The organism is Bradyrhizobium sp. CCBAU 25338 (assembly GCF_028128965.1).
Taxonomy (GTDB): domain Bacteria; phylum Pseudomonadota; class Alphaproteobacteria; order Rhizobiales; family Xanthobacteraceae; genus Bradyrhizobium; species Bradyrhizobium liaoningense.
Genome location: NZ_LFKY01000042.1, coordinates 336,978 through 380,000, shown reverse-complemented (window position 1 = coordinate 380,000; position 43,023 = coordinate 336,978). Strand labels below are relative to the sequence as shown.

The 43,023-nt window shown below is 64.7% G+C and carries 38 protein-coding genes, 2 tRNA genes, 2 rRNA genes and 1 riboswitch (2 of these 43 running past the window's edge); of the genes, 16 read left to right on the top strand and 26 right to left on the bottom strand.

Going from position 1 to position 43,023, the window contains the following annotated elements; all coding sequences use genetic code 11:
* From ACM42_RS31540 to ACM42_RS31525, 4 genes are all read right to left on the bottom strand, one after another.
* A 23S ribosomal RNA gene (locus tag ACM42_RS31540) occupies positions 1 to 1,174 on the bottom strand (it extends 1,672 nt beyond the left edge of the window).
* 403 nt (positions 1,175 to 1,577) lie between these two features.
* Positions 1,578 to 1,653 (bottom strand) — tRNA-Ala (locus tag ACM42_RS31535).
* Between the two features lie 33 nt (positions 1,654 to 1,686).
* Positions 1,687 to 1,763, bottom strand: a tRNA-Ile gene (locus tag ACM42_RS31530).
* A gap of 191 nt (positions 1,764 to 1,954) precedes the next feature.
* Positions 1,955 to 3,443, bottom strand: a 16S ribosomal RNA gene (locus ACM42_RS31525).
* The 16S and 23S rRNA genes sit together here with 2 tRNA genes alongside, the layout of an rRNA operon.
* 990 nt (positions 3,444 to 4,433) lie before the next feature.
* On the opposite strand from ACM42_RS31525, the gene ACM42_RS31520 reads away from it, so the two are divergent.
* From ACM42_RS31520 to ACM42_RS31510, 3 genes are all read left to right on the top strand, one after another.
* Entirely contained in the window at positions 4,434 to 6,497 is a 2,064-nt protein-coding gene (locus tag ACM42_RS31520; protein WP_271531605.1) for a M23 family metallopeptidase, read from the top strand.
* Positions 6,498 to 6,647: 150 nt separating this feature from the next.
* Positions 6,648 to 8,279, top strand: coding sequence for a hypothetical protein (locus ACM42_RS31515; RefSeq protein ID WP_271531604.1), 1,632 nt, complete (start codon positions 6,648 to 6,650; stop codon positions 8,277 to 8,279).
* A gap of 73 nt (positions 8,280 to 8,352) precedes the next feature.
* A complete protein-coding gene (locus ACM42_RS31510; RefSeq protein ID WP_028178879.1) occupies positions 8,353 to 8,619 on the top strand; it encodes a hypothetical protein in 267 nt (88 codons plus the stop codon).
* 160 nt (positions 8,620 to 8,779) lie between these two features.
* Here ACM42_RS31510 and clpB read toward each other — a convergent pair whose 3' ends face one another.
* Positions 8,780 to 11,419, bottom strand: a complete 2,640-nt coding sequence (gene clpB / locus ACM42_RS31505) for an ATP-dependent chaperone ClpB (RefSeq protein ID WP_271531601.1) — start codon at positions 11,417 to 11,419, stop codon at positions 8,780 to 8,782.
* Positions 11,420 to 11,660: 241 nt separating this feature from the next.
* Between clpB and ACM42_RS31500 the strand changes: the two genes are divergently transcribed.
* A complete protein-coding gene (locus ACM42_RS31500) occupies positions 11,661 to 12,449 on the top strand; it encodes an MOSC domain-containing protein (protein ID WP_271531599.1) in 789 nt (262 codons plus the stop codon).
* Between the two features lie 112 nt (positions 12,450 to 12,561).
* Here ACM42_RS31500 and ACM42_RS31495 read toward each other — a convergent pair whose 3' ends face one another.
* On the bottom strand, positions 12,562 to 13,215 hold the full coding sequence (locus ACM42_RS31495) for an NlpC/P60 family protein (protein WP_271531596.1): 654 nt from the start codon (positions 13,213 to 13,215) through the stop codon (positions 12,562 to 12,564).
* 214 nt (positions 13,216 to 13,429) lie between these two features.
* On the opposite strand from ACM42_RS31495, the gene ACM42_RS31490 reads away from it, so the two are divergent.
* Positions 13,430 to 14,293, top strand: coding sequence for an alpha/beta fold hydrolase (locus ACM42_RS31490; protein WP_271531594.1), 864 nt, complete (start codon positions 13,430 to 13,432; stop codon positions 14,291 to 14,293).
* Positions 14,294 to 14,407: 114 nt separating this feature from the next.
* On the opposite strand, the gene metW is transcribed toward ACM42_RS31490, so the two are convergent.
* Together metW and metX are read right to left on the bottom strand one after the other, a co-directional pair.
* On the bottom strand, positions 14,408 to 15,070 hold the full coding sequence (gene metW, locus ACM42_RS31485; RefSeq protein WP_271531592.1) for a methionine biosynthesis protein MetW: 663 nt from the start codon (positions 15,068 to 15,070) through the stop codon (positions 14,408 to 14,410).
* A 2-nt stretch (positions 15,071 to 15,072) separates the two neighbouring features.
* Complete coding sequence (gene metX / locus ACM42_RS31480; RefSeq protein ID WP_271532260.1) at positions 15,073 to 16,275, bottom strand: homoserine O-acetyltransferase MetX; 1,203 nt, start codon at positions 16,273 to 16,275, stop codon at positions 15,073 to 15,075.
* 85 nt (positions 16,276 to 16,360) lie between these two features.
* A riboswitch (SAM riboswitch) is annotated at positions 16,361 to 16,440 on the bottom strand.
* A 156-nt stretch (positions 16,441 to 16,596) separates the two neighbouring features.
* Between metX and ACM42_RS31475 the strand changes: the two genes are divergently transcribed.
* Genes ACM42_RS31475 through ACM42_RS31465 form a run of 3 tightly spaced genes read left to right on the top strand, consistent with a single transcriptional unit; the run spans position 16,597 to position 19,505 of the window.
* Complete coding sequence (locus ACM42_RS31475) at positions 16,597 to 17,445, top strand: chorismate mutase (RefSeq protein WP_271531590.1); 849 nt, start codon at positions 16,597 to 16,599, stop codon at positions 17,443 to 17,445.
* A gap of 30 nt (positions 17,446 to 17,475) precedes the next feature.
* Positions 17,476 to 18,573: a histidinol-phosphate transaminase gene (gene hisC, locus ACM42_RS31470; protein ID WP_271531588.1), complete on the top strand. Its 1,098-nt coding sequence runs from the start codon at positions 17,476 to 17,478 to the stop codon at positions 18,571 to 18,573.
* Positions 18,570 to 19,505, top strand: a complete 936-nt coding sequence (locus ACM42_RS31465; protein ID WP_271531586.1) for a prephenate/arogenate dehydrogenase family protein — start codon at positions 18,570 to 18,572, stop codon at positions 19,503 to 19,505. Before hisC ends, ACM42_RS31465 begins: the two co-directional genes overlap by 4 nt.
* Before the next feature lie 16 nt (positions 19,506 to 19,521).
* Here ACM42_RS31465 and ACM42_RS31460 read toward each other — a convergent pair whose 3' ends face one another.
* Positions 19,522 to 20,706 (bottom strand): DUF2125 domain-containing protein, encoded by a 1,185-nt coding sequence (locus ACM42_RS31460; RefSeq protein ID WP_271531584.1) that lies wholly within the window; start codon positions 20,704 to 20,706, stop codon positions 19,522 to 19,524.
* A gap of 110 nt (positions 20,707 to 20,816) precedes the next feature.
* Between ACM42_RS31460 and ACM42_RS31455 the strand changes: the two genes are divergently transcribed.
* Positions 20,817 to 21,428: a gamma-glutamylcyclotransferase gene (locus ACM42_RS31455; protein ID WP_271531582.1), complete on the top strand. Its 612-nt coding sequence runs from the start codon at positions 20,817 to 20,819 to the stop codon at positions 21,426 to 21,428.
* 97 nt (positions 21,429 to 21,525) lie between these two features.
* Here ACM42_RS31455 and ACM42_RS31450 read toward each other — a convergent pair whose 3' ends face one another.
* The 4 genes from ACM42_RS31450 to ftsE all read right to left on the bottom strand — a co-directional run bounded on the left by ACM42_RS31450 (position 21,526) and on the right by ftsE (position 24,771).
* Entirely contained in the window at positions 21,526 to 22,299 is a 774-nt protein-coding gene (locus ACM42_RS31450; RefSeq protein WP_271531580.1) for a lysophospholipid acyltransferase family protein, read from the bottom strand.
* Between the two features lie 26 nt (positions 22,300 to 22,325).
* Positions 22,326 to 23,030, bottom strand: coding sequence for a YdcF family protein (locus ACM42_RS31445; protein ID WP_271531578.1), 705 nt, complete (start codon positions 23,028 to 23,030; stop codon positions 22,326 to 22,328).
* A 120-nt stretch (positions 23,031 to 23,150) separates the two neighbouring features.
* Complete coding sequence (locus ACM42_RS31440; protein ID WP_271531577.1) at positions 23,151 to 24,119, bottom strand: cell division protein FtsX; 969 nt, start codon at positions 24,117 to 24,119, stop codon at positions 23,151 to 23,153.
* On the bottom strand, positions 24,112 to 24,771 hold the full coding sequence (ftsE, locus tag ACM42_RS31435) for a cell division ATP-binding protein FtsE (RefSeq protein ID WP_028178893.1): 660 nt from the start codon (positions 24,769 to 24,771) through the stop codon (positions 24,112 to 24,114). Before ftsE ends, ACM42_RS31440 begins: the two co-directional genes overlap by 8 nt.
* A gap of 203 nt (positions 24,772 to 24,974) precedes the next feature.
* On the opposite strand from ftsE, the gene ACM42_RS31430 reads away from it, so the two are divergent.
* Entirely contained in the window at positions 24,975 to 25,853 is an 879-nt protein-coding gene (locus ACM42_RS31430; protein ID WP_271531575.1) for an MJ0042-type zinc finger domain-containing protein, read from the top strand.
* Positions 25,854 to 25,955: 102 nt separating this feature from the next.
* Positions 25,956 to 26,330, top strand: coding sequence for a response regulator (locus tag ACM42_RS31425; RefSeq protein ID WP_061024552.1), 375 nt, complete (start codon positions 25,956 to 25,958; stop codon positions 26,328 to 26,330).
* A 138-nt stretch (positions 26,331 to 26,468) separates the two neighbouring features.
* Here the strand turns inward: ACM42_RS31425 and ACM42_RS31420 are convergent, their stop codons facing one another.
* A complete protein-coding gene (locus ACM42_RS31420) occupies positions 26,469 to 29,177 on the bottom strand; it encodes a TIGR02302 family protein (protein WP_271531572.1) in 2,709 nt (902 codons plus the stop codon).
* Between the two features lie 169 nt (positions 29,178 to 29,346).
* Between ACM42_RS31420 and ACM42_RS31415 the strand changes: the two genes are divergently transcribed.
* A complete protein-coding gene (locus ACM42_RS31415; protein WP_028134137.1) occupies positions 29,347 to 29,730 on the top strand; it encodes a carboxymuconolactone decarboxylase family protein in 384 nt (127 codons plus the stop codon).
* Between the two features lie 124 nt (positions 29,731 to 29,854).
* Entirely contained in the window at positions 29,855 to 30,763 is a 909-nt protein-coding gene (locus tag ACM42_RS31410; protein WP_271531570.1) for an NAD(P)-dependent oxidoreductase, read from the top strand.
* 4 nt (positions 30,764 to 30,767) lie between these two features.
* Here ACM42_RS31410 and lysA read toward each other — a convergent pair whose 3' ends face one another.
* The 3 genes from lysA to argH form a co-directional block, all read right to left on the bottom strand.
* Positions 30,768 to 32,033, bottom strand: a complete 1,266-nt coding sequence (gene lysA, locus ACM42_RS31405) for a diaminopimelate decarboxylase (protein WP_271531568.1) — start codon at positions 32,031 to 32,033, stop codon at positions 30,768 to 30,770.
* Between the two features lie 23 nt (positions 32,034 to 32,056).
* Positions 32,057 to 32,341, bottom strand: coding sequence for an LPS translocon maturation chaperone LptM (lptM, locus tag ACM42_RS31400; RefSeq protein WP_271531565.1), 285 nt, complete (start codon positions 32,339 to 32,341; stop codon positions 32,057 to 32,059).
* 93 nt (positions 32,342 to 32,434) lie between these two features.
* On the bottom strand, positions 32,435 to 33,832 hold the full coding sequence (argH, locus tag ACM42_RS31395) for an argininosuccinate lyase (protein ID WP_271531563.1): 1,398 nt from the start codon (positions 33,830 to 33,832) through the stop codon (positions 32,435 to 32,437).
* 105 nt (positions 33,833 to 33,937) lie between these two features.
* Here argH and tlpA point away from each other — a divergent pair, with 105 nt between their 5' ends.
* Entirely contained in the window at positions 33,938 to 34,603 is a 666-nt protein-coding gene (gene tlpA, locus ACM42_RS31390; protein ID WP_271532258.1) for a thiol:disulfide interchange protein TlpA, read from the top strand.
* A 103-nt stretch (positions 34,604 to 34,706) separates the two neighbouring features.
* Here the strand turns inward: tlpA and ACM42_RS31385 are convergent, their stop codons facing one another.
* The 6 genes from ACM42_RS31385 to ACM42_RS31360 all read right to left on the bottom strand — a co-directional run bounded on the left by ACM42_RS31385 (position 34,707) and on the right by ACM42_RS31360 (position 38,638).
* On the bottom strand, positions 34,707 to 34,901 hold the full coding sequence (locus ACM42_RS31385; protein ID WP_271531561.1) for a hypothetical protein: 195 nt from the start codon (positions 34,899 to 34,901) through the stop codon (positions 34,707 to 34,709).
* Between the two features lie 71 nt (positions 34,902 to 34,972).
* Positions 34,973 to 35,854 (bottom strand): 3-hydroxybutyryl-CoA dehydrogenase, encoded by an 882-nt coding sequence (locus ACM42_RS31380; RefSeq protein ID WP_271532256.1) that lies wholly within the window; start codon positions 35,852 to 35,854, stop codon positions 34,973 to 34,975.
* A gap of 196 nt (positions 35,855 to 36,050) precedes the next feature.
* A complete protein-coding gene (locus tag ACM42_RS31375) occupies positions 36,051 to 36,995 on the bottom strand; it encodes an electron transfer flavoprotein subunit alpha/FixB family protein (protein WP_271531559.1) in 945 nt (314 codons plus the stop codon).
* Positions 36,995 to 37,744, bottom strand: coding sequence for an electron transfer flavoprotein subunit beta/FixA family protein (locus ACM42_RS31370; protein ID WP_028178514.1), 750 nt, complete (start codon positions 37,742 to 37,744; stop codon positions 36,995 to 36,997). Before ACM42_RS31370 ends, ACM42_RS31375 begins: the two co-directional genes overlap by 1 nt.
* 126 nt (positions 37,745 to 37,870) lie before the next feature.
* Complete coding sequence (locus ACM42_RS31365; protein WP_271531556.1) at positions 37,871 to 38,443, bottom strand: cob(I)yrinic acid a,c-diamide adenosyltransferase; 573 nt, start codon at positions 38,441 to 38,443, stop codon at positions 37,871 to 37,873.
* Positions 38,444 to 38,638 (bottom strand): twin transmembrane helix small protein, encoded by a 195-nt coding sequence (locus ACM42_RS31360; protein WP_271531554.1) that lies wholly within the window; start codon positions 38,636 to 38,638, stop codon positions 38,444 to 38,446.
* Between the two features lie 309 nt (positions 38,639 to 38,947).
* Between ACM42_RS31360 and ACM42_RS31355 the strand changes: the two genes are divergently transcribed.
* Positions 38,948 to 39,841, top strand: a complete 894-nt coding sequence (locus ACM42_RS31355) for a YihY/virulence factor BrkB family protein (RefSeq protein ID WP_271531552.1) — start codon at positions 38,948 to 38,950, stop codon at positions 39,839 to 39,841.
* On the opposite strand, the gene ACM42_RS31350 is transcribed toward ACM42_RS31355, so the two are convergent.
* Together ACM42_RS31350 and gluQRS are read right to left on the bottom strand one after the other, a co-directional pair.
* On the bottom strand, positions 39,768 to 41,042 hold the full coding sequence (locus tag ACM42_RS31350; protein WP_271531550.1) for an ATP-binding protein: 1,275 nt from the start codon (positions 41,040 to 41,042) through the stop codon (positions 39,768 to 39,770). The two genes, ACM42_RS31355 and ACM42_RS31350, sit on opposite strands and share 74 nt — an antisense overlap.
* Before the next feature lie 101 nt (positions 41,043 to 41,143).
* Entirely contained in the window at positions 41,144 to 42,013 is an 870-nt protein-coding gene (gene gluQRS / locus ACM42_RS31345) for a tRNA glutamyl-Q(34) synthetase GluQRS (protein ID WP_271532254.1), read from the bottom strand.
* 190 nt (positions 42,014 to 42,203) lie between these two features.
* Between gluQRS and ACM42_RS31340 the strand changes: the two genes are divergently transcribed.
* Positions 42,204 to 42,857, top strand: coding sequence for a DNA-3-methyladenine glycosylase family protein (locus ACM42_RS31340; RefSeq protein WP_271531548.1), 654 nt, complete (start codon positions 42,204 to 42,206; stop codon positions 42,855 to 42,857).
* On the opposite strand, the gene ACM42_RS31335 is transcribed toward ACM42_RS31340, so the two are convergent.
* Positions 42,854 to 43,023: the 3' portion of a LysR family transcriptional regulator gene (locus ACM42_RS31335; protein ID WP_271531545.1), read on the bottom strand. 718 nt of this gene lie beyond the right edge of the window; the window shows 170 of its 888 coding nt (coding positions 719-888); its start codon lies beyond the right edge, outside the window — the gene reads right to left on this strand; it ends in the stop codon at positions 42,854 to 42,856. The two genes, ACM42_RS31340 and ACM42_RS31335, sit on opposite strands and share 4 nt — an antisense overlap.

Sequence of the window (43,023 nt, the reverse complement as noted above, 5' to 3'; positions counted from 1 at the left end):
CGCTTTCTTTAAAGGATGGCTGCTTCTAAGCCAACCTCCTGGTTGTTTTGGGATTTCCACATCCTTTCCCACTTAGCCACGAATTAGGGGCCTTAGCTGTAGGTCCGGGTTGTTTCCCTCTCCACGACGGACGTTAGCACCCGCCGTGTGACTCCCGGATAGTACTCTCAGGTATTCGGAGTTTGGTTGGGTTTGGTAAGACGGTAAGTCCCCCTAGCCCATCCAGTGCTCTACCCCCTGAGGTATTCATCCGAGGCGATACCTAAATATCTTTCGCGGAGAACCAGCTATTTCCCAGTTTGATTGGCCTTTCACCCCTAACCACAAGTCATCGGAGCCTTTTTCAACAGGCACCCGTTCGGTCCTCCAGTGAGTGTTACCTCACCTTCAACCTGCTCATGGCTAGATCACTAGGTTTCGGGTCTAATACAACGAACTTGGCGCCCTATTCAGACTCGCTTTCGCTACGCCTTCGCCTATCGGCTTAAGCTTGCTCGTTAAATTAAGTCGCTGGCCCATAATACAAAAGGTACGATGTCACCCAGAACGAATCTTGAGCTCCATCTGTTTGTAGGTGTCCGGTTTCAGGTCTATTTCACTCCCCTCGTCGGGGTGCTTTTCACCTTTCCCTCACGGTACTAGTTCGCTATCGGTCGCTGAGGAGTACTTAGGCTTGGAGGGTGGTCCCCCCGTGTTCAGACAGGATTGCACGTGTCCCGCCTTACTCGTGGATACATCATCGCATTACTCGTACGGGGCTATCACCCTCTAAGGCCCAGCTTTCCTGACTGGTTCCGATTGTCTTTGATGTATCACTGGCCTGGTCCGCGTTCGCTCGCCACTACTAACGGAGTCTCTGTTGATGTCCTTTCCTCCAGGTACTTAGATGTTTCAGTTCCCTGGGTTTGCTTGAAACCTCCTATGTATTCAGAAGTCTCATACCTTCTCTTGATAACCGGAAATCCAAAACCTTGCGGTCATGGTCCCGATCATTTCTGGTCAAACCCCAAAACCTAAGGTCTTGGAGTTCCGGCTATCGAAGGTGGGTTTCCCCATTCGGAAATCCGCGGATCAAAGCTTCTTCGCAGCTCCCCACGGCTTATCGCAGCGTAGCACGTCCTTCATCGCCTCTCAGCGCCAAGGCATCCACCGAACACCCTTAAGGCACTTGATTGCTCTCATTATCAATGTCCACACACTCGGCAGAATGTTGTCTGCAGAATTACCTTGCGGCACGCGCCCTCGATGAACGCTATCTGCAGCCGGACATTGACTAGAAAGACCAGCTTGCTTCGTAAGATCGTTCCGATAGCGAGGCGGTCAAGCTTCGCTAAAAGGATCATTTACAACTCGCTCATCTCTCAGACGCAGCCTTGTGAGCTACACTGAAAGGCGCGCGAGCGCCGAAATGATCCGGAGATAATGAAGTCTCGCGCAGATATTCTCCGCACGATCCAACTCGGATCGATCTCCTCTTTACGATGTCAGAAATCACGCAGCTTACTGTCCATCCGGACTAGCAAGTGCGAAGTGATGTTTCGCGGACGACGGCACAGGATCTCGGTGATCAAACCATCTGGTGGAGCCAGACGGGATCGAACCGACGACCTCATGCTTGCAAAGCACGCGCTCTCCCAGCTGAGCTATGGCCCCGTAACCAGAAGACGAATGCACACTCGATGAAAGTGGTGGGCCTGGGAAGACTTGAACTTCCGACCTCACGCTTATCAAGCGCGCGCTCTAACCAACTGAGCTACAAGCCCCTAACGCATATCCAGTCAAGGACCAGGGATCTGCAAGCCTGCAGCCCCAGCGCGTGTTCGTCCGCGAAGAAAGAGAAACGAAGACGGCGAAATCCCGCCAATGCAGCTCAACGATCTGGCGATCTGTTGGCCACTGATGTTTCTAAAACGATCCGATAGTGAGCGTGAGCTCGCTGAAGGATCATCCTTAGAAAGGAGGTGATCCAGCCGCAGGTTCCCCTACGGCTACCTTGTTACGACTTCACCCCAGTCGCTGACCCTACCGTGGCCGGCTGCCTCCCTTGCGGGTTAGCGCACCGTCTTCAGGTAAAACCAACTCCCATGGTGTGACGGGCGGTGTGTACAAGGCCCGGGAACGTATTCACCGTGGCGTGCTGATCCACGATTACTAGCGATTCCAACTTCATGGGCTCGAGTTGCAGAGCCCAATCCGAACTGAGACGGCTTTTTGAGATTTGCGAAGGGTCGCCCCTTAGCATCCCATTGTCACCGCCATTGTAGCACGTGTGTAGCCCAGCCCGTAAGGGCCATGAGGACTTGACGTCATCCCCACCTTCCTCGCGGCTTATCACCGGCAGTCTCCTTAGAGTGCTCAACTAAATGGTAGCAACTAAGGACGGGGGTTGCGCTCGTTGCGGGACTTAACCCAACATCTCACGACACGAGCTGACGACAGCCATGCAGCACCTGTGTTCCAGGCTCCGAAGAGAGGGTCACATCTCTGCGACCGGTCCTGGACATGTCAAGGGCTGGTAAGGTTCTGCGCGTTGCGTCGAATTAAACCACATGCTCCACCGCTTGTGCGGGCCCCCGTCAATTCCTTTGAGTTTTAATCTTGCGACCGTACTCCCCAGGCGGAATGCTTAAAGCGTTAGCTGCGCCACTAGTGAGTAAACCCACTAACGGCTGGCATTCATCGTTTACGGCGTGGACTACCAGGGTATCTAATCCTGTTTGCTCCCCACGCTTTCGTGCCTCAGCGTCAGTATCGGGCCAGTGAGCCGCCTTCGCCACTGGTGTTCTTGCGAATATCTACGAATTTCACCTCTACACTCGCAGTTCCACTCACCTCTCCCGAACTCAAGATCTTCAGTATCAAAGGCAGTTCTGGAGTTGAGCTCCAGGATTTCACCCCTGACTTAAAGACCCGCCTACGCACCCTTTACGCCCAGTGATTCCGAGCAACGCTAGCCCCCTTCGTATTACCGCGGCTGCTGGCACGAAGTTAGCCGGGGCTTATTCTTGCGGTACCGTCATTATCTTCCCGCACAAAAGAGCTTTACAACCCTAGGGCCTTCATCACTCACGCGGCATGGCTGGATCAGGGTTGCCCCCATTGTCCAATATTCCCCACTGCTGCCTCCCGTAGGAGTTTGGGCCGTGTCTCAGTCCCAATGTGGCTGATCATCCTCTCAGACCAGCTACTGATCGTCGCCTTGGTGAGCCATTACCTCACCAACTAGCTAATCAGACGCGGGCCGATCTTTCGGCGATAAATCTTTCCCCGTAAGGGCTTATCCGGTATTAGCACAAGTTTCCCTGTGTTGTTCCGAACCAAAAGGTACGTTCCCACGCGTTACTCACCCGTCTGCCGCTGACGTATTGCTACGCCCGCTCGACTTGCATGTGTTAAGCCTGCCGCCAGCGTTCGCTCTGAGCCAGGATCAAACTCTCAAGTTGGACTTGAACTTTGAACCGGCTGATCACAACGTTTGACGAGGTCCCACCATTTTTCGCCGACCGAAGTCGACGAGCTGCCCGCGATTCACATCGCTGGCAACGATGGTGTAACCTTTAAACGTGTACCGCCGAAGTCTTTCGTCCGGTCTCGATCAGAAAAGCCGAGGCTTCTCAGAAGCGAGACCCGCAAGGACTCCGCCGTCCACGTTTCTCTTTCTTCATCTTCACTTGTCAAACAGCCCGGGACCGCGGAGGCCCCAACCTTCCAGAGTGGAAGGGTTCCGATACCCTTACCGACGAAGAATGACTCCAACCGACTGGTGTCGATTGTTGTGTCACTCAACAAGGTGAGGAGCATCAGTGGCGCGTTCGCTCGCCTTGGTCAGTGACCCGGCGGCGCCGCGCTCAGTGGTTGGGGTTATAGTCCCCACCGATCGGGATTGTCAACGCCCATCGTCAACAAATCGTCGCACAGTGGATCGTCGGAAAAAATCACACGATTACAGACCGTTAGCGGGACGCAGAGCGGGCGCGCCGACCCCGCGCGAAGAAAAAACTGAAAAAAAGTTTGGGGCCCTGGGGGCTCCGGAGGGGCTCCAGAGGCGGCTTGCAGCGCCGCTCCGGGGAAGCCCCTCGCGCCGGCTTCTTGAGGAAGTTTTTTCCATACTTGGCGCCGTACTTGAGCCACAATCCCGCGGCGTTCTGGTAAGAGACGAGCTTGAATCGCGGGGATGCCGTGGGGGCTGCCGGCGATTTTCATGGGGTCAGGGGAAGGCATCTTGCAGATGACGCGGCCTTCCTTCGACGTTCGAAAGACATCGAGAGAGCTTCATCCGTCCAGTTGTTCGTAATTTCGGCCGGCCCTGTTCCGGGGCTTTCTGAGCGCGGGCGCCTGTGCGGCTTGCCTTTTCCGGCGATCCCCGTTCAAGAGGGCGGCCAGGGACAAGGTTCGAAGCTGGCTTTCTTGGGTCGTTGATTGGGGGACTTGGGTTGAGCCACAGGACGTCACGCGGCACCTACGGGCGTGAGACCGGGATCATCGATCTCGGCCACGAGCCGCCGCTGTCCGTCGATGGGTCTGAAGCCGCCGTGATCGACCGCCGCCGCGTCTCGGTGCAATGGTTCAGCGGGACAATTCTGACCGGACTCTGCGGCGCGGCCCTGATCGGCGGCGCCGTTTTCGCATCGCTCGACGGCGAGATGACCTTCGCCAAGGTACCGGAGCGGGTCGAAGGCGCCTTGCGCGGAGCGTTCGGCGCCGCCGATCGCGCCGCCACGCTGCACAAGAGCGACCGGCTGCCGCCGCCGAGCGAATCCACCGCCTCGCGCAACATCATGCGCGTCTCGACGGTCGCCCGCGTCGGCAACCGTGACGTGATGCGGGTTCGCCCCTTCGTCCGGATCGCCGGCAACCTCTCGATGACGACGAGCGACCTGTCGGCGAAGATCCCGCCGTTCAACGCCCAGCGCCTGCTCACCGATGTCGGCTCCGATCCGAAGACGGCGTCCGACGATCCCAACAATCCGGAAGCCGTCGAGCCCGACGCGGAGGTGTCCTTCGTCACCAAGGATCTGTCGTCGGTGCTGCCGAAGGCCAAGATTTCCGCGGTGGTGGCGCTCGACGACATCCTGATGCGGGTCCGCGATGCCGCCAACTGGCGCGGCAATGGCGGGGTGCGCTACGCCTCGCTCGCCAATGCCACAGCCGACGTCTCCGGCACGACCGGCCCGTCCGACATCAAGATGGCCTACGCCGCCGAGGCGTCGTCGTCCGATCCCTATGCCGGTTTCGAGACGCGCGTGGTGCCGGAGAACGTCACGCTGCTGCCCAAGACCAAGGAGCAGATCACCGGCGGCAATCCCAACGGGGAGCGCGTCCATCTGGTCAAGAAGGGCGACAGCGTCGGCTCCGTGCTGCGCGATCTCGGCGCGACGGCTGACGAGATCAGGGCGATCACCGCAACGCTCGGCCCGCGCGGCCGCGACGGCGGCCTCAAGGAAGGCGAGAAACTCCGCATCCTGATGGCGCCCTCAAGCCCCGGCGCCCGGCTCCAGCCCTATCGCGTCGTGGTTGCAAACGATACCGTGGTGGAGGCGATCGCGGCGCTGTCCGATCTCGGCAAGTACGTCGCCGTCGACGTCTCCAGCATGAACACCGTCGCCGACGCCGCGGCCAACGCCAACAGCGAAGACGATGACGAGGATGACGGCAGCGGCGTGCGGCTGTACCAGAGCATCTACGAGACGGCGATGCGCAACAAGGTCCCGATGCCCGTCATCGAGGACATGATCAAGATCTACTCCTACGACGTCGATTTCCAGCGCAAGGTGCAGCCCGGAGATTCCTTCGACGTGTTCTACGCCGGCGAGGACGAAGGCGTGACGTCGAGCGAAAAGAACGAGGTGCTGTTCGCCTCCCTCACCGTCGGCGGCGAGACCAAGAAATACTACCGCTACCAGAGCCCCGACGACGGCGTCGTCGACTACTACGACGAGACCGGCAAGAGCGCGAAGAAGTTCCTGGTCAGAAAGCCCGTCAACAACGCCATCATGCGCTCGGGCTTCGGCGGCCGCCGCCACCCGATCCTGGGCTACGTGAAGATGCATACCGGCGTCGACTGGTCCACCGCCTACGGCACGCCGATCTTCGCCTCCGGCAACGGCATGATCGAGAAGGCCGGCCCCGAGGGCGGCTACGGCAAGTACATCCGCATCAAGCACGCCAACGGCTACGAGACCGCCTACGGCCATATGTCGGCCTTCGCCAAGGGCATGGAGCCCGGCAAGAAGGTACGGCAGGGCCAGGTGATCGGCTTCGTCGGCTCGTCGGGCCTGTCGACCGGCCCGCACGTCCATTACGAGATCCTGGTCAACGGCCGCTTCGTCGACCCGATGCGCGTGAAGCTGCCGCGCGGCCGTTCGCTCGAGGGCCCGATGCTGGCCAGCTTCGAGAAGGAGCGCGACCGGCTCGACGGCATGATGAGCGGCCGCGGCGGCGCCATCGCCCGCATGTCGGACGCCACCGGCGGACCGCTGCAGGTCACCAACCGCTAAGTCGGGAATCGGCCGCCCCGGCGGACATCTCTAAACACGATCCGAATTCGACGTCGTCGTCCGAGGCCGCTTTGCGGCGTTACAACGTCAAGTTTCGTTTGCCAAAGCGGCATGAGGAGCGAATACTTCCCAAAAACGGGAGGTCTCGCCATGAACAACAGGCTCGCCTGCGCAGCCTTGGTCGCTGCGCTGTTATCCGCCACGAGCCTATCGGCTGAGACCTTGCCGGCAACTTGGGAGGTCACCAAGCTCGTCCCGGGCTCGACATTCCACGGCGTGCACGGGCTCGCTGTCGACAAGGCCGGCCATCTGTTTGCCGGCAGCGTCGCGGGCGCGACGCTCTACGAGGTCGACATGGCGGGCAGTAGCGCCAAGGTTGCAATCCCGGCACCGGTCGGAATGGCCGACGACATCGCGTTCGCGCCCGACGGCACCATGGCCTGGACCGGATTCCTCGCCGGCGATCTCTATGCGCGCAAGGGCGACGGCCCGATCAGGAAGCTTGCTTCCGGCCTTCCCGGCATCAACTCGCTCGCCTTCCGCAAGGACGGCAGGCTGTACGCCACCACCGTCTTCCTCGGCGACGCGCTCTACGAGATCGACGTCGAGGGCGTCAAACCGCCGCGCCAGATCATGGAGAAAATGGGCGGCCTCAACGGCTTCGAGTTCGGTCCCGACGACAAGCTCTACGGTCCGCTCTGGTTCAAGGGCCAGGTCGCGAAAGTCGACGTCGACAAGGCCGAGCTGACCGTCGTTGCCGACGGCTTCAAGGTCCCGGCCGCCGTGAACCTCGATTCCAAGGGGAATCTCTTCGTGGTCGACACCGCGCTCGGCCAGCTCGTCCGGGTCGATCCCAAATCGGGTGCCAAGACCATGGTCGCCCAGCTGAAGCCATCGCTGGACAATCTCGCCATCGACGACAAGGACCGCATCTACGTCTCCAACATGGCCGACAACGGCATCCAGGAGGTCGACCCGGCGACCGGCCAGGCCAAGCAGATCATCATCGGCAAGCTCGCTTTGCCCGGCGGCATCGGCGTCACCTCGGAGAACGGCAAGGACACGATCCACGTCGCCGACGTGTTCGCCTATCGTACGGTGGACGGTGCGACCGGCGAGGTCACCGAAAAGACGCGCATGCACGCCGCCGGCGTCACGCTCGAATATCCGATGAGCGCGACGGCGAAGGGCAACGACGTGGTCCTGTCGAGTTGGTTCACCGGCACCGTGCAGGTGATCGACGGCAAGACCGGCGCAACGCGCGACATGCTGCACGACTTCAAGGCGCCGCATGACGCGGTCGTGCTCGCGGACGGCAGCATTCTCGTGGCCGAACTCGGCACCAAATCGCTGGTCAAGGTAAGCGGTGAGCACGGCAAGGATCGCACCACGCTGATCGGCGACCTCGAGGGGCCGGTCGGCCTCGTCGGTGGACCAGGCGGCGAGGTCTATGTCACCGAAGCCTTCGCCGGCGCCGTCTCCCGGATCGACAAGAACGGCGAAAAGACCGTGATCGCCAAGGACCTGAAAATGCCCGAAGGCATCGCACGGGCCCCCTCCGGCCAGCTGATCGTGGCGGAGGTCGGCGCCAAACGGCTGATCGAGATCGCGCCGGACAGCGGCAGGGTCACCGAGATCGCCGCCAACCTCCCGATCGGCCTGACAGGCGCGCCCGGCGGCCTGCCGACGCACATTCCGACAGGCGTCGCGGTCGGCGCAACGGGTGTCGTCTACTTCAGCTCGGACGTCGAGAACGCTATCTACAAGGTGGTGAAGAAGTAGCGTTCGCTGGCCGCGGAACCCGCAGGCGGATTTCCGGTTAGCTGACGGAAGCCGACCAGCAGGAGGATCGCCCATGACGCGCCTCTCACGCGACGATGTCGTCAAGGCCGTGGACCGGGCCGACGACGTCACCATTGCCCAGATCATCGGAACCGGCGCGACGGTCGAGGAACTCGCCGAAGCCCAGGCCTGGCTCGCCAATGACGAGCCCATGATCAACGACTTGCGCCCGCTGGCGCAGGGCCGGGTGCGCGAGCTGGTGGACATCCTGTCCGAGCTGGAAGAGGACGACGAGGAGGTTGGACCTGCCGAACCGGGCTCCGGGTCTGCTGTCGGTTAGAACAGGATGGCTTCACGTTGAATCGCTCGGCGCCATCGACCTCTCCCGCAAGCAAGCGGGAGAGGGAGCGCGCCCAACGCGCAAATCGACAGAGCAAAACGCCCCGGAGAGATTGCTCTCTCCAGGGCGGCTTATCCTTTCAGGCGACGAGCGCCAGCGCTCAGTTCAATTTCCGCTTCGTCACCGGCGCCTCGAACTGGGTGATCTCGGCGGTTCGCGGCGCCTTGCCGTTGAAGGTCAGCACGTTGCCTTCGGACGAGATCGCAACCGTGTCGCCGTCCTTGACATCGCCGGCGAGGATCATCTCGGCGAGCGGGTCCTGGAGGTGGCGCTGGATCACCCGCTTCAGCGGCCTTGCGCCATAGGCGGGATCCCAGCCCTTGGCGGCGAGCCAATCGCGGCCCGCAGCATCGAGCGTCAGCACGATCTTGCGATCGGTCAGCAGCTTCTGGAGCCGCGTGAACTGGATCTCGACGATCCGGCCCATCTCGCTCTTCTGCAAGCGGTGGAACAGGATGATCTCGTCGACGCGGTTGAGGAATTCGGGGCGGAAGTGCGCCCTCACCATTCCCATCACCTGCTCGCGCACGGCCGAGGTGTCCTCGCCCTCCGGCTGGTTCACCAAAAACTCCGAACCGAGATTCGAGGTCATGATGATCAGCGTGTTGCGGAAGTCGACGGTGCGGCCCTGACCGTCGGTCAGGCGGCCGTCGTCGAGCACCTGCAACAGGACGTTGAAGACGTCGGGATGCGCCTTCTCGATCTCGTCGAACAGCACGACTTGATATGGCCGGCGCCGCACCGCTTCGGTGAGCGCACCGCCCTCGTCATAGCCGACATAACCCGGAGGCGCGCCGATCAGCCGCGAGACCGAGTGCTTCTCCATGTATTCAGACATATCGAGGCGGACCATCGCGGTCTCGTCGTTGAACAGGTATTCCGCCAGCGCCTTGGTCAGCTCGGTCTTGCCGACGCCGGTGGGCCCTAGGAACATGAACGAGCCGGTCGGCCGGTTCGGGTCCTGCAACCCTGCGCGCGAGCGGCGCACGGCGGTCGCGACCGCACGCACGGCCTCGGCCTGCCCGACGACACGCTTGCCGAGCTGCTCCTCCATCTTGAGGAGCTTCTCCTTCTCGCCTTCCAGCATCTTGTCGACGGGCACGCCGGTCCAGCGCGAGACCACCTGCGCGATGTGGTTGGCGGTGACCGCCTCCTCCATCATCTCGCCGGAGTTCTCCTTGGCCTCGATGTCCGCGAGCTTCTTCTCGAGCTCCGGGATCCGGCCGTAGGCCAACTCGCCGGCCTTCTGGAATTCGCCGCGCCGCTGCGCGTTGGCGAGCTCGACACGCAAGCCGTCGAGCTCGGCCTTCAGCTTCTGCGCATCGGAGAGCTTGTTCTTCTCCGCGCTCCAGCGCGCCGTCAGCCCAGCAGACTTCTCCTCGAGGTCGGCAAGATCCTTCTCCAGGGTCTGCAGCCGGGTCTTGGAGCCGGGATCGCTTTCCTTCTTCAACGCTTCCTGCTCGATCTTGAGCCGGATGATCTCGCGGTCGAGCGAATCCAGCTCTTCCGGCTTGGAATCGACCTGCATCTTCAGCCGCGCCGCGGCCTCGTCCATGAGGTCGATCGCCTTGTCAGGCAGGAAGCGGTCGGTGATGTAGCGGTTGGACAGGGTCGTGGCGGCGACGAGCGCGGAATCGGTGATCCGCACGCCATGGTGCTGCTCGTATTTGTCCTTCAAGCCGCGCAGGATCGAGATGGTATCCTCGACCGAGGGCTCGCTGACGAAGATCGGCTGGAAGCGCCGCGCCAGCGCGGCGTCCTTCTCGACGTGCTTCTGATACTCGTCGAGCGTGGTCGCGCCGATGCAGTGCAGCTCGCCGCGGGCGAGCGCAGGCTTGAGCAGGTTGGAGGCGTCCATCGCGCCGTCGCCCTTGCCGGCGCCGATCAGCGTGTGCATCTCGTCGATGAACAGGATGAAGCTACCCTCGCTCCCGGTCACTTCCTGGAGCACGGCCTTCAGCCGCTCCTCGAACTCGCCGCGATATTTTGCGCCGGCGATCAGTGCGCCCAGGTCGAGCGAGAGCAGCTTCTTGTCCTTGAGGCTCTCCGGCACGTCGCCGTTGACGATGCGCAGCGCCAACCCTTCCGCGATCGCGGTCTTGCCGACGCCGGGCTCGCCGATCAGGACGGGGTTGTTCTTGGTCCGGCGCGAGAGCACCTGGATGGTACGACGGATCTCCTCGTCGCGGCCGATCACCGGATCGAGCTTGCCGTCACGCGCGGCCTGGGTCAGGTCGCGGGCATATTTCTTCAGCGCGTCATACGCGTTCTCGGCGGTCGCCGAATCCGCGGTCCGCCCCTTGCGCAGCGCCTCGATCGCCGCATTGAGGTTTTGCGGGGTGACGCCGCCCTTGTTCAGGATCGTGCCGGCCTCGCTGGTCTTCTCCAGCGTGAGGCCGAGCAGCAGCCGCTCCACGGTGACGAAACTGTCGCCGGCCTTCTCACCGGCCTTTTCGGCGGCATCGAAGGTGCGGGCGAGTTCGGGCGCCAGGTAGATCTGGCCCGCGCCACCGCCGGAAACCTTCGGCACCTTGCCGAGGGCGTCCTCGGTCGCCTTCAGAATTGCGCGGGAATTGCCGCCAGCGCGGTCGATCAGGCCGGCAGCGAGCCCCTCATTGTCGTCCAGGAGGACTTTCAGGAGATGCAGGGTGGAAAACTGCTGGTGGCCCTCGCGCATCGCGAGCGACTGCGCAGACTGGATGAAGCCCCTGGAGCGTTCGGTATACTTCTCGATGTTCATCTTTTCTGTCCCTCGGCCTGCCCTTGGGGCCCTCTCAGGCACCCCAATACGGCATCTTCATTGGGTTTCCGCTCACCGCATTGAGGTTTCTCAAGCGGGAACGGCCGTCTTTTTGCCGACGTTGCCGCCGGCCTGCGGCAGATGTGGGAAGCAAATTGCGGATGCGGAAGAGGCGAGTTCACAAATTCGTGCGCTCCTGGGCGGGCTTGGCGCTGGCGGGCCGAATCCCTTAAGTAGCGGCATGACAGCCAGCCACACTGCCGAGATCACCGGCCTCTATCGCTACCCGATCAAGGGCCTGACGCCGGAACACCTGTCGCGCGTCGCTTTGCGGGTCGGCCAGACCCTGCCAGCCGACCGCCGCTACGCCATCGAGAACGGTCCGAGCGGGTTCGACCCTGATGCGCCCGAGTGGAAGCCGAAGATCCAGTTTCTGATGCTCGCGCGCAATGAGCGGCTGGCCGAGCTCGACAGCCGGTTCGACGACGCCACCAATCTGTTGACCATCCGCAAGGACGGCCAAATCGTCGCCAGCGGCGATCTCGAGACCGCCGCCGGGCGCGCCGCCATTGAGGCCTATTTCAGCGAGAACTTTCAGCCGGAGTTGAAGGGCCCGCCCAAGGTTCTGTCCGGCCGCGACCACAGCTTCTCCGATGTCGCCCGCAAGGTCGTCTCCATCATCAATCTCGGCAGCGTCCGCGCGATCGAGACCATGCTCGGCGGCGCCGCCGTGCACCCCCTGCGCTTCCGCGCCAATCTCTACGTCAAGGGCTGGCCGGCCTGGTCGGAGCTCGAGCTGGTCGGCCAGACACTTGCGGTCGGGCCGGCCCGGCTGAAGGTGATCAAGCGCATCGTCCGCTGCCCCGCCACCAATGTCGATCCTGAAACCGCCAAGCGCGATCTCGAAATTCCGCCCACGCTCTCGCGCCATCTCGGCCACATGGATTGCGGCATCTATGCCGAGGTGATCGAAGGTGGCGAGATCGGCGTGGGCGATGCGGTTGCCGTGGAAGAGCCGAAACTCATCTAAGCTGCTGTAGGGCGGGCAAAGCGAAGCGTGCCCACCACCTCGTTCTCGAATGCTGGCCCTCCGTTGGTGGGCACGGCGCATGCGCGCCTTTGCCCACCCTACGAGTGCTCCCTCAATTCGGCATCACATACGCATAGATCCGGCCGCGCGAGACCGGCGCTTCGCGGACGCGGTTGCCGCTGTTGCCGGAGATCATGATCGGATTGCCCTGCGCATCGATGCCGGTGATGATGCCGACATGGCCGCCGCGGCGGCCGCGCGACATCACCGCGATGGCTCCGACCTGCGGGCCGGACACACGCGTGCCGTAACGCGCGAACGAGCTCGCCATGTCGGATCCGGTGCCCTGATGGCCGGTGTGCTGCAGCACCATGTTCATGAAGCGCGCGCACCACAGGCTGCCACGCCCGGTCGGATTGCCGCCGAGATAGCGGCGCGCCTCGGACACGAGGTTCGATCCGCCACTGAAGCCACCGCTCATGCCCGCACCGCCGGCGTTGGCATTCGGATCATAGCTCGCCTGGGTGTTGCCGAACCTGCTCGCCTGCAGCTGCGCCGCGCTACGCTCGAAGCGCGAGCTGCGGGCATGGTGCCGATAATGACGGTGGTGATGATGCCTGGCGTGATGCACGTAAGCATGCCGCTCTGCGCTATGACGATGATGCGGCCGTGCCGAGGCCGGAGAAACGAACGCGGCGACCGCCGCAAAGAAAAACGCCAGCGCGACAACACAACGCGACAGGCGGAACGCAAACAACTCAACCATTCTTCATCCTTCGTTACACCCCTACTTTCCGATCGGCCGGTGACGTGGCCGACATAGGTCAGGCCGTTAAGCCGCCCGATGTGGCGAGAAAAAGACACCGCGCCGGCGAATAGCTGCGATGATTTTGTATCGGTGCTGGTTCGATGCTGCCGCATTGCGGACAACAGCGTTAACTGCGATCCTGCAAAGACGGCTTGACAGAGGGAAAGAGTTAATGCCCCACGCCACGACAAGGGACGACGTCCGCATCTATTTCGAAGAGGCGGGTCAGGGAACGCCGATACTTTTCCTGCACGAGTTCGCGGCCGACTACACCAATTGGGAGCCGCAGATGCGCTACTTCTCACGCGGCCATCGCTGCATCGCCTATTCGGCGCGCGGCTACACGCCTTCGGACGTACCCGAAGGTGAAGTCTACACCTACACGCATTTCTACACCGATGCGCTCGCGGTGCTCGACCATCTCGGAATCGAGCGCGCGCATCTCGTCGGCCTGTCGATGGGCGCCTATTCGTCGCTCCAGATCGGGCTCAACGCCCCGCAGCGCGCGTTGTCGATGACGCTCGCCGGCGTCGGCTCCGGCTCGGAGATCGAGAACCTCGACAATTGGCGCCAGCAATGCCGCGCCAATGCCGAGCAGTTCGAGATATCAGGCTCTGTCGAAGTGGCAAAGATCACCCGCGAGGCGCCGAGCCGGATTCCCTTCCTGGTGAAGGACCCACGCGGCCACGCCGATTTCTATGCCGCGCTGGCACGGCACGATGCCAAGGGTTCGGCGCGCACGATGCGCGGATTCCAGGGCGGACGTCCCTCGATCTACACGATGACGGACGCGATCGCGAAGGTGGCAACGCCCGCGCTGATCATCTGCGGCGACGAGGACGATCCCTGCGTCGGGCCCAGCCTGTTCCTGAAGAAGCATCTGCCCGCGGCGGGCCTCGCGATGTTTCCGAAGTCGGGCCACGTGCTCAATCTCGAGGAGCCCGCGCTGTTCAACGAGGCGGTGGAGCGGTTCGTCACGCTGGTGGAAGCCGGACGCTGGCCGGTGCGCGATCCAAGGTCGCTGGCTCCACACTAGCCGTCATTCCGGGATGCGCCAGAGGCGCAGGCCCGGAATCCATCGGGCCGCAAACGCTGTGGCACGATGGATTCCGGGCTCGCGCTTTGCGCGCCCCGGAATGACGGAGAGATGCTATTTCCCCCCGCCCCTGCTCAGCAGGAACACCGCCTGTTCGCCGAACATGTTCCACACCCACCAGGGCAGGTTCAGCGGCACTGGGCGGCCGTAGAGATCGAGCGCGACGGAGCGCTCCATCTTGACGTTGATCTCGTCGCAGAGCTCGACGAAATCCTTGATGGTGCAGAAATGGATGTTGGCGGTGTCGTACCAGGTCGCCGGCAGGTTCTCCGTGCGCGGCATGTGGCCGCCGATCAGGAGCTGCAGCCGCATCTTCCAGAAGCCGAAATTCGGGAACGAGACGATGGCCCGACGGCCGATGCGCAACAGATTCTCCAGCACCACGCGCGGCTGCCGCGTCGCCTGCAGCGTCTGCGACAGGATCACGTAGTCGAAGGCGTCGTCGGGATAGTTGACGAGGTCGGTGTCGGCGTCGCCCTGCACGACCGCGAGCCCCTTGGCGACACAGCGGTTGACGCCCTCGCGCGACAGCTCGATGCCGCGCCCGTCGATGCCGCGGGTCTCGAGCAGCTGAAGCAGATCGCCCTCGCCGCAGCCGACGTCGAGCACCTTCGAGCCCGGCTTGACCATCTCGGCGACCAGCAGATGATCGGCGCGAAACTGACCGGACTGTGCGGACGAAAGCCCCCCCAGCGGCAGCACTTCCTGGACAGACATGGCTAGCGGTCCTTGAGGGTGAGCCCGCGGGCCTTGCCTGCCGATTGCAGGAAGGCGCGGGAGATGTCGAAGAATTCGGGCACGTCGAGCAGGAAGGCGTCGTGGCCGCGATCGGTTTCAATCTCCGCGAACGACACCCGCGCGCTCGACGCGTTCAGCGCGTGCACCAGCGCGCGCGATTCCGAGGTCGGGAACAGCCAGTCGCTGGTGAAGGAGACCACGCAGAAGCGGGTCTGGATTCCCGCAAACGCCTTCGCCAGCACGCCGCCATGGTCGGCCGCGATGTCGAAATAGTCCATCGCGCGCGTCAGATAGAGATAGGAGTTGGCGTCGAAGCGCTCGACGAAGGACGAGCCCTGGTAACGCAGATAGCTTTCGACCTGGAAATCCGCGTCGAACGAGAAGGTCGGCAGCTCGCGGTCCTGCATGCGCCGGCCGAACTTGCGATGCAGTGCCGCGTCCGAGAGATAGGTGATGTGCGCCGCCATCCGCGCCACCGCGAGCCCGCGATGCGGATGGATGCCGTGATCGGCATAGCCGCCGCCGTGCCAATCGGGGTCGGCCATCACGGCCTGGCGCCCGAGTTCGTGGAAGGCGATGTTCTGCGCCGAGTGCCGCGTCGCGCAGGCAATCGCCAGCGCCGAGAACACGCGGGCGGGATAGGCCGAGGTCCATTGCAGCACCTGCATGCCGCCCATCGAGCCGCCAACGACGGCAAACAGCGTGTCGATGCCGAGCCGGTCGATCAGCATCGCCTGCGCGCGCACCATGTCGGGGATGGTGATGACGGGGAAATCCAGGCCCCAGACCTTGCCGGTGGCGGGATTGATCGAAGCCGGCCCGGTCGAGCCCATGCAGCCGCCGATCACGTTGGAGCAGATGATGAAGTAGTGCTTGGGATCGATGGGCCGGCCGGGGCCGACCAGCGTCTCCCACCAGCCAGGCTTGCCGGTGACGGGATGCACATTGGCGACATGCTGGTCGCCAGTCAGCGCATGGCAGATCAGAACGGCGTTGGAGCGATCGGCGTTGAGCTCGCCATAGGTCTGGTAGGCGATTTGGAACGGGGAGAGATCGACGCCACAATCGAGCCGCAGCGGCTGTTCGGCGCCGAAATGGGCGACCTGCGAGCTCGGGTGATCCACCTCGTGCGACCGTTCGTCGGCGCTGATCGCAGGACTGGGTACGGACTTGACGCCAACCATCATCGACCTCGTTTGCGACTGCCGTCAGACCGCCGCTGGAATCAGGCCATGAAAAACCCGGCCTGAACGATAGGTTCGGCCGGGATCGGAAGCGTCCCCGGCCTGTTTAGCGAGTTTTTTAACGTGGCTGCAAGCCGGCCGGCTCAAATGACCACGGAACAGGCAAAAGCTACCGTCTTGGGCGGTTTTCGTCAAGTCGCGGTCCGGATCGATCGAATTCGTCTCCGTCTCATCGGCCAAAAAGGCCGTCATTTCTCTTTGCTTTCGCCGCCCCGACTGCCTAATCAGGACATTCCCCATCGCAACGATCGACCACCAGACATGTCCCAACGTCCGCCCGCGCCACCATCGCTCCAGGAATTGCGCAAGGAGATCGACGCGATCGACGAGAGCATGCATCGCCTGCTGATGCAGCGCGGCGACATCATCGACCGCCTGATCCAGGTGAAGCAGACCCAGGAGGTCGGCTCTGCGTTCCGGCCCGCGCGCGAGGCTTCCATGATGCGCGAGATCGTGCAGCGCCATCGCGGCATCCTGCCGCTCGATACGGTCGAGAGCATCTGGCGGGTCATCATCTCGACGTTCACGTATGTGCAGGCGCCGTTCTCCGTGCATGCCGACATCTCGGTGAGCGAGCCGGCGATGCGTGACTCCGCGCGCTTCCATTTCGGCTTTACGGTGCCTTACGTCGCGCATTTCAGCGCGCAGGCCGCGGTCGAAGCGGCGGCGAAATCCAAGGGCGATCTGGCGCTCGTCTCGGCGACCTCCAGCCGCACGCCGTGGTGGCTCTCGCTGGAGGAAGCTGGCTCGCCGAAGATCATCGCGCGGATGCCCTTCGTCGAACGCGCCGATCATCCGGCGGCGATGCCGGTGTTCGCGGTCTCGCGCGTCCCCGACAGCGCCCTGGTGACGGAGGTCGAGACCTTCAGCGTGCGCGTCTCCGGGTGGAACGCCGAGGTCGCGCGCGCCCTGTCGCCGCTCGCCGAGATCGTGGCGGTGCCCGATACCGCCTTCGATGGCGCGGCGCTGCTGGTCTCGGTCACCAGCGCGACCAGCATCGACAAGATCAGGGCTGCCCTGATCGAGGCGGGGGCCTCGGTACGCTCCACGGCTCTCGTCGGCAGCCACGCAACGCGCTATACGGTGCCCCCGACCGGGGCGAAATCGTAAATCGCGCGCCTCGCCATTTCGGAGTTGAAGATGTCCCGCCCCGTGCCGAATCCCGGCATTCTCGATATTGCGCCCTACACCCCCGGCAAGAGCCCGGTGCCGGAGCCGGGCCGCAAGGTGTTCAAGCTCTCGGCCAACGAGACGCCGTTCGGGCCCTCGCCCAAGGCGATCGAGGCGTTCAAGCGCGTGGCGGATCATCTGGAGGACTATCCGGAAGGCACCTCGCGCGTGCTGCGCGAGGCGATCGGCCGTTCTTTCGGGCTCGATCCCAACCGCATCATCTGCGGCGCCGGCTCGGACGAGATCCTCAACCTGCTCGCCCACACCTATCTCAGCCACGGCGACGAGGCGATCTCCACCACGCACGGCTTCCTGGTCTACCCGATCGCGACGATGGCGGTCGGCGCCAAGAACGTCGTTGCGCAGGAGACCAACCTCACCGCCGACGTCGATGCCATCCTGAAGGCCGTGACGCCACGGACAAAACTGGTCTGGCTCGCCAACCCCAACAATCCGACCGGCACCTATCTGCCGTTCGACGAGGTCAAGCGGCTGCGCGCCGGCCTGCCTTCGCACGTGCTGCTGGTGCTCGACGCCGCCTATTCCGACTACGTCTCGCGCAACGATTACGAGATGGGAATCGAGCTCGTCGCCACCACCGAGAACACGGTGGTGACGCACACGTTCTCCAAGATCCACGGCTTGGCTGCGCTGCGCATCGGCTGGATGTTCGGCCCCGAGCACGTCATTGACGCCGTCAACCGCATCCGTGGCCCCTTCAACGTGTCGACGCCGGCGATGTACGCCGCGGTCGCCGCGATCGAGGATACCGCGCACCAGGCGATGTCGAAGCAGTTCACCGAGACCTGGCGCAACCGGCTCACAGAGGAGATCGGCAAGCTCGGACTGAAGGTGACGCCGAGCGTCGCCAATTTCGTGCTGATCCACTTCCCGACCGACAAGGGCAAGACCGCTGACGACGCCGACGCCTTCCTGACCAAGCGGGGCCTCGTGCTGCGCGCGCTGAAGAATTACGGCCTTCCGCATGCGCTGCGCATGACCATCGGCACCGAGGAGGCCAACCGTCTCGTGATCGAGGCCTTGCACGACTTCATGGGCGGCAAATGAATGCTGATCCGCACTTCCAGCGCGTCGCGCTGATCGGCTTCGGCCTGATCGGCGGCTCGATCGCGCGCGCTGCGAAGCTCCAGGGCCTGGCTGGCGAGATCGTCACCACCGCGCGCTCGGAGAAGACACGCGCGCGGGTCGCCGAGCTCGGCATCGTCGATCGGGTCGTGGCGAGCAATGCGGAGGCGGTGAAGGATGCCGATCTCGTCATCCTCTGCATTCCCGTCGGCGCCTGCGGAGCTGTGGCGCAGGAGATCGCCGCGCATCTGAAGCCGGGCGCGATCATCTCCGACGTCGGCTCGGTCAAGGGCGCGGTGGTCAGGGACATGGCCCCGCATCTGCCGAAAGGCATTCATTTCGTGCCGGCGCATCCAGTCGCGGGCACCGAGCATTCGGGCCCGGATTCGGGATTTGCCGAGCTCTTCATCAACCGCTGGTGCATCCTGACGCCGCCGGAAGGCACCGAGACGGCGGCCACGGAGCATCTGCGCGCATTCTGGGCGGCGATGGGCGCCAAGGTCGAGATCATGACGCCGGATCATCATGATCTCGTGCTCGCGATCACCAGCCACCTGCCGCATCTGATCGCCTACACCATCGTCGGCACCGCGGACGAGCTGGCGCAGGTAACGGAATCCGAGGTGATCAAGTTCTCCGCCGGCGGTTTTCGCGATTTCACCCGTATCGCCGCGTCCGACCCGACGATGTGGCGCGACGTCTTTCTCGCCAACAAGGAAGCCGTGCTGGAGATGCTCGGCACCTTCACCGAGGATCTCGCCAAGCTCACCCGCGCGATCCGGCGCGGCGACGGCGAGGCGCTGTTCGATCACTTCACCCGCACCCGCGCGATCCGGCGCGGCATCGTCGAGATCGGCCAGGATTCCGCCGCACCCGATTTCGGCCGGCCGCACGCGGCGCTGAAGAAGCCGTAGCGGACAGTCAACTAGACTAATACAGCGGCGGGATCTGGCCGACCTTGACCGGGCCGAGCAGGACGGCGCCGTCGACGAATTTCAGCGGGAAGCTTCTCGCCTTTCTGCCTTCGAGCGTGCTCTCGGTGCCGATCGAATTGATGCCGGCGGCGACGCCGGCATTGGCGTTCTGTTTGATGACCTTGCCGAGCCCGGGCACGGCGCGGTCGAGCGCGCCGAACAGATTGTTGAGGTCCTGCGACTTCACGCCGGGCGCGACGCGGTCGAGCGTTGCCTGCGGCACGCCCTCCTCCAGCATCTTCTCGATGCCGAGCGCCGGGATCACGCGCTCGAGGCCGGTCACCGTCATCTGCAATTCGCCCTCGAGCCGGCCGTTGGTCGAAAGGCCGAGCGTGCCGGCCGCGACCGCGATCATCTCGCCCTGCTGGATCCGCGACTGCACGATCTCGATATGGCCGCCGGCGGCCTGGATCTCGCGGAAGCGCTGCGGCCAGGGCTTCGGCGTGAGGTCGGAGAGGCCGGTGACCTTCGCGCGCGTGTCCGCCTCGAACGGCTCGGCGAGCAGGGGATGAACGCCCTGGATGCTGCCCTGCGCGATGTGAACCACGGTCTCGATCACGGGATGATCGGCTGGCGATCCATCGGCGAGGCGGCCGTGCAGCTCGACCTGCTTGGCGCGCGCGAGCGGCACCTGCATGCTGCCATCGACACGGTTGAGGCTGGGATCGTCGAACACGATGGAGGCGCGGTCCGGCACGGCCGGCAGGCCGGCCACGCTGGCGCGGCCCTTGCTCCAGTTCACCACGAAGGTGTTTTGCGTGATGCCGTCGGTCAGCGTCGCGGGCGCGGAGAACTCGGCGATGACGCGCTTGGGATCATAGACCTGGGCGACGACCAGGATGTTGTCGAGCTTCGCCGTGAACGGCGTCTTGCTCGCGTTCTGCGACACCAGGGCGACGCTGGCGCCGGAACACTGGACCTCGAAGCGGAACGGGAAGCCCGCGATCGAGCGCTTGGCGCAATCATAGATGCGGCCGGACTTGGCCTCCTGCGCCCGCCAGGCGTCTGCGGCGATTTCGGCCTGCGACGCCGCGTAGAACCAGAAACCGCTCCACGCGACCGCGAGGATCAGGACGAGAACGGGTGCGATGAAAAGGCCCCAACGGGAGCGACGGCCTGCGGCAACGGTCATATTGGACATGCGGCGACCCTTTGATCCCGGATTTTGGCAAATGTAAGCGGGGACGGCCTGCGACGAAAGGCGGAGAATTCGCTTCGCTTCGGGGCATGGTTCTGGTAGCCGTGCCCGAAATGTCCGAAATCACCCTCCCCTCAGTCTCCACCGCCAAGGGCGACCTCTGGGTGTTCGGCTACGGTTCGCTGATGTGGCGGCCGGGCTTCGACTTCGAGGAACGCGTCCCGGCCCGGTTGGTCGGCGAGCATCGCGCGCTCTGCGTCTATTCCTTCGTCCATCGCGGCACCCCGGAGAAGCCGGGCCTGGTGCTGGGGCTCGACCGCGGCGGCGCCTGCCGCGGCATCGCCTTCCGCGTCGCCGAGAGGAACCGCACCGAGGTCGTTGCGTATTTGCGCGCACGCGAGCAGGTCACGTCGGTCTACCGCGAGGTGATGCGCTCGGTGTGGCTGGAGAACGATGCGCGCCAGCGCGTCTCCGCGCTCGCCTACGTCGTCGACCGAGGCCATGTGCAATATGCCGGCCGCCTGTCGCTTGCCGAGCAGCATCGCCATGTCGTCCAGGGCCACGGTCAGTCCGGCGCCAATCGCGATTACGTGACCGCGACGGTGAAGGCGATCGAGGCCGAAGGCTTTCGCGACGCGCAGCTGCATCAGCTCGTATTGATGCTGCATGGTGATGCGCATTCGCTGCACGCCGCGGCTCCGAACGAAGATCGCGAAAACCGCTAAAGCGCGATGCGATTAGGATGAATCGTCATCGCGCTTTAGGTTGTTGTTTAAGCATGATCTTTTCGGAAAACCGCTGCGCACTTTTCCGGATCACGCTTTAGCCGCCCGTTGGCGCGTAGCTCGGCGACGAGCCGATCAACTGCTCCTGCTCTTTCCGGCCGGCTTCGACGAGACGGCCGGTCGCGTCCTCGATGGCGGCTTGCACGCGCGCGAGAAACTCTTCCTTCGGCAGGCCCGGCGGCAGCGGATTGAGGAATTCCACGACCAGCGTGCCGGGATAGCGCATGAAGGTGCGGCGGGGCCAGAACAGGCCGGAGTTGAGCGCGACCGGCAGGCACGGCACGCCGCAGGAGGAATAGATCTGGGCAAAGCCGGTCTTGTAATCGGGCGGCGCGCCCGGCGCGCGGCGCGTGCCTTCCGGAAAGATGACGAGTTGCTTTCCGCTGCGCACCGCCTCCCGCGCCCGCCGCGTCATGTCGAGCAACGCCTTCACGCCGGCATTGCGGTCGATCGCGATCATCCCGGTCTTGACCAGGAACTGGCCGAACACCGGAATCTGCATGAGCTGGCGCTTCAGGATGAAGATCGGCCGGTGGAAGAATCCCGGCAGCACGAACGTCTCCCAGAACGACTGATGCTTGGCCACGATCAGCAGCGGGCCTTTCGGGATCTTCTCGAGGCCGCGGAATTCCACCTTGATGTTGCAGACCACGCGCATCAGGAACAGCGTTGCCTTCGCCCACCATTCGGCGACCGTCAGCATCGCGCGCGGCGGCAGTGCGAAGGTCGGCAGCGCCACGATCGCCAAGCACACCAGCACGGCGTAGAACAGCACGTTAAACACGAGCGAGCGCAGGAAAATCAGGAACATCGACGATCCGATCGATCAATTGCCGGTCAATTGGCCTGGGCGGTGGCGGGCCGCTTCGGCATCTGGCCTGCAGGCTGCTCCGATATCTCGGGCCAGAGGTCAATCCCGAAATGCTCCAGCCGCACCCTGAGCTCGGCCGCGATGTACTTGACATATTCCGACAGGAGCAGCCGCAGCGTCGATCCCGAGGTCCACCACGGCTCCTCGCGCCATTTGTCGCCGACCACCGCGAACGGGATCAGCGTCGTCTGCGGCATCGCATGCGAGAATTCCACCAGCGCGCGCGGCATGTGATAGTTGGAGGTTACCACGATCAGCGATTTGAACCGGCGCCCCTCGGCCCAGCGCCGCGCCTCCGCTGCGTTGCCGCGGGTCGAGAGCGCGGTGCGGTCGAGGTCGACGCAACAGGTCATGAAGGACTGGTTCTCCGGCAAGGTCCGTGAGATGTCGCTCGCCCTCGAGGTCGGATGCACGCCGGAGATCAGGAGCCGCCTTCCGTAGCCCGCAGCGAGCAGCTCCATCGCGTCCGATACCCGCGAGGAGCCGCCGGTCAGCACCACGATGCCGTCGGCTTTGCGGTCGGGCACCGTCTCGGCACCGCGCAAATGCGACAGGAATGCAACGAAGCCTGCGGCCGCGGCAACGAAGGCAAGCGCGATCGTCGACACGATTGTCGCGCGCAGCCAGCCGCGCGGCAGTTTCGGCGATCGATCGTCGGTCGGCGAGCTCATGCGATGTCAGTGATCCCTTCCCTGAAGCGATTTTAAGACGTTTTGAGGCGAAGTGGAGTCCTGCGAATGGCTGCCCGGTCACCCTCTCCCCCCTGTAATGGGAGAAGGGAAGAAAAGAACTCAATCAACATCATTCAATGTCGCAAACAACGTCTGGCGTGAGGCCACCGCGGTGATGCCGCCGATCAGCACGGCCTGGACCGCGAGCACGATGTAGCCGGATGGCCGCAGCGAGAAGGTGCCGAGCAGCGCGGCAAACTGGTCGCCGACGGGGGTACCGGAAAACCAGCCTGCGATGGACTCGGAGAAGCCGAACATCAGCATGGCGGCGCCGCCGCCGATCACGCCGCCCTCCAGGCCCAGCCTGAGGAAATGGCGCAGGAAGTGATTGGCGATGTAACGGTCGCCGGCGCCGACGAAATGCAGGACCTCGACGATTGGACGGTTCGCCGCCATGGCGCCGCGGGTCGCGAACGAAACCGAGATGATGGTGGCGATGATGACGAGCGCGAGAATGCCGAGGCCGGCCAGCACGATGGCGCTGGTCATCGAGCGCATGCGCTCGATCCAGGCGCGGTGATCGTCGACGCTGGCGCCCGGCGCGACCTGCGTCACACGCGCGCGCAGGGCGCCGAGATCGAGCGGCGTACCCGGCTGCACGCGCGCGATGATCATGCGCGGTACCGGCAGATCGTCCATGGACAGGCCGGTGCCGAGCCAAGGCTCGAGCAGCTTGCCGCTCTCCTCCCTGGTGAACGGCCTGACCTCGACGATGCCGGCTTGCGCGCGCATCGCCTCCGTCACGGCCGCGGTGTCACGATCGAGATCACGGCCGGCCTGCGGACGAACCTGGATGGTGATTTCGCTCGCGACGTCCGACTGCCATTCGGCGGCGGAGGCACTCACCAGCAGCACCGTACCCGTGGCCATCGAGGCGAGGAAGCTCATGATGGCGACGACGGCGACCAGCGCTCTGCCATGGATCGAGGCGCGCGGCACGATCGGCGACATGTTGCGTGCCTTGGCCGGAAGCTGCGGACGCTCCTGCCCGAGATCGACCAGCACGCCGCGATCGTCGGTCCTACTCATAGACGTGCAGCCGTCCCTGGTGCAGCACCAGCCGCCGTGCTTCGTACTGGTCCATCAGGCCGATGTCGTGAGTGGCGATGATGACGGCGGTGCCTGATTTGTTGAGCTCGATGAAGAGCCGCAGCAGGCGGCGGCCGAGCGTCGGGTCGACGCTGCCGGTTGGCTCGTCTGCGAGCAGCAGCTGCGGCCGCGAGATCACGGCGCGTGCGATCGCCGCGCGCTGCTTCTCGCCGCCCGACAGGATCGGCGGCAACGCGTCCATGCGGTCGCCGAGGCCGACCCAGCGCAGGAGATCGATCACCTCCTTGCGGTAGCTCGACTCGCTGCGGCCCATGACGCGGAACGGCAGCGCGACATTCTCATAGGTCGTCATGTGGTCGAGCAGACGGAAATCCTGGAGCACGATACCGATGCGCTTGCGCAGGTCCGCGATCTCGTCCTTGCCGAGCTGCGAGATGTCGTGGCCGAACAGAGTGACGAGGCCCCGCGTCGGCCGATGCGACAGAAACAACAGGCGCAGCAGGGAAGTCTTGCCGGCGCCGGACGGTCCGGTGAGAAACTGGAACGAATGCGCCGGGATCTGGAAGCTGAGATCGCGCAGGATCTCCGGCCCCAGACCGTAACGCAATCCGACATTTTCGAACCGAACCAAGCTCAGCTCCGTTCGAGAGGGGGCGCGGGTCGCACCGCGGCGCTCCGCCACGCGCGATCAACGGGTTTTGCCGCCGTTATGGTTTCCGGTTCGTTAACGGTCGGCCTGTAGCATAGTTGGCAGCATCCCTGCCGCCCGGTTCGCCGCGACCGGCTGATCGTCAAGATTCGTCCAAGACCTCGTTCATGCATCAAGGCTCGTCCATGCATATCGTCTGCCCCCATTGTATGACATCCTACGCCATCAAGCTCGCGAGCCTTGGGGCCAACGGACGGGCGGTCCGCTGCTCCCGTTGCAAGGAGACCTGGATCGCCCATGCCGAGGATGCCATCGAGGAGGCGTCCGTTCCGGCCATGGCCGCTGCCAGCCGAGCCGATGACCAATCCGAGCTCACCGAGCAATGGAACTCCTATGCCAAGGACGACGGCGCCGCGGATGCGCCTGTTGTCGACAGCCCCTCAATCGCCAGCGACTGGCCGGATGAGCAGGCCCGCGAAACCGAGGACGAGTGGTCAGCGGCTGCCCGTCAGGCCGAAGAGGAGACCGCCGGCGCGCAGCACCAGTCCTGGTTCCGCGGCCTGTTCCGCCGCCGCGGCGCGCGGGTGAGCCGCCCGGCCCCCACCACGGCTCCGCGGAGATCCTATTTTGGCCTGCCGACCGCCTGCACCGCGATGGGCGCGCTGGTGCTGGCCCTTATGGTCTGGCGCGGCGACGTGGTGCGGCTGCTGCCCCAGACGGCGGCATTCTACAAGATGGTCGGGCTCGAGGTGAATCTGCGGGGACTGGCCTTCAAGGACGTCAAGCTCTCCAGCGAGACCGTCGACGGTAAGCAGGTGCTGGTGATCGAGGGCGTGATCGTCGGGGAGGGCAAGAAGCCGCACGACATCCCGCGGCTGCGCTTTGCCGTACGCGACGCCCAGGGAGCCGAGATCTACGCCTGGAATACGGTGCTGGAACAGACCGTGCTGCGGCCCGGCGAGCGCGCCTTCTTCCGCTCGCGTCTGGCCTCGCCGCCGCCGGAGGGCCGCAATATCGACGTTCGCTTCTTCAACCGGCGCGACATTGCCGGCGGCAGCGTATGACGATCAGGTTGTTATTGGAGCATGATCTTTTCGGAAGCGCTACGCACTTTACCGGATCATGCTCGAGGTCCCGTAGGGAAGATTGATCCCAAGGTTGGTCTCATGCCGAAAATCTTGATCGCCGACGACGAGGATTCGATGCGCCAGCTGGTGGCGCGCGCCATCGCCATGGACGGCCACGAGACCGTCACCGCCCAGGACGGCGCCGAGGCGCTGGAGATCCTGACCCGCGAGGACGGCGCTTTCGATCTGTTGCTCACCGACATCCAGATGCCGGTCATGGACGGCATCGCGCTGGCACTCTCCGCCGCCCGCGATTTCCCTGATCTGACCATTCTGCTGATGACCGGCTTCGCCGACCAGCGCGAGCGCGCCTCGAACCTGAATGCGCTGGTGCATGATGTCGTGACCAAGCCGTTCTCGGTCGCCGACATCCGCACGGCCGTGGCGGATGCGCTGGCGGCAAGGAAAGGGTAGGCCAGCAATAGCCACACATGCGCTGTCATGCTCCGCGAAAGCGGGGCATCCAGTACGCCGCGGCTTCTCGATTCAATCGCTACCGTCTCGGAGTACTGGATCGCCCGGTCAAGCCGGGCGATGACACCGAGTGTGGAGTTAAAACTCCTTCAGCAGCCGCTCGATATAGTCGAGCTCGATCTGCGGGCGCGAGGGATCGCCGAGACGACGGCGGAGCTCTTCGAGAATGCGGCGGACACGCTGGGTGTCGATCTCGCCGGGAATCTTGACCGTATAATCGTCGCCATATTCGCGCCCATGCAGCGGACGGCCCAGCGGGTCGGTCTGGTTGCCGCCGCTCTGCTGACGGCCGGCGCGCTGGCCGGGGCCGTCGCCCTGGCCGTCGCCATCGCCCTGCTGCATCGCCTCGGCCATCTTCTGCGCGCCCTTCCGCATCGCGTCGAGCGCCTTGCCCTGCGAGTCCACGGCGCCGTCGGCATTGCCCTCGCCGAGCTTTGATCCCGCATCGCCCATGGCGCCGTCGGCCGCGTCCAGACTGCCATCATCATCGCCCTGGTCGCCGTCCTGATCGCCGTTCTGGCCGGGCTGGCCCTGGTCCCCCTGCTGACCCTTCTGTCCCTGTTGGCCTTTCTGCCCTTTTTCGCCCTTCTGCGTGAGGCCGCGCTTGGCAAGCTCGTCCTGCAGCTTCTTCAGGCGGTCGCGCAGCCCCTGCTGGTCCTGCTGCAGCTCCGACATGGACTGATCGCCCTGCTGCTTGCCGCGCGAGCGATCGCGCCGGGAATCCTGACCTTGCTTGAAGGTCTTGTCGCGCAATTGCTGCTGCTTGCGGATCATGTCGCCGAGCTCGTTGAGCGCCTGCTCCATGTCGCTCTCGCCGGACTGCCCCGGCTGCGCCATCTGGAGGCCCTCCAGCATCTGCTGGAGCTGCTCAAGCAACTGCTTGGCGGCATCCTTGTCGCCGGAGCGCGACAGGCGCTCCATCCGGTCGATCATGTTCTGCAGGTCCTGCTGGCGCAGGACCTTGGTGTTCGGATCGAGCGGCCGCGCCAGCTGCTGCGGGTCATTGTTGTTGCGGAACTGCTCGGCGAGCTGGCGCATGAAGTCGTTCAGCGCCTGACGCAGGTCCTGCGTCAGCTTCTTGATCTCTTCGTCGCTCGCGCCGCGCTCCAGCGCCTGCTTCAGCGCGTCCTGCGCCGCGCGCAGCGCCTTCTCGACATCGGAGATCTTGCCGTCCTCGATCGTCACCGCAAGCGCCCACAAGCTCGCCACGACCTCGCGCAGGGCATCATCGGTGCGTGCGGCCTCGAGCTGTCGCGCAACGCTGTGCAGGCCGAGATATTGTCCGGGCTCCGGCGTGAACATCTCGGGCGCGATCATCAGCGCGTCGAGCGCGGCATACACGTCCGAATTCTTGTTGGCGTCGAGCGCGAGAATGCGGCGCTGCTCGATCAGTGCACGTGCCAGCGGCTTGGTGAAGAGCCGTTCGGGCAGGCGCATGTTGAACGGTTCGCTTGTGGCCTCGTTGCCGGCCTCGTCCTTGGCCGTGAGGGTCAGCGTGACCTCGGCGCCGGCATAGGGATCCTCGCTGAGATCCTTCACCGACTGTCCGACGCCGTTGCGGGTCCGCGCATTCGGCAGCGCGAGCGGGAAGTGCGGCGGCTGGAACAGCGGACGCGAAGCCGTCCTGGGGTCGCCATCGCCGGCAGCAGCCTTATTGCCGGCAGCAGCCTTATCGCCGGGAGCAGCCTTCGCCCCGTCCTTCGCCCCGTCCTTGGCGTCGTCCTTGGCGCCATCCCGGGCATCGATCGAACGCAGGGCAAATTTCGCCTCGGCGCCGGTGACACCGTAATCGTCCTCGATCTTGTAGGCGAGCTGGAGCGCGCCGCGCGCCTGGCGCTCCGGGTCCTTGGCGAGTGCAATCGTCGGCGCACGGTCTGGCGTTGCCGCAAACGCCCATTGCGGCTGGCCGGAAGGCGCGCGGACATGCGCCGTGCCGTCGCCGGAGATGGCAAAATGCCTTTCGTTGGTCCCCTTGGGGCTGGCTTCGGTGGGGGCAACCTCCTTGAGGCCGCCGGAGACGGCGACATCCAGGCTGCCGCCCGAGGAGCGCACGATCAGGGTCGAACCGGCGGGAACGGCGAGCGGACCGCTGGCGGGCAGAGCCGCAGCTTCCTTGTTGGCGGCCGACAAAATGACCGGAGGCCTGCCGGTGTACAGCGGCGGCGTGACCCAGGCATCGACGCGAACATTGCTCGGCGCCAGCACACCGTTCCAGTCGAAGGCGGCGCCAAGCCGCATCGCACGCTCGTCGCCGGCGGCGAAGAAGGTTGCAACCAGCATCACCATGACCAGCGCGCGCAACGCCCAGGGGTCGTGAATCGCGAGCCGCGGGTGCGGCAGACCGGCGCGGATACGCTTGAGGGACGCCAGCGTACGCTCGCGCTGTGCCTGCCACAGCGCCTGCGCGACCGGGTCTTGCGAGGTCAGCGTGTCCGTGAGCGTGGTGGCCGGGCGGTGACGGATGCCGGAGCCACGGTCGAGCCGGGCGAGCGCTTCCGCGCGGCTCGGCCAGCGGAAGCCAAGCAACGGGAACAGGGCGGCGACCGCGACCGCGGCGAAGAGGGCGAGACCGATAGCCCTGGCAATGAACGGCAGTGCCAGCCAGAGACCGGCCCAGGACACCACCAGGAACAGGCCGGCGACGGTCAGAAGGCGCGCCACATTGGGCCAGGCACGCTCCCACGCGATGGCATAAGTGGCCCGATCAAGGGCCTGCGCCAGCTTCAGCCGCGACAGCGCATCACTGCTGCGGATCGGGTCTGACGGGTCGGGGGTGACGCCGTTCAATCAGCTCTCCAGGTTGCCCGGTAGAGAAGAGCCTATCACAACGGCAGCACTGAGGCATCCGTTCCTGTACGGGAGAACCCCCTTTTCCCGCATAACACGAGGACGTGACTGGCCCGGCGCAACCCCGTAATTTCCGCGCGCCATCCCTGAGGGACACGAAGGAAACGCCATGGACAAGAAGATGCACGACAAGGGCCTGGAAGTCCGCAAAGCGGTGCTGGGCGAAGCCTATGTCAACAACGCCCTGAAGAACGTCGACGATTTCAACCGCCCGTTCCAGGAGATGCTCAACGAATATTGCTGGGGCACAGTGTGGGGCCGCGAGGAGCTGCCGCGCAAGACCCGCAGCATGCTCAACATCGCCATGATCGCGATCCTCAACCGCCAGCACGAGTTTCGCGCGCATCTCAAGGGTGCGCTGACCAATGGCGTGACGCGCGAGGAGATCCGCGAGATCCTGATGCAGGTCGCGATCTACGGCGGCATGCCGGCCGCAGTCGACAGCTTCCGCATCGCGCGCGAGGTGTTCGCGGAGATCGACGGGAAGGCGTGAGGGGCGTGCGGTGAGTGAGGGACGCAACGCCCTCACCTCCGTCGTCCCGGACAAGCGAAGCGTAGCGGAGCGCTGATCCGGGACGACAGCGGGGATGGAGCAACAACCACCAAAAGGAAACACCATGGACATCGGATTCATCGGGCTCGGAAACATGGGCTTCCCGATGGCGCGGCGGCTGATCGAGGCGGGACACAAGCTCGTCGTCTTCGATACGCGCAAGGAGGTCGCAGACAAGCTGGTGTCGCGCGGCGCGACTGCGGCGGCGTCGCCGAAGGACGTCGCCGATCAGGTCGAGACCGTGATGGCGAGTTTGCCTTCGCTACAGGCTTCACTCGACGTCGCTACGGGAGCGAACGGCGTGATCGAGGGAAGCCGCGCAAAACGCTTCATCGATCTGTCGACCGTCGGCTCGACGATGGCAAAGAAGATCCACTCCCTTCTGGCCGAACGCAACATCGTGCAGATCGACTGCCCCGTCTCCGGCGGCGTCGGCGGCGCCGAGAAGGGCACGCTGGCGGTGATGGTGTCAGGACCCAGGGCCGAGTTCGAGCTGTTGAAGCCCGCGCTCGACGTGATCGGAAAAGTGTTCTTCATCGGCGAGAAGCCCGGCGCGGCGCAGACCATGAAGCTCGCCAACAATTTCCTGTCGGCTACAGCGATCGTGGCGACCTCGGAAGCGGTGGTGATGGGCGTGAAGGCAGGGCTCGATCCCGCCGTGATGATCGACGTCATCAATGCGGGCTCCGGCATGAACACGGCGAGCCGCGACAAGTTTCCGCGCTCGGTGCTGCCGCGCACGTTCGACTTCGGCTTCGCGACGGGGCTGATGGTGAAGGACGTGCGGCTGGCGCTGGAGGAGATGAAGCAGCTCGGCCTGTCGATGGAGGTTGCCGATGCGGTCGGGCGGCTATGGGAGACCGTGATCAGCTCGGAAGGCGCCGAGTCCGATTTCACCGCCGCGATCAAGCCGATCGAGAGGAAGGCGGGGATCGTGGTTGGCGGCGCAAAGGGCGGATCGGCGGGGAAGTAGCGCCTCACAACCAGGGCGCGGGCTTATCCATCGCGATGAGCTGCTCGACCTCGATGCGCGGGCGCACCACGGCGTACTGATCGCCCTTCACCAGCACCTCGGGCACCAGCGGCCGGGTGTTGTAGGTGCCGGCCTGGACGGCGCCATAGGCGCCTGCGGTCATGATGGCGAGGAGATCGCCCGCCTTCGGCGCCGGCAGCGTGCGGTCGAGGGCGAGATAGTCGCCGGTCTCGCAGACCGGGCCGACGACGTCGGCCATGATCGTGGCGGCGCCCTTGGCCGGCTGCCTCACCGGCAGGATGTCGTGATAGGCCTCATACAGCGTCGGGCGGATCAGGTCGTTCATGGCGGCGTCGATGATGACGAAGTTCTTGCCGTCGCCGTGCTTCACATAGATGACCTTGGCAACCAGGATGCCGGCATTGCCGACGATCATGCGGCCCGGCTCGAACATCAGCGTGCAGCCGAGATTGTGGCTGACGCGCTTGACCATGGCGGCATAGGCGTCGGGTGCCGGCGGCGCCTCGCGGTCCATGTCATAGGGGATGCCGAGACCGCCGCCGAAATCGACGTGGCTAATGTTGTGGCCGTCTGCCCGCAGCGTCTGCACGAATTCTGCGAGGATGCGGAACGCGGTCTCCATGTTGGAGAGGTCGGTGATCTGGCTGCCTATATGCACGTCGGTGCCGGTCACTTCGATGCCGGGCAGCCTGGCGGCGCGCGCATAGACCTCGCGCGCATGCGCGATCGGGATGCCGAACTTGTTCTCCGACTTGCCGGTCGAAATCTTGGCATGCGTGCCGGCATCGACGTCCGGATTGACGCGGAGCGAGATCCGCGCGGTCTTGCCCATCGCGGTCGCAAGGCGCGACAACGATTCGAGCTCGGGCTCGGATTCTACGTTGAGGCAGAGGATGTCGGCGGCAAGCGCGGCGCGCAGCTCCTCTTCCGTCTTGCCGACGCCGGAGAACACGATCTTGCTGGCCGGGAAACCGGCAGCCAGCGCGCGCTTCAATTCACCGCCGGAGACGACGTCGGCGCCGGCGCCGAGCTTGGCCAGCGTGCGAAGCACCGACTGGTTGGAGTTCGCCTTCATGGCGTAGCAGACCAGCGCCTTCTCGCCGGCGAAGGCATCGGCGAAGACGCGGTAGTGCCGCTCCAGCGTCGCGGTCGAATAGCAATAGAACGGCGTGCCGACGGTGGCGGCCAGCTCGGACAGGTTCACCGCCTCGGCGTGCAGAACGCCGTTGCGATAGTCGAAATGATTCATGGCGCAGGCTCGGTTGTCCCGGCTTATTTCCTGCCGGGGGGTTCGTCCAGGAGCGGGTCGAGAATAAACGGTTTCTTCCTGCCCTTAGCCGCCGCGGGCGCGGCATCCGCACCGTAGGTGGGATTGAACACGCTCGGCGTCCTCTGAGCTTCGGCCTCGGTATCAAGAGGTGCGGCACCGCCGGCCGTGGAGGCGGTCGGCGGCAAGTCGAGCGGGCCCTTTCGGCCGCAGCCGGCAAGCGCGAGCGCCGTCAGGCTCAAGACAATGATGGCCCACCCCGAGCCGGCCGGGCGAAACTTTGACGTCACGACGAAATCCCCACTACGCGGCGCGTACCATACAGAGATTGGCGCGCTCTGGCGAGAGCCGGATGACCATGAAACATAAGCGAAATTTTGCCCTCAGCCCGATTTTCGCTCTTTTTCCAGCCGCTTCGCCCAGGCCTTCGCCTGGGACGCGACGTTCTTCGGCGCGGTGCCGCCGAAGCTGGTGCGGCTCTTCACCGACGATTCGACCGAGAGCACGCCGAACACGTCCTTGGTGATTTTGGGCTCGATCGCCTGCATCTCGCTCAGCGGCAGTTCGTGCAGCGCGACGCCCCCCTCGGCGGCCTTGGCGACGATGCGGCCGGTGACGTGATGGGCCTCGCGGAACGGCATTTTCAGCGTCCGCACCAGCCAGTCGGCGAGGTCGGTCGCGGTGGCGTACCCCTCGCCCGCCGCCGCTTTCATCTTGGCTTCATCCGGGACGAGGTCGCGGACCATGCCGGTCATGGCGCGGATCGCCAGCGACAGCGCGGCGAAGCCCTCCATGGCACCCTGCTTGTCCTCCTGCATGTCCTTTTGATAGGCGAGCGGCAGGCCCTTCATGACGATCAGGAGGCCGTTGAGCGCGCCGATGACGCGGCCGGTCTTGGCGCGCACGAGCTCGGCGGCATCGGGGTTGCGCTTCTGCGGCATGATCGAGGAGCCGGTGGTGAACTTGTCGCTGAGGCGGATCAGGCCGACCAGCGGCGAGGTCCAGATCACGATCTCCTCGGCAAAGCGCGACATGTGCACGGCGCAGATCGAGGCCGCCGACAGCGTCTCCAGCACGAAGTCGCGATCGGAGACCGCGTCGAGCGAGTTCGCCATGGGGCGGTCGAAGGCAAGCGCCTTGGCGGTGGCGTGGCGGTCGATCGGGAACGAGGTCCCGGCGAGCGCGGCGGCGCCGAGCGGGGATTCGTTCAGCCGCTTGCGCGCATCCTGGAAACGGCCGCGGTCGCGCGCGGCCATCTCGACATAGGCGAGCAAATGGTGGCCGAAGGTGACGGGCTGCGCGGTCTGCAGATGCGTGAAGCCGGGCATCACGGTGCCGGCATGCTCCAGGGCACGCTCGACCAGCGCCTGCTGGAACGCGGCGAGCGCGGCATCGGTCTCGTCGATGACGTCGCGGACGAACAGACGGAAATCTGTCGCGACCTGGTCGTTGCGCGAACGCGCGGTATGCAGGCGGCCGGCGGCGGGGCCGATCAGCTCCGACAGGCGGCTCTCGACATTCATATGGATGTCCTCGAGCGCGCGCTTGAATGCGAAGCCGCCCTTGCCGATCTCTGACAAAATCGTGTCTAGACCCTTGCCGATATTTTTCGCATCAGAAGCCGTAATGATGCCCTGCGTGGCCAGCATGGCAGCGTGGGCCTTGGACGCGGCAATGTCCTGGGCGAAGAGGTGACGATCGACGTCGATGGAGACGTTGATCTCTTCCATGATCTCGTCGGGACGTTCCGAGAACCGGCCGCCCCACATCTTGTTGCTCATGATCCCCTGCTCACGCCTTGCCTGTCGCTAGCCACGTTTGCTGGCCTCGGCCAGCCGTATTAAGAGGCCCCTGATAGCCATATCTGCGACCGGATGACAAACGATATGCTCGACCAGACGCCCTCCGCCACGCGCCGCATTCCCCTCGTCATCGCCACCGTGGCGATCGGAGGACTGGCAGGCTTCGCCGCGCTGTACGGGCTCGGCCTGAGCCGGTCGCCTAGCGGCGATCCGGTCTGCCGGACGGCGGTGGCAACGGCCTCGAGGATCGCCCCGCTCGCCCATGGCGAGGTGGCGGCGCTGACCATGGCGAGCGCCCCGTTGAAGCTGCCCGACCTCGCCTTCGAGGACGCCGACGGCAAGCCGAAAAAGCTGTCCGACTTCCGCGGCAAGACATTGCTGGTGAACCTCTGGGCGACCTGGTGCGTGCCCTGCCGCAAGGAAATGCCGGCGCTGGACGAACTCCAGGGCAAGCTGGCGGGCCCGAATTTCGAGGTGGTGGCGATCAATATCGACACCCGCGACCCGGACAAGCCCAAGAGCTTCCTGAAAGAGGCCAACCTGACCCGGCTCGGCTATTTCAGCGATCCGAAAGCCAAGGTGTTCCAGGACCTTAAGGCCATAGGCCGGGCACTGGGCATGCCGACCTCGGTGCTGGTCGACCCGCAGGGCTGCGAGATCGCGACGATCGCGGGGCCGGCGGAATGGGCGAGCGAGGACGCGCTCAAGCTGATCCGGGCCGCGACCGGCAAGGCCGCCGCATCGCTTTAAAGCATGATCCGGAAGAGTGCGCAGCGGTTTTCCGAAAAGATCATGCTTAAACAACAACCTAAAGCGCGATGACGATTCATCCTAATCGCATCGCTTTAGGAATTCAGGCGGTGACGTTGAGATTGCCGCCGACGCCGGCGCCGACATTGGCCAGCGAGGGTTGGCCCGCGCCCATCAGCGTCAGGACCGTCGACTTTTCCATGTCCATGTTCTGCTTGGTCAGCGTCGCCGCGATATTCGATTGCAGCGCGCCTTGCTGAGCGGCCAGCATGGTGCTGACCATCGCCATCATGTCCATTACGCGAACCCTCTTACCGGCCGTAACTTAGGCGCGAGAGGTTAACGCGACATGAATTGACACGAAGCAGATCAGCGCGTCGGAACCGGCTTGGCGCCGCGGTAGTCGTAGAAGCCGCGCTGGGTCTTGCGGCCGAGCCAGCCGGCCTCGACGTATTTCACCAGCAGTGGGCACGGGCGGTACTTGGAGTCCGCCAGCCCCTCGTGCAGCACTTGCATGATGGAGAGGCAGGTATCGAGGCCGATGAAATCGGCGAGCTCGAGCGGGCCCATGGGATGATGGGCCCCGAGCTTCATCGCGGCGTCGATCGCCTCGACGTTGCCGACGCCTTCATACAGCGTGTAGATCGCCTCGTTGATCATCGGCAGCAGGATGCGGTTGACGATGAAGGCCGGGAAATCCTCGGAGACCGCGACCTGCTTGCCGAGCTTGCCGACGAATTCCTTGGCGGTCTCGAAGGTAGAGTCGTCGGTGGCGATGCCGCGGATCAGCTCGACCAGCTCCATCAGCGGAACCGGGTTCATGAAGTGAATGCCGATGAAACGCTCCGGGCGGTCGGTGGCGGCGGCAAGCCGCGTGATCGAGATCGAGGACGTATCGGAGGCGACGATCGCCTCCGGCTTCAACACCGCGCAGAGCTCGTGGAAGATCTTGCGCTTGACCTCTTCCTTCTCGACCGCGGTCTCGATGACGAGGTCGCAATCGGCGAGGTCGTCGAGTTTTTCGGCGAGCGTGATGCGCGCCATCGCCTTGACCTTGTCGTCCTCGGTGACGGCCTTCTTGGAGACCTGGCGCGCCAGATTGCCGTTGATGGTGGCCATCCCCGACTTGAGGCGGTCGGGCGAAACGTCGTTGAGCACCACGTCGAAGCCGGCCAGCGCCGCGACATGCGCGATGCCATTGCCCATCTGACCCGCGCCGATCACGCCGACCTTCTTGATCACTGCCGCCATCATGTCATCCACCGGAACGGCGCGCGACGAGCGCACCCTGCCTATCCCCTTGAGCCGGGAGGTCCGATTTAATCAGAACCTTGGCTCGAAACCTAGATTGGATCGCTTCGAAGGCGCGCCCCACGCCGAAGAAAACGCCTCAGAAATGCAACACCGGCCGGAGTGTATACCTCCGGCCGGTGTTTTCGATGCCCTTTTACTTGCCGAGCTTGCCGAGTTCGGCCGTCAGCTCCGGAACCGCCTGGTAGAGATCGGCGACCAGGCCGTAATCGGCGACCTGGAAGATCGGCGCGTCCTCGTCCTTGTTGATCGCGACGATCACCTTGGAGTCCTTCATGCCGGCCAGATGCTGGATGGCGCCGGAAATGCCGACCGCGACATAGAGCTCGGGCGCCACGACCTTGCCGGTCTGCCCGACCTGCCAGTCGTTCGGTGCATAGCCCGCATCGACCGCCGCGCGCGAGGCACCGACACCGGCGCCCAGCTTGTCGGCGAGCGGCTCGATGTATTTGGCGAAGTTCTCGCGGCTCTGCATGGCCCGGCCACCGGAGACGATGATCTTGGCCGAGGTCAGCTCGGGACGATCACTCTTGGCAACCTCCTCGCCGACGAACGACGACAAGCCCGGATCGGCGGCCGCCGCCACGTTCTCGACCGCGGCGCTGCCACCCTCGCCCGCTGCGGCGAAGGTCGAGGTCCGCACCGTAATGACCTTCTTGGCATCCTTCGACTTCACCGTCTGGATGGCGTTGCCGGCATAGATCGGGCGCTCGAAGGTATCGGGCGCGACCACCTTGATGATCTCGGAGACCTGCATCACGTCGAGCAGCGCGGCGACGCGGGGCATCACGTTCTTGAAGCGCGAGGTCGCCGGCGCGACGATCGCGTCATAGCCGGAAGCCAGCGAGACGATCAGCGCAGCCAGCGGCTCGGCGAGATCGTGCGCGTAGAGGTCGCCATCGGCGAGCAGCACCTTCTTGACGCCGGCGAGCTTGGCAGCGGCATCCGCAGCGGCCTTGGCATTCTTTCCGGCAACCAGCACCTCGACATCCGCGCCGAGCGCGGCAGCCGCGGTCAGGGCCTTGTTGGTCGCATCCTTGAGCGACGCATTGTCGTGTTCGGCAATCAGAAGCGTCGTCATCAGAGCACCCCGGCTTCGTTCTTGAGTTTCGACACGAGCTCGGCGACGTCCTTGACCTTGACGCCGGCCTTGCGGCCCGCCGGCTCCGTCGTCTTGAGAACCTCGAGACGCGCGGCGACGTCGACGCCGTAATCGGCGACGGTCTTCTCCGCGATCGGCTTCTTCTTGGCCTTCATGATGTTGGGCAGCGAGGCATAGCGCGGCTCGTTGAGGCGGAGATCGGTGGTGACGATCGCCGGTCCCTTCAGCTTGACGGTCTGGAGGCCGCCATCGACTTCGCGGGTGACCTTGAAGTCGGACCCTTCGACCTCGAGCTTCGAAGCGAAGGTCGCCTGCGACCAGCCGAGCAGCGCGGCCAGCATCTGGCCGGTCTGGTTCGAGTCGTCGTCGATCGCCTGCTTGCCGAGGATGATCAGGCCCGGCTGCTCTTCGTCGGCAACCTTCTTCAGGATCTTGGCGACGGCGAGCGGCTCGACGGCGCCTTCGGCCTTCACCAGAATGCCGCGGTCGGCGCCCATGGCGAGGCCAGTGCGGATCGTCTCCGATGCCTGCGCAGGTCCAATGGAGACCACTACGACCTCGGTGGCCTTGCCGCCTTCCTTCAGGCGCAGCGCTTCCTCGACCGCGATTTCGTCGAACGGGTTCATGGACATCTTGACGTTGGCGAGTTCAACGCCCGATCCATCGCCCTTGACGCGGACCTTGACGTTGTAATCGACCACCCGCTTTACCGGCACTAAGACCTTCATCGATCCTCTTTCACTCAATCTGGGAGGGGGGTTATCAACTGGCGCGGAACCTAAAGGCCTGATCTGCCCCGGTCAACGCGCGAACGGGTCTAATTTTGGCCTTCTGAAATGCGGGAGCCCGATGGGTCAGCGGTTCTGGCCGGGAACCCAGAGCACGTCGCCGGCGCCATTGCCGTTAGCCGTCCGGCTGGCCACGAACAGGAAGTCAGACAGGCGATTCATATATTGGATGCCAGCCCCGCTGACCGGCTCGCCGGGCCGGGCCGCCAGTTCCACGATCACGCGTTCCGCCCTGCGGCATATCGTGCGCGCCACATGCAGACAGGCAGCGGCCGGCGTGCCGCCGGGAAGCACGAAGGAGGTCAACGGCGCGAGCTTGTCGTTCAGCGTGTCGATATCGCGCTCGAGCCGCTCGACCTGGCTGGTCACCACCCGCAGCCGCTCAGCCTTGCCCTCCCGTTCGGGCACGGCGAGATCGGCGCCGAGATCGAACAGATCATTCTGGATGCGGCCGAGCATCGCATCGAGTTCGGGCAGGTCTTGCGTGTAGAGCCGGACGACGCCGATCGCGGCGTTGGTCTCGTCGACGGTGCCGTAGGCTTCGATGCGCAGATCGTATTTCGGACGCCGCTCGCCGGTTCCGAGCGCCGTCGTGCCGTCGTCACCGGTCTTGGTGTAGATACGGTTCAACGTGACCATTTAGCGCCCCATCGCCCAGACCGCGAGCATCGCGATGATGATCGCCACGAACTGAAGCAGCACGCGCCAGCGCATCAGCTTCTGCGAGGTATTGGGCGAGCCGCCGCGCATCATGTTGATGAGCCCGAGCAGCAGCACCAACGCCACGGCGCCAACGGCCGCCGGCAGGATGAAAGTACTCAAGAGAGATGCCATTGGGCGTAGATAACACCGTGTGCGACGGTCCGCCATCTCCCCAGTTTTGCCATTCCGGGGCGATGCGGCGGGACCGAGCGAAGCGAGGCCGGCACATCGAGCCCGGAATCCATCGCGCCACTTGCGCTACGGCTAGATGGATTCCGGGCTCGCGCTTCGCGCGCCCCGGAATGACGGCGGGGCGCTTCGCGATCTGGCTTTTGAGCCAATAATGTCAGAAGCTGCCTAAATGATTTCCGATTTGTGTCCCTCGCCGACCGCCTTCCCCTCCCCCCGCAAGCGGGAGGAGGGAGCAGTACAGGGCAAGCCGTGAAAGCGATCCGCTACATCTACGACGTCGTGATGGATGCGTTCTACACCTTCCTCGCCGATGACGGCTGGGCGATCGCAAGCCACATCGCGCTGTCGACGCTGATGGCGCTGTTCCCGTTCCTGATCGTGCTGACCTCGCTCGCCGGCGTCTTCGGCTCCAAGGAACTCGCCGACCAGGCCGCCAGCCTGATGCTCCAGATCTGGCCCAAGCAGGTCGCCGATTCGATCTCGGGCGAGGTGCATGACGTGCTGACCACGACCCGCACCGGCATTCTCACCATCGGCGCGGCGCTGTCGGTCTATTTCGCCTCCAACGGCGTCGAGGCGCTGCGGGTCGCGCTCAACCGCGCCTATGCGGTGGTGGAGATGCGAAGCTGGTATTGGCTGCGGCTGGAATCGATTGCCTACACGCTGATCGCAGCTTTCACTGCGCTTGCCATGGCGTTCCTGATCGTGCTCGGTCCGCTGATCATCGAGGCCGCGCGGCGCCACATTCCGCTGTTCGTCGAATCGAACGAAAGCATCCTCACTTGGCTGCGCTACGGCATCACCATCGGCGCGCTCGTGGTTGCGCTGTTCATCCTGCACGCCTGGCTGCCGGCGGGACGGCGCAGCTTCCTCCAGATCATGCCGGGCATCATCTTCACGGTGGTGGCGTCCCTGGTCTCCGGCGTCGTCTTCGGACAGTATCTGGCGCGCTTCGCCAACAACTACGTGACCATGTATGCGGGGCTCGCCTCGGTGATCATCGCGCTGGTGTTCCTGTATTTCATCGCCGCGATCTTCGTTTATGGCGGTGAGCTCAACGCCGCGATCATCAAGTCGCGGCTTCCTCATGGCGTGTCACTTCAAGCAGCGCAGTCGCTAAAGCCCGCGGAGACACAGGCTTGACCAGGAAGGCGTCGGCGCCGGCCGCGCGCGAAGCTGCCTCGTCCTCGCCGCGGCCGGAGACGCCGATGATCGGGATCCGAGCCAGCGGCGTCGACAGCGCGCGGATCCGCCTGATGGCCTCGATACCGTCGATGCCCGGCAGCACCATGTCCATCAGCACCGCGTCGAACGCGCCCTGCTCCAGCCGGCCGACCGCGTCCTCGCCGCGCCCGATGAACTCGGCTTGATGGCCGAGCTCGGTCAGGATCGTGTTGAGCACGACGCGGCCGAACGGATTGTCCTCGACGCTGAGCACGCGAAGGCCCGCGACCGCTTCGGGCCCGCCGCCGCGCTTCGCCTTGCTGCTCTTGCCCGATCCCGTGGCGTCCAGCGACACCGTCAACGTGAAGGTGGCGCCACCACCGCGGCGCGGAGCGACGGTGATGTCGCCGCCCATCGCACGCGCCAATTGCTTGACTGACGAGAGCCCCAAGCCGGCGCCGCCGAAGCGTGAGGCGATAGTGACATTGGCCTGGGTGAACGGGCGGAACAGCCGCTTGATCTCGGCCATGGTCAGGCCGATGCCGCTGTCGGACACCGCAAAGGAGACACCGACCCTGCCCTTGCCTTTTGCTTTGGCTTTGGCGGGACGCCACGGCTCGACTGCGAGCGCCACGCCGCCCTGGTCTGTGAACTTCACGGCATTGTCGATCAGGTTCTCGAGCGCGGCGCGCAGGCGGACGGGATCACCGACCACGAGTCCGGGGAGCTTTTCGGAGATATCGACCTCGGCCTGGAGACCTTTGGCCGCGGCGCGGCCGGCCAGCGAATCGCCGGCGCTGCGGGCGAGCGTCCGTAGATCGAACAGGTCCTGCCGCAGCGCGTTGCCGCCCTTCCCCTTCCCCGTCCCCTTGCCGGTTCTGGCGGCATCCACGAACAGCGTGGCAAGGCTCGCCAGATGCTCGGCACCGGCCTTGATGGTATCGGCCCACCGCCGCTCCCGCTCGCCGAGATCGGACGTCGCGAGCAAATCGCTGATCGCCAGAATGCCGGTCAGAGGGGTGCGGACCTCATGGGCAAAGGCGGCCAGCGCCGCCTGGACCACGTCCGGCGCGACCGCCCTGGTGCTGCGCTTGCGCACCTTTCCGGCCGTCCCGGACCGCTTCCGAGGCAGCCGCCTGGACGTCCGCGTGGTGCGCACTGGACGCGTTTTCGCCGCCATGAATCCCCTTCGAAGTACTCTCTTCGAACCCCGCGCGGACCGAGCATGGCACGGAGGAACACCCGGAGTCACGGCGACGTTTTGCTAACCCCCAGAGAAACTTAACCTAATCCCACCAGCTGGCGGATGCGGGAGGGCGTGATGCCGGCCGCGCGCAAGGCGCGCAGACCGGTCGACTGGCTCGATTTCGACAGCTTCCGGCCCGCCTCGTCGCAAATCAGCGGGTGATGGCGATAGGCGGGCTCGGGCAGGCCGAGCAGGACCTGGAGCAGGCGGTGCACCGAGGTGGCGTAAAACAGGTCCTGGCCCCGCACGATCTCGCTGACGCCCTGGAGCGCGTCGTCGACGACCACCGACAGATGGTAGCTGGTCGGCGTCTCCTTGCGGGCCAGGATCACGTCGCCCCACGCCTCCGGCCGCACTGGGACGATGCCGCGCTCGCCGTCCGGTCCCTCGCCGTGCTCATTCCAGCTCAGGCGGGCGGCACGGCGGCAGGCGGCCTGCATGTCGAGCCGCAGCGCATAAGGCGCGCCTGATGCGATCAGCTGCGACCGTTCGTCAGCCGACAATGATTTCGCGTCGCCGGGATAAAGCGGCGCACCGTCGGGATCGCGCGGCCACGGCCCGTCCACCTCGCGCGCGGCGATGAGCCTTGCGATCTCGGCGCGGCTTTCGAAAGTGGGATAGACGAGACCGAGCGCGGAGAGCCTTTCCAGCGCGGCACGATAATCACCGAGATGCTCGGACTGCCGGCGCACCGGCGTTTCCCAGGCAATTCCGAGCCAGGCGAGATCCTCGTAGATTGCCGTCTCATATTCCGGCCGGCAGCGCGTCGCGTCGATGTCCTCGATCCGCAGCAACAGCCGCCCGCCAGTCTGCCGCGCGCGATCGAAGTTGAGCAGCGCGGAATAGGCGTGGCCGAGATGCAGGAGGCCGTTGGGGCTGGGGGCAAATCGGAAAACGGGTGGCATCATGCGACATATCTCGTCATGGCCGGGCTTGCCCCGGTCATCCACGTTCTTCGGTGCCGCCTGCCGATCATGTCAAGGTGCCGGACAAACACCACGACCACCGCTCGTGCTAGACAATACGTCGCGGTTAGAAAGACGTGGATGGCCGGGACAAGCCCGGCCATGACGTCGGAGAGCTTGTCGGACCATCATGACCATCCACCTCGAAACCCAGTCCGATCTCGAAGAGGCTGTCCACGCGCTCATCAGGCGCGATCCGCGTCTCAGGCCCGTGCTCGAGATCGCGGGCATGCCGGCGCTGCGGCGGCGCGAGCCGGGCTTTACCGGCCTTGCGCACATCGTCTGCGGGCAGCAGCTCTCGACCGCGAGCGCGGCGGCGATCTGGGGGCGGCTGTCGGCCGCGTTCGATCCGTTCGACCATGACGCCGTGCGCCGCGCCCGCACCGACCGGCTGGGGCGGCTCGGCCTCTCTGCCGCGAAGATCAAGACGCTGAAGCATCTGGCGCGCGAAATCGCCGCCGAGCGGCTGAACCTCGACGTGCTCGCGGAGGAAGATGCCGATGCCGCCCATCACACGCTGATCGCGCTGCCCGGTGTCGGCCCCTGGACCGCCGACGTCTACCTGCTGTTCTGCCTCGGCCACGGCGATGCCTGGCCGGCCGGCGACCTCGCCGTGCAGGAGGGCATCCGTATCGGGCTAGGCCTCAACGCGCGACCGACGGAGAAGCAGATGGCACCGCTCGCCGAACCCTGGCGGCCGCTGCGCGGCGCGGCCGCGCATCTGTGGTGGAGCTATTATCGCGCAGTGAAGAAGCGCGAGGGCGTGCTCGCGGGATCGGACTAACCCCGCAGCCTCGCGCGGTCGGCCCGGGCGCATTCAGCGACGAAGTCTACCACGGCGCGCACCGCCGGAAGTTCGACGAGATCGGGATGGGCCAGCAGCCATAGATCCGCGACGCTGGCGAGCTTCTGCGGGGCGACGCGCACGAGATCGGGATAGGCTTCGGCGA

Coding starts and splice junctions, on each gene's coding strand:
- ACM42_RS31515 (WP_271531604.1), top strand. CDS start 6,648: ATGAACAACAGGCTCGCCTGCGCAGCCTTGGTCGCTGCGCTGTTATCC.
- ACM42_RS31510 (WP_028178879.1), top strand. CDS start 8,353: ATGACGCGCCTCTCACGCGACGATGTCGTCAAGGCCGTGGACCGGGCC.
- clpB (WP_271531601.1), bottom strand. CDS start 11,419: ATGAACATCGAGAAGTATACCGAACGCTCCAGGGGCTTCATCCAGTCT.
- ACM42_RS31500 (WP_271531599.1), top strand. CDS start 11,661: ATGACAGCCAGCCACACTGCCGAGATCACCGGCCTCTATCGCTACCCG.
- ACM42_RS31495 (WP_271531596.1), bottom strand. CDS start 13,215: ATGGTTGAGTTGTTTGCGTTCCGCCTGTCGCGTTGTGTTGTCGCGCTG.
- ACM42_RS31490 (WP_271531594.1), top strand. CDS start 13,430: ATGCCCCACGCCACGACAAGGGACGACGTCCGCATCTATTTCGAAGAG.
- metW (WP_271531592.1), bottom strand. CDS start 15,070: ATGTCTGTCCAGGAAGTGCTGCCGCTGGGGGGGCTTTCGTCCGCACAG.
- metX (WP_271532260.1), bottom strand. CDS start 16,275: ATGGTTGGCGTCAAGTCCGTACCCAGTCCTGCGATCAGCGCCGACGAA.
- ACM42_RS31475 (WP_271531590.1), top strand. CDS start 16,597: ATGTCCCAACGTCCGCCCGCGCCACCATCGCTCCAGGAATTGCGCAAG.
- hisC (WP_271531588.1), top strand. CDS start 17,476: ATGTCCCGCCCCGTGCCGAATCCCGGCATTCTCGATATTGCGCCCTAC.
- ACM42_RS31465 (WP_271531586.1), top strand. CDS start 18,570: ATGAATGCTGATCCGCACTTCCAGCGCGTCGCGCTGATCGGCTTCGGC.
- ACM42_RS31460 (WP_271531584.1), bottom strand. CDS start 20,706: ATGTCCAATATGACCGTTGCCGCAGGCCGTCGCTCCCGTTGGGGCCTT.
- ACM42_RS31455 (WP_271531582.1), top strand. CDS start 20,817: ATGTCCGAAATCACCCTCCCCTCAGTCTCCACCGCCAAGGGCGACCTC.
- ACM42_RS31450 (WP_271531580.1), bottom strand. CDS start 22,299: ATGTTCCTGATTTTCCTGCGCTCGCTCGTGTTTAACGTGCTGTTCTAC.
- ACM42_RS31445 (WP_271531578.1), bottom strand. CDS start 23,030: ATGAGCTCGCCGACCGACGATCGATCGCCGAAACTGCCGCGCGGCTGG.
- ACM42_RS31440 (WP_271531577.1), bottom strand. CDS start 24,119: ATGAGTAGGACCGACGATCGCGGCGTGCTGGTCGATCTCGGGCAGGAG.
- ACM42_RS31430 (WP_271531575.1), top strand. CDS start 24,975: ATGCATATCGTCTGCCCCCATTGTATGACATCCTACGCCATCAAGCTC.
- ACM42_RS31425 (WP_061024552.1), top strand. CDS start 25,956: ATGCCGAAAATCTTGATCGCCGACGACGAGGATTCGATGCGCCAGCTG.
- ACM42_RS31415 (WP_028134137.1), top strand. CDS start 29,347: ATGGACAAGAAGATGCACGACAAGGGCCTGGAAGTCCGCAAAGCGGTG.
- ACM42_RS31410 (WP_271531570.1), top strand. CDS start 29,855: ATGGACATCGGATTCATCGGGCTCGGAAACATGGGCTTCCCGATGGCG.
- lysA (WP_271531568.1), bottom strand. CDS start 32,033: ATGAATCATTTCGACTATCGCAACGGCGTTCTGCACGCCGAGGCGGTG.
- argH (WP_271531563.1), bottom strand. CDS start 33,832: ATGAGCAACAAGATGTGGGGCGGCCGGTTCTCGGAACGTCCCGACGAG.
- tlpA (WP_271532258.1), top strand. CDS start 33,938: ATGCTCGACCAGACGCCCTCCGCCACGCGCCGCATTCCCCTCGTCATC.
- ACM42_RS31385 (WP_271531561.1), bottom strand. CDS start 34,901: ATGGACATGATGGCGATGGTCAGCACCATGCTGGCCGCTCAGCAAGGC.
- ACM42_RS31380 (WP_271532256.1), bottom strand. CDS start 35,854: ATGGCGGCAGTGATCAAGAAGGTCGGCGTGATCGGCGCGGGTCAGATG.
- ACM42_RS31375 (WP_271531559.1), bottom strand. CDS start 36,995: ATGACGACGCTTCTGATTGCCGAACACGACAATGCGTCGCTCAAGGAT.
- ACM42_RS31370 (WP_028178514.1), bottom strand. CDS start 37,744: ATGAAGGTCTTAGTGCCGGTAAAGCGGGTGGTCGATTACAACGTCAAG.
- ACM42_RS31365 (WP_271531556.1), bottom strand. CDS start 38,443: ATGGTCACGTTGAACCGTATCTACACCAAGACCGGTGACGACGGCACG.
- ACM42_RS31360 (WP_271531554.1), bottom strand. CDS start 38,638: ATGGCATCTCTCTTGAGTACTTTCATCCTGCCGGCGGCCGTTGGCGCC.
- ACM42_RS31350 (WP_271531550.1), bottom strand. CDS start 41,042: ATGGCGGCGAAAACGCGTCCAGTGCGCACCACGCGGACGTCCAGGCGG.
- gluQRS (WP_271532254.1), bottom strand. CDS start 42,013: ATGCCACCCGTTTTCCGATTTGCCCCCAGCCCCAACGGCCTCCTGCAT.
- ACM42_RS31340 (WP_271531548.1), top strand. CDS start 42,204: ATGACCATCCACCTCGAAACCCAGTCCGATCTCGAAGAGGCTGTCCAC.